48 protein-coding genes, 1 tRNA gene and 1 pseudogene are annotated in these 57,112 nt (G+C 71.1%); 20 read left to right on the top strand and 30 right to left on the bottom strand.

Annotation, left to right across the window (positions count from 1 at the left end; genetic code table 11):
* Positions 1 to 362: 362 nt before the first annotated feature.
* Together ACFQTY_RS08080 and ACFQTY_RS08075 are read right to left on the bottom strand one after the other, a co-directional pair.
* Entirely contained in the window at positions 363 to 2,036 is a 1,674-nt protein-coding gene (locus ACFQTY_RS08080; protein ID WP_378099235.1) for an ATP-binding protein, read from the bottom strand.
* Positions 2,033 to 2,659: a hypothetical protein gene (locus tag ACFQTY_RS08075; RefSeq protein WP_378099233.1), complete on the bottom strand. Its 627-nt coding sequence runs from the start codon at positions 2,657 to 2,659 to the stop codon at positions 2,033 to 2,035. The genes ACFQTY_RS08080 and ACFQTY_RS08075 overlap by 4 nt, the downstream gene beginning before the upstream one ends.
* A gap of 75 nt (positions 2,660 to 2,734) precedes the next feature.
* Between ACFQTY_RS08075 and ACFQTY_RS08070 the strand changes: the two genes are divergently transcribed.
* The 3 genes from ACFQTY_RS08070 (at position 2,735) to ACFQTY_RS08060 (ending at position 6,388) form a co-directional block, all read left to right on the top strand.
* Complete coding sequence (locus ACFQTY_RS08070; RefSeq protein ID WP_378099231.1) at positions 2,735 to 4,141, top strand: hypothetical protein; 1,407 nt, start codon at positions 2,735 to 2,737, stop codon at positions 4,139 to 4,141.
* Entirely contained in the window at positions 4,138 to 5,742 is a 1,605-nt protein-coding gene (locus ACFQTY_RS08065) for a hypothetical protein (RefSeq protein ID WP_378099229.1), read from the top strand. Before ACFQTY_RS08070 ends, ACFQTY_RS08065 begins: the two co-directional genes overlap by 4 nt.
* Positions 5,743 to 6,007: 265 nt before the next feature.
* Entirely contained in the window at positions 6,008 to 6,388 is a 381-nt protein-coding gene (locus ACFQTY_RS08060) for a hypothetical protein (RefSeq protein ID WP_378099227.1), read from the top strand.
* Between the two features lie 36 nt (positions 6,389 to 6,424).
* On the opposite strand, the gene ACFQTY_RS08055 is transcribed toward ACFQTY_RS08060, so the two are convergent.
* The 3 genes from ACFQTY_RS08055 to ACFQTY_RS08045 all read right to left on the bottom strand — a co-directional run bounded on the left by ACFQTY_RS08055 (position 6,425) and on the right by ACFQTY_RS08045 (position 10,625).
* Complete coding sequence (locus tag ACFQTY_RS08055; RefSeq protein WP_378099226.1) at positions 6,425 to 8,386, bottom strand: competence protein CoiA family protein; 1,962 nt, start codon at positions 8,384 to 8,386, stop codon at positions 6,425 to 6,427.
* A gap of 372 nt (positions 8,387 to 8,758) precedes the next feature.
* Complete coding sequence (locus ACFQTY_RS08050; RefSeq protein WP_378099225.1) at positions 8,759 to 9,130, bottom strand: hypothetical protein; 372 nt, start codon at positions 9,128 to 9,130, stop codon at positions 8,759 to 8,761.
* A 274-nt stretch (positions 9,131 to 9,404) separates the two neighbouring features.
* Complete coding sequence (locus ACFQTY_RS08045) at positions 9,405 to 10,625, bottom strand: hypothetical protein (protein ID WP_378099224.1); 1,221 nt, start codon at positions 10,623 to 10,625, stop codon at positions 9,405 to 9,407.
* Between the two features lie 179 nt (positions 10,626 to 10,804).
* On the opposite strand from ACFQTY_RS08045, the gene ACFQTY_RS08040 reads away from it, so the two are divergent.
* Positions 10,805 to 15,655, top strand: coding sequence for a DEAD/DEAH box helicase (locus ACFQTY_RS08040; RefSeq protein ID WP_378099222.1), 4,851 nt, complete (start codon positions 10,805 to 10,807; stop codon positions 15,653 to 15,655).
* Positions 15,656 to 15,806: 151 nt separating this feature from the next.
* On the opposite strand, the gene ACFQTY_RS08035 is transcribed toward ACFQTY_RS08040, so the two are convergent.
* Positions 15,807 to 16,115: a hypothetical protein gene (locus ACFQTY_RS08035; RefSeq protein WP_378099220.1), complete on the bottom strand. Its 309-nt coding sequence runs from the start codon at positions 16,113 to 16,115 to the stop codon at positions 15,807 to 15,809.
* A gap of 198 nt (positions 16,116 to 16,313) precedes the next feature.
* Between ACFQTY_RS08035 and ACFQTY_RS08030 the strand changes: the two genes are divergently transcribed.
* Both ACFQTY_RS08030 and ACFQTY_RS08025 read left to right on the top strand, forming a co-directional pair.
* The gene (locus ACFQTY_RS08030; protein ID WP_378099218.1) at positions 16,314 to 18,026 is read left to right on the top strand and encodes a hypothetical protein; all 1,713 of its coding nucleotides are present in this window, start codon (positions 16,314 to 16,316) and stop codon (positions 18,024 to 18,026) included.
* Positions 18,023 to 19,744 carry a hypothetical protein gene (locus ACFQTY_RS08025; protein WP_378099216.1) on the top strand — a complete coding sequence of 574 codons (1,722 nt, stop codon included), beginning with the start codon at positions 18,023 to 18,025 and terminating at the stop codon, positions 19,742 to 19,744. The genes ACFQTY_RS08030 and ACFQTY_RS08025 overlap by 4 nt, the downstream gene beginning before the upstream one ends.
* Before the next feature lie 247 nt (positions 19,745 to 19,991).
* On the opposite strand, the gene ACFQTY_RS08020 is transcribed toward ACFQTY_RS08025, so the two are convergent.
* A tRNA-Ser gene (locus ACFQTY_RS08020) sits at positions 19,992 to 20,081 on the bottom strand.
* A 100-nt stretch (positions 20,082 to 20,181) separates the two neighbouring features.
* Here ACFQTY_RS08020 and ACFQTY_RS08015 point away from each other — a divergent pair.
* Positions 20,182 to 21,054: a Sir2 family NAD-dependent protein deacetylase gene (locus ACFQTY_RS08015; RefSeq protein WP_378099214.1), complete on the top strand. Its 873-nt coding sequence runs from the start codon at positions 20,182 to 20,184 to the stop codon at positions 21,052 to 21,054.
* 33 nt (positions 21,055 to 21,087) lie between these two features.
* Here ACFQTY_RS08015 and ACFQTY_RS08010 read toward each other — a convergent pair whose 3' ends face one another.
* The gene (locus ACFQTY_RS08010) at positions 21,088 to 21,579 is read right to left on the bottom strand and encodes a nucleoside deaminase (protein WP_378099212.1); all 492 of its coding nucleotides are present in this window, start codon (positions 21,577 to 21,579) and stop codon (positions 21,088 to 21,090) included.
* 40 nt (positions 21,580 to 21,619) lie between these two features.
* Between ACFQTY_RS08010 and upp the strand changes: the two genes are divergently transcribed.
* Together upp and ACFQTY_RS08000 are read left to right on the top strand one after the other, a co-directional pair.
* A complete protein-coding gene (gene upp, locus ACFQTY_RS08005; protein ID WP_263732284.1) occupies positions 21,620 to 22,255 on the top strand; it encodes a uracil phosphoribosyltransferase in 636 nt (211 codons plus the stop codon).
* A 295-nt stretch (positions 22,256 to 22,550) separates the two neighbouring features.
* Entirely contained in the window at positions 22,551 to 22,814 is a 264-nt protein-coding gene (locus ACFQTY_RS08000; RefSeq protein WP_378099209.1) for a hypothetical protein, read from the top strand.
* 28 nt (positions 22,815 to 22,842) lie between these two features.
* Here ACFQTY_RS08000 and ACFQTY_RS07995 read toward each other — a convergent pair whose 3' ends face one another.
* Positions 22,843 to 25,158, bottom strand: a complete 2,316-nt coding sequence (locus ACFQTY_RS07995; protein ID WP_378100699.1) for a sigma-70 family RNA polymerase sigma factor — start codon at positions 25,156 to 25,158, stop codon at positions 22,843 to 22,845.
* A gap of 132 nt (positions 25,159 to 25,290) precedes the next feature.
* Between ACFQTY_RS07995 and ACFQTY_RS07990 the strand changes: the two genes are divergently transcribed.
* The 3 genes from ACFQTY_RS07990 to ACFQTY_RS07980 all read left to right on the top strand — a co-directional run bounded on the left by ACFQTY_RS07990 (position 25,291) and on the right by ACFQTY_RS07980 (position 28,953).
* Entirely contained in the window at positions 25,291 to 26,109 is an 819-nt protein-coding gene (locus ACFQTY_RS07990) for a hypothetical protein (protein WP_378099207.1), read from the top strand.
* Between the two features lie 137 nt (positions 26,110 to 26,246).
* A complete protein-coding gene (locus tag ACFQTY_RS07985; protein WP_378099205.1) occupies positions 26,247 to 27,077 on the top strand; it encodes a phosphotransferase in 831 nt (276 codons plus the stop codon).
* Between the two features lie 310 nt (positions 27,078 to 27,387).
* Positions 27,388 to 28,953, top strand: a complete 1,566-nt coding sequence (locus ACFQTY_RS07980; RefSeq protein ID WP_378099203.1) for a methyl-accepting chemotaxis protein — start codon at positions 27,388 to 27,390, stop codon at positions 28,951 to 28,953.
* A 78-nt stretch (positions 28,954 to 29,031) separates the two neighbouring features.
* Here the strand turns inward: ACFQTY_RS07980 and nrdF are convergent, their stop codons facing one another.
* The 14 genes and pseudogenes from nrdF to ACFQTY_RS07910 form a co-directional block, all read right to left on the bottom strand.
* Positions 29,032 to 30,009, bottom strand: a complete 978-nt coding sequence (gene nrdF, locus ACFQTY_RS07975; protein ID WP_378099201.1) for a class 1b ribonucleoside-diphosphate reductase subunit beta — start codon at positions 30,007 to 30,009, stop codon at positions 29,032 to 29,034.
* Positions 30,010 to 30,046: 37 nt separating this feature from the next.
* Entirely contained in the window at positions 30,047 to 32,194 is a 2,148-nt protein-coding gene (gene nrdE, locus ACFQTY_RS07970; protein WP_378099199.1) for a class 1b ribonucleoside-diphosphate reductase subunit alpha, read from the bottom strand.
* Positions 32,164 to 32,580 carry a class Ib ribonucleoside-diphosphate reductase assembly flavoprotein NrdI gene (gene nrdI, locus ACFQTY_RS07965; protein WP_378099197.1) on the bottom strand — a complete coding sequence of 139 codons (417 nt, stop codon included), beginning with the start codon at positions 32,578 to 32,580 and terminating at the stop codon, positions 32,164 to 32,166. The genes nrdE and nrdI overlap by 31 nt, the downstream gene beginning before the upstream one ends.
* 198 nt (positions 32,581 to 32,778) lie before the next feature.
* On the bottom strand, positions 32,779 to 33,024 hold the full coding sequence (gene nrdH, locus ACFQTY_RS07960; protein ID WP_291760899.1) for a glutaredoxin-like protein NrdH: 246 nt from the start codon (positions 33,022 to 33,024) through the stop codon (positions 32,779 to 32,781).
* Positions 33,025 to 33,467: 443 nt separating this feature from the next.
* On the bottom strand, positions 33,468 to 35,357 hold the full coding sequence (locus tag ACFQTY_RS07955) for an AAA family ATPase (RefSeq protein ID WP_378099194.1): 1,890 nt from the start codon (positions 35,355 to 35,357) through the stop codon (positions 33,468 to 33,470).
* Positions 35,358 to 35,712: 355 nt separating this feature from the next.
* Positions 35,713 to 36,135: a hypothetical protein gene (locus ACFQTY_RS07950; RefSeq protein WP_378099192.1), complete on the bottom strand. Its 423-nt coding sequence runs from the start codon at positions 36,133 to 36,135 to the stop codon at positions 35,713 to 35,715.
* Positions 36,136 to 36,346: 211 nt separating this feature from the next.
* Entirely contained in the window at positions 36,347 to 36,781 is a 435-nt protein-coding gene (locus tag ACFQTY_RS07945; protein WP_378099190.1) for a heat shock protein transcriptional repressor HspR, read from the bottom strand.
* 37 nt (positions 36,782 to 36,818) lie between these two features.
* On the bottom strand, positions 36,819 to 37,802 hold the full coding sequence (locus ACFQTY_RS07940) for a DnaJ C-terminal domain-containing protein (RefSeq protein ID WP_337974267.1): 984 nt from the start codon (positions 37,800 to 37,802) through the stop codon (positions 36,819 to 36,821).
* Positions 37,803 to 37,860: 58 nt separating this feature from the next.
* The gene (locus ACFQTY_RS07935) at positions 37,861 to 38,526 is read right to left on the bottom strand and encodes a nucleotide exchange factor GrpE (RefSeq protein WP_378099187.1); all 666 of its coding nucleotides are present in this window, start codon (positions 38,524 to 38,526) and stop codon (positions 37,861 to 37,863) included.
* The gene (gene dnaK, locus ACFQTY_RS07930) at positions 38,526 to 40,403 is read right to left on the bottom strand and encodes a molecular chaperone DnaK (RefSeq protein WP_378099185.1); all 1,878 of its coding nucleotides are present in this window, start codon (positions 40,401 to 40,403) and stop codon (positions 38,526 to 38,528) included. Before dnaK ends, ACFQTY_RS07935 begins: the two co-directional genes overlap by 1 nt.
* Positions 40,404 to 40,586: 183 nt before the next feature.
* The gene (locus ACFQTY_RS07925; protein ID WP_378099183.1) at positions 40,587 to 40,985 is read right to left on the bottom strand and encodes a cupin domain-containing protein; all 399 of its coding nucleotides are present in this window, start codon (positions 40,983 to 40,985) and stop codon (positions 40,587 to 40,589) included.
* A 75-nt stretch (positions 40,986 to 41,060) separates the two neighbouring features.
* A complete protein-coding gene (locus tag ACFQTY_RS07920; protein ID WP_378099181.1) occupies positions 41,061 to 42,080 on the bottom strand; it encodes a zinc-dependent alcohol dehydrogenase family protein in 1,020 nt (339 codons plus the stop codon).
* Between the two features lie 40 nt (positions 42,081 to 42,120).
* The gene (locus tag ACFQTY_RS07915) at positions 42,121 to 42,777 is read right to left on the bottom strand and encodes an MBL fold metallo-hydrolase (RefSeq protein ID WP_378099179.1); all 657 of its coding nucleotides are present in this window, start codon (positions 42,775 to 42,777) and stop codon (positions 42,121 to 42,123) included.
* Positions 42,778 to 42,946: 169 nt separating this feature from the next.
* A pseudogene (locus ACFQTY_RS07910) lies at positions 42,947 to 43,231 on the bottom strand (AAA family ATPase); the annotation flags it as partial.
* Positions 43,232 to 43,445: 214 nt separating this feature from the next.
* Here ACFQTY_RS07910 and ACFQTY_RS07905 point away from each other — a divergent pair.
* Together ACFQTY_RS07905 and ACFQTY_RS07900 are read left to right on the top strand one after the other, a co-directional pair.
* Positions 43,446 to 44,603 carry an ABC transporter permease gene (locus ACFQTY_RS07905; RefSeq protein WP_378099177.1) on the top strand — a complete coding sequence of 386 codons (1,158 nt, stop codon included), beginning with the start codon at positions 43,446 to 43,448 and terminating at the stop codon, positions 44,601 to 44,603.
* On the top strand, positions 44,600 to 45,316 hold the full coding sequence (locus ACFQTY_RS07900) for an ABC transporter ATP-binding protein (protein WP_378099175.1): 717 nt from the start codon (positions 44,600 to 44,602) through the stop codon (positions 45,314 to 45,316). The genes ACFQTY_RS07905 and ACFQTY_RS07900 overlap by 4 nt, the downstream gene beginning before the upstream one ends.
* 106 nt (positions 45,317 to 45,422) lie before the next feature.
* Here ACFQTY_RS07900 and ACFQTY_RS07895 read toward each other — a convergent pair whose 3' ends face one another.
* The 3 genes from ACFQTY_RS07895 to ACFQTY_RS07885 form a co-directional block, all read right to left on the bottom strand.
* The gene (locus ACFQTY_RS07895; protein WP_378099173.1) at positions 45,423 to 46,058 is read right to left on the bottom strand and encodes an HAD-IA family hydrolase; all 636 of its coding nucleotides are present in this window, start codon (positions 46,056 to 46,058) and stop codon (positions 45,423 to 45,425) included.
* Positions 46,059 to 46,149: 91 nt separating this feature from the next.
* Positions 46,150 to 48,627 (bottom strand): YbhN family protein, encoded by a 2,478-nt coding sequence (locus ACFQTY_RS07890; protein ID WP_378099171.1) that lies wholly within the window; start codon positions 48,625 to 48,627, stop codon positions 46,150 to 46,152.
* Between the two features lie 50 nt (positions 48,628 to 48,677).
* Positions 48,678 to 49,643 (bottom strand): LLM class flavin-dependent oxidoreductase, encoded by a 966-nt coding sequence (locus tag ACFQTY_RS07885; RefSeq protein ID WP_378099169.1) that lies wholly within the window; start codon positions 49,641 to 49,643, stop codon positions 48,678 to 48,680.
* A gap of 203 nt (positions 49,644 to 49,846) precedes the next feature.
* Here ACFQTY_RS07885 and ACFQTY_RS07880 point away from each other — a divergent pair, with 203 nt between their 5' ends.
* Together ACFQTY_RS07880 and ACFQTY_RS07875 are read left to right on the top strand one after the other, a co-directional pair.
* Positions 49,847 to 50,461: a ClpP family protease gene (locus ACFQTY_RS07880; RefSeq protein WP_378099167.1), complete on the top strand. Its 615-nt coding sequence runs from the start codon at positions 49,847 to 49,849 to the stop codon at positions 50,459 to 50,461.
* Entirely contained in the window at positions 50,458 to 51,063 is a 606-nt protein-coding gene (locus tag ACFQTY_RS07875) for a ClpP family protease (protein WP_378099165.1), read from the top strand. The genes ACFQTY_RS07880 and ACFQTY_RS07875 overlap by 4 nt, the downstream gene beginning before the upstream one ends.
* Positions 51,064 to 51,140: 77 nt before the next feature.
* Here the strand turns inward: ACFQTY_RS07875 and ACFQTY_RS07870 are convergent, their stop codons facing one another.
* Positions 51,141 to 51,584, bottom strand: coding sequence for a helix-turn-helix domain-containing protein (locus ACFQTY_RS07870; RefSeq protein ID WP_378099163.1), 444 nt, complete (start codon positions 51,582 to 51,584; stop codon positions 51,141 to 51,143).
* A 100-nt stretch (positions 51,585 to 51,684) separates the two neighbouring features.
* Positions 51,685 to 52,302, bottom strand: a complete 618-nt coding sequence (locus tag ACFQTY_RS07865) for a TetR/AcrR family transcriptional regulator (RefSeq protein WP_378099161.1) — start codon at positions 52,300 to 52,302, stop codon at positions 51,685 to 51,687.
* 69 nt (positions 52,303 to 52,371) lie between these two features.
* On the opposite strand from ACFQTY_RS07865, the gene ACFQTY_RS07860 reads away from it, so the two are divergent.
* Entirely contained in the window at positions 52,372 to 53,628 is a 1,257-nt protein-coding gene (locus ACFQTY_RS07860) for an MFS transporter (protein WP_378099159.1), read from the top strand.
* A 105-nt stretch (positions 53,629 to 53,733) separates the two neighbouring features.
* Positions 53,734 to 54,117, top strand: a complete 384-nt coding sequence (locus ACFQTY_RS07855; RefSeq protein WP_378099157.1) for a DUF6191 domain-containing protein — start codon at positions 53,734 to 53,736, stop codon at positions 54,115 to 54,117.
* 37 nt (positions 54,118 to 54,154) lie between these two features.
* Here ACFQTY_RS07855 and ACFQTY_RS07850 read toward each other — a convergent pair whose 3' ends face one another.
* The gene (locus ACFQTY_RS07850) at positions 54,155 to 54,637 is read right to left on the bottom strand and encodes an NUDIX domain-containing protein (protein WP_378099155.1); all 483 of its coding nucleotides are present in this window, start codon (positions 54,635 to 54,637) and stop codon (positions 54,155 to 54,157) included.
* 78 nt (positions 54,638 to 54,715) lie between these two features.
* On the opposite strand from ACFQTY_RS07850, the gene ACFQTY_RS07845 reads away from it, so the two are divergent.
* The gene (locus tag ACFQTY_RS07845) at positions 54,716 to 55,096 is read left to right on the top strand and encodes a NifB/NifX family molybdenum-iron cluster-binding protein (RefSeq protein ID WP_263732032.1); all 381 of its coding nucleotides are present in this window, start codon (positions 54,716 to 54,718) and stop codon (positions 55,094 to 55,096) included.
* An 83-nt stretch (positions 55,097 to 55,179) separates the two neighbouring features.
* Here the strand turns inward: ACFQTY_RS07845 and ACFQTY_RS07840 are convergent, their stop codons facing one another.
* A complete protein-coding gene (locus ACFQTY_RS07840; RefSeq protein WP_378099152.1) occupies positions 55,180 to 55,860 on the bottom strand; it encodes a hypothetical protein in 681 nt (226 codons plus the stop codon).
* Positions 55,861 to 56,237: 377 nt separating this feature from the next.
* Between ACFQTY_RS07840 and ACFQTY_RS07835 the strand changes: the two genes are divergently transcribed.
* Entirely contained in the window at positions 56,238 to 56,996 is a 759-nt protein-coding gene (locus ACFQTY_RS07835) for a hypothetical protein (RefSeq protein ID WP_378099150.1), read from the top strand.
* Positions 56,997 to 57,112 lie beyond the last annotated feature (116 nt).

The raw sequence follows: 57,112 nt of genomic DNA, 5'->3' as shown, positions 1-57,112 counted from the left end.
GGGTTCTCTCACTCGGGTTCGGGGCTCGAGCTCTCGTTCAAGGTCGGCGCGAGTGGGTGCTGCGGCGAACGATGCGTCGCGGTGGCGGGCGGAGGCGCTTGGCCACGCAGTAGCTCCGAGAACGACGAAGGCATTACGCGCGCCCGCCACGTGCGGTTCATCGGCGGGGTGTAGGACGCACCATTGCTGGCCGACGCCGCGCTCGTTCGTGCGCCGACCAGTGATGGAGTACGGGTACCGACCCGGCCGAGCCCCCCCGCGTGCGACAACGCCGTGCGCACCCTCGGCGGACCGGCGCTCGGCCGTTCGCGCGCATCAGGTGCCGTCTGCGTTACCCGCGCGGTGAGCCCACACCATGACCCTCAGGCCGCGTACAGCGCACCGGCGTTCGCCCACACTCGTCGCAGCGCGTCACGCACGGTGTACGTCACATCCGACGGTGCCAGTGCGGAATCCCGCTCCAAGAACAGGTCGGCCAGCGCGATGGCGTACGTGGTGAACGCGATCTCGTAACACAGGCGATGGAACGAGGCCTCGCCGTCGTCAAGCGCCTTGGCTGCGATGACTACGGGGTGGTCGAGGTTGATGGTGATGACCCTGGACTCCACGTCCCAGTGCGATCGATCCCAAGTAGCGCCCAGGTAGTCAGCCCTGACCTGCATCCCACCCCGGGGACGCTGGCGTCCGGCTCTGCCGGCGACGGTCAGTTGCTGGTCGCCGTCGTCGTCGGGCCGGCCCGCCGGAGAAGCGTCATTCCCGCCGGGGTTCTGGGACGGGGTCGGCTCACTGTGATGTGTCGCGTTCACGTTCGGATCGGGGATGTCCTCGAACGTGCCCAGAATGCCGTCAACGACTCCCGGAGTCTCGCCGTCGCGGCTGGGGGTGGTGCTCGTCTCGTCTGGCTGGTCCCCGGCCGCTGACGCGGGCAGCGGCGTGCGCTTGTGCACGTTGCTCATGGTGGAGTCGAGTTGGTCGCGCACGTCGGCCAGGTCGGCGTTCAGAACCTTCTCGATCGCGTTCGTCGTCTCCCGGAGGCGCTTAGCGTCCGCGTCCTCGCGTGCGCGCTTCGCCTCCTCGACCAGCTCGAGGCGAACCTGCTCCAGGCTGCCGCCGATGAATGCCGTCAGGGCCAGCGCGACGGGGTGCCTGGCATTCAGTGTCAGATCACGATTGTTCCCGTACGCACTGACGGGGTCGTACTTGGGGTCGTCCAGTGCGGGGACGTCGACGGTGCCGAACAGGCGGTTGCCGTACTCCTTCACGTCGACGCCGGCAGTCACAACGGCTACCAGGTTGCCCGGCCCCACGGTGACCTGCACGCCCTTCTGGACGGCGTCAAGCGGAGCGAGGGCCGCCTTCACCACCAGCTCGACGTCGCCAAGCGTGTCGGCCAGGTTGGCCGGCGGGGTGAACGTGCGAGTGACCGCCGCCTGGGGGCGGGCGATCTCGCACACCTGGTCATTGACGAAGACCACCGGCGACGACGTCTGGAAGGCAGACAAGTACCGCTCGATGAGCGAGACGACCGGTTCGCGCGGGAGCTTCACGCTGACCCCGCTGATCGTCACCGTAGTCCCGTTCGGTTCACCGGGCGCGGGCTCGTCGGACTTCAGGAAGGTCACAGGGACTTCGTTGCCGTCCGCGGCGTCGATCATGGCGCGGTCCACGTACACGACCTGACGGACCCCATCGTGAACGGTGTCGACAGTCAGGGCCGAGCCGATGCCGAAGGCGGCAGACTTGCCTGTGCCGAACTTGCCGCGGCCGGGCACACCTTTGCGGCGCTCCCGGTTCTCCCCGTGCATAGTGAAGAAGTGCGCCAGGCCATCGCGGTCCATACCAGAGCCGTTGTCAGCGATGGTGACCTTCTTGGCCTTCTGGTCCAGGGTGACCTTCACCGTGGCGCCGACGCCCTTGTCGACGTACTGCAGGGAGTTGACGACATACTCCCAGATCGCAGCCTCGGGGGTCCTGAACGACTGTGCGGACTGCAGGATGTCCCGTCCAACATGGGACTTGATCTTCAGGGTGTTCACCGTTCGTCCTTCTGCTGCTGGGTCTGTGCGGCGGCCGGAGCGCGCAGCGCGAGCGCCGTCGGGATCGCGACCTTGAGAAAGGCGGCGACCTCGTCGTCGCCGCTGGCCAGAACGTTGATGCGCGAGGTCTTGCGGGACCGTTCCAGGGCCGGGGTGTATTCATCGATGCGGAAGACGGCTGCAGCGGCCCGATCGCTGAACTCGTGGCCGTTGATCCACTGCTTGAATGCCGCGGAGCTGCGGATTCGATCGATCGCCGTAGAGACCTCCCGGGTCTCCGCTCGGCGCTTCGCGGTGGCGGCCGGGAGATCAGCGACAGTGATGGACTTCTGCCCTTGCAGCGCGGGCCGAAACGCGAGCCAGGCCTGGCCAGCAGGTGTCAGGTGCCAGCCGGTACGGATCGATCCGCCGATGCGCGCCTCGCGCGACTCGGCCTCGTGACGCAGCGAGGTGCGGACGGTGTCCAGGTCGATGTGCTCGGTGTGCTTGCGCCAACCAAATGCGACAGGCGCCAGCCGGTGCGCCGCGATCGCGACGTCCTCGGTGTCGACCGCGGACGTCGCGCCACCCAACGAGGCCAAAGCCACTACGACCGCGTCCTTCTTCGTCAGGTGCTCCGCCATGCGCCAACCCTTCTCGACACACTTGCTACCGGTAGCAGCCTGACACACCTACTACGAGCATGCAAGGATGTATATGTGCAGCCGATAGAGCCGGTTGACCTCGCGGTCGCGGAGGTAGCACGGGAGGTGACCGCCTCCTGGCCGCCCGCTCGGGCGCGCGCTGCCATGGCTGTCCTCGGGCTCGGACCTCGCCAGCCATCAGCCACCCTGGCCGAGGCGGCCGCGGCCGCCCAGGTGTCCCGCGAGAGCGTGCGCCGCGACCGCGACAGGCTCGTCGCCGACCTGGCGAAGGACGGCCGGGTGGCACATGTCGCGGATGTTCTCGCCGGGTTCGTGCGGGAGCACGGTGGCCGCCTTGAAGTGATCGAGGCGCAGTCGAGTGCAGTCACCGCCGGACTTGTGAGGGCGGACGGTGCACTGCTGCCGTTGTGGGCGACGCTGGCGGCGGGGCACCTGCTCCCTGAGCCGTTGCCCGGGCGGTTCGGTGACGAGCTCCTTGCACCCGACGGCGACCAGATGCCCGCGTCGCGAGCACTCTCGCTGCTCAGCGACGGGTTGCCGCACGACGTGACCGCCGCACTCGGAACCGATGCGGCAGCACGGGTTCTCCCACACCTGCTGCGATCCGGTGTGGTCTGGGTACTTCGCAGGCCGTCGGGTGTATGGATGGCCCGCACCGATCTGGTCGACAACCCTGCCGGGCGGGAGCTTAGGCGCCTGGTCACCATGACCGGCCCGCTGCCTTGGGCGGACCTGCTCGCTGCTTGGGGACGAGCTAAGGGAAGGGCGCCCTACGGGAGCCTGCCCGCCGACGTGACGGTAGTTGAGGCGTGGGTCGATGCGCTGCCGGGAGTTCAGATCCGCGCGTCCGAGGTGCTCGGCGGCCCGCAGGTTGTCGAGGCAACAGGCCGGCCGGTCGAGCTTGGCAAGGTTGACCAGTTTCTCCTGGAGTCGCTGTCGGAAGTACCGGCCGGGCTGGCCCGCCAAGACCTCCTGGCGTTGGCCGAGCGCGCAGGGCTGGCTGCGTCGAGCGCGTCAACGGTGCTGACATACCATCCGGCGCTGATCAACCCCGGGCGCGGTCTGTGGGCGCTCCGCCCGTCCCCGGAACGATCCCGGCACTTTCGGAGACCGGTCGCCGTCAGTCCGACTCAGCGGCGTGCCCCGCGTCGCCCAACGACGTACTCGTGGACGGCAGCTGGCGAGCTGGTGCTGCAGATCTCCATGCCTGCGACACCGAGCCCGGTCGTCTCTATCCCCGCTCCGATCGCCGAGGTTGTCGAGGGCCGCGAACTGGCAATCACAGCTCCGTCGGTGGCCGGCGTCATGATCGTTCGCGGTGCAAAGGCGTGGGGCTTCGCAGCTGCTCTTTCGGCCATCGGGGCCCGGCCTGGCGACCGGGTCGACCTCATCTGCGACCTCGTAATGGGGACTGTCACATTCCAGCAGCGACGCATCAGTAGGGGGCAAGCAACAACATGACGATTCGGCTTCCGGAGGACCTGGAGCCTCACGCTGACGCGATCACCGGCAACGACCCACGGTTCTTCGTGCTGCCGGCCGGTGTCAGCCTGCGCCAGGCGGTCGACCAGGACCTGCTGCCGGAGGAGGACCTGACCTCGGCGATCACCACCGCCCAATTCGTGCTCGCGGACACGCTGGAGGGCGCTATGGACTACCTCGTATGGCGGACGTACATCGCCACGTTCGGAAGGGCACCAACGCCGGAGTGGTCCGAAGGCGTGAAGGCACGGTTCGGCCTCAATGGACCGCCGGCCACGCTGGAGGAGGCTGGCAAACTGGTAGGGGTGACCCGCGAGCGCGTCCGGCAGGTCACCGCCAAGCTCGAGCCGAAGCTCCGCGGCCGGTGGTTGCCGCAGATGGTCGCAGTGCTCCGGGCCCTGGTGGAGCAGTCACCCGTCGCCGAGCCCGTCGGTCGTCAGCTGCCCGCCGGGCTCGCGACGCTCGATCTGACCGCGGCGCAGGTATTGAAGTTCGTCGAGTTGCTGAACGTGGACGTCGCCGCGGTGACCGGGACCACCCTCAAAGTCGGTGGGGGGTGGCTGGTCGACGAGCGTGAAGCGCTCGTCACAGACGCTGCGCGTGTCGCCTCCAAGCACACCTCGAAATTCGGCATGACGACTGCGGAGAACGTTCGCCAGGAGCTATCGACGCCGACGGTGGCGGCCGACATCGAGGATGTACTGCGAGTCCTCCGCAAGAACTCGGGGGTTCGGTGGGCCGGCGAGTGGCTGTGGGTCGTCAAGGACGAAGCAACGACGTACACCAACTCGATGGTCAACCAGCTGAAGTCGATGCTGTCCGTCAACTCCCCGCAGACGATCGAATCCCTTCACGAAGGCCTGCGACGTAACCAGAAGTTCCGCCAGCGAGACATCGTCCCGCCGGGCGCGGCGATGCTCGAGTTCATCAAGGCAAGCAAGAGTTTCCGCCTAACGGATGACGGCCTGGTCGAGTCCGTCATTCCGCTCGACTACCACCAGGTCCAGGGCCCGATCGCGGCAATCATGATCGACGTCCTGAAGGCCGTACCGGGCGAGGTCATGGACCGCAACTCGCTGATGGAGGCGTGGCTGGCAGTCGGTGCGGCCCCTGGCACCGCTGGGGTGTGGACGACGTACGCGGAGTGGATGGACAACTACGGGACCAACGTATGGGGGCTGCGGGGAGCCCACCCGAGCCCTGCCCTGGTCGACGAGATCCAGCGGGCCGCCAAGGCACGACTGGACAGCGAGGCTCACAGAACGGACTGGGCGTGGGCGAGCGACGGTGGACTGCTGCTGACAATGGACGTGTCGACGTCCTTCCTCCTGGCAGGCGCCATCGGCTTCGAGGACCACCTCCGCCAGCAGCTCGGCGAGCGGACCTTCACCGTAGGCGGACCGAACGGCACCCCGATCGGACAGATCCGCACGTCGGAGAAGCACGCCTGGACTTGGGGGTGGCACAAGGTGTTCGGCGCCTACGGGGTCAAGGTTGGTGACGTGATGCAAGTACACCTGGACACGGTCACGAGCACCGCCACCGCGATCGTCGGCGGACGAGAGCTGTGGACCTCCTGACTGGTGAATCGCGCCTCCCGTCCGGCGGCCGTGGTGGGAACTGCCAGACCAGACCGCCGCAGTTCCCAAGTGCCGGCGCCCCGCGGGGGTGGGGAGGGGTAGCGATCCTGCACGGCCGTCGAGGACGGCTCGCTTCTGAACTGTCACGTTGCGCCGCACTACCGGACGACGCAACGAGAAGGGGCTCCGGCCGACCCAGACTCGGCGCTTTGCGTCCTTTAGCCTCTTTAGACAAGGCAGACCGCCCACTGCCGCAGGTCTACTGGTGAGCACTCTGCGCCGCATGACGACAGAATCAGAAGCGAGCAGGACGACCCTGAATCTCAACGAGGGCGGCCTCTGGGCGATCAAGAGCAGCTCACCCTCGGTCATCTACCTCGACCTCAAGAAGAAGATGCTCTTGCGGGTACCCGGCCCGGGAAGTCCGGCTTGGGAGTACGACGGCGTCTGGGTGCCACTCGCTGCTGTCGAAGACCATGGCGGGCCCGTCGAGGAGGTCACCGTCGGGGTGCGCCATGTGTACCTGACCGATCCCGACGGCGGTTCGCGCCCCTACCAGTGGTGGTCGCCGCGGGCCTGCACATCAATCGAGCCCGTGCAGCGCGACACCCTGCCCACGCTGGACTCGCGCGCGCGGCCCAGGTAGAGACCCCGGAGTCGACGTCGCTCCGCAGGGTCTGGGTCAGAGCACCCCGCCGTAGGTCGCCTGCCATCCGAGCGCGCCGTGGCTCACGAACCCCTGGCGGTGCAGTTCCTCCAGGACGCTAAGGGCATCTTCGGGCGAGCAGTCGGCGAGGCGGACGTCGGCTTGTGGCTGGTCGCGGTAGACGAAGGCCAAGACGTAGAACGTGAGTCTCGCGGTCTCGTGCAACCGGGGTGGGAGCCGCCAGACCGGCCAGTCTCTGGACACACACCATCTGGCCGCCTCGGGCAGTGCCCGGTAGACGCCGATCAGATTCGGTGCACCGCTCGCGTCAGCTCCCGCCTCCTCGGGCGGCAAGGCTTCAGCGAGTGCGGTTCGGATCATCCGCTGTTGCTCTTCTTCGAGGGCGGACTCCATCGCTTTGGAAGCCGCATCCGTGCCAACCGCGCGCGAGCGGTCAACGGGATCGACGCTCGGGGTCCCATCCACGTCCAAGTACGGGTGATTGCCCGGTCCGGGACCGGACACGCGTCCGGACGGTAGCGGTTTCAGCTGCGCGGACCTTGGACGCTGCGGGTGGGCACCGACGCCGGCCAGGACACGCACCGCCTCGCCCGAGCGCGGGCGTCGTGCACCCCAGAACCAGACCCATCCATGGGCTCTCAGCAGGACGAGGAAGTCCCCCAGGAGAGGATCGACCTGGCTGGTCGGGATTCCGTCGCGCCGAGGGATCAGCGTGCGCAGTCCTTGAGGGTTCACCGTGAAGCCCCAGTTGGCCTGTAGTGCAGACAGCACGCGCCAGCGCCACTCGTCGGGCGCCGCGGTAGTCACCGCGAGCTCCGCAGGCGCCACCGGAGCGTCGACGGCCACAGGGAGGGGTCCAATCGTGGCTTCGACCCGAGAGCGTTCGGCGGCCCACAGCGCGCGACGTCGGTCGGCTTCCTGCGTCGCGCGAGCGAGTTGGAGCGCCTGTTCGGCCCGCGCGGCCTCCTCGGCTCGTTCCCGGCCGAGTCGCCGTTGGGCATCGAGTCGTTCTGCCCGCTCACGCTCGAGGCGTTCGCGTTCTTGCTCTTCCGCTCGTCGCTTCTCGGCGTCGGCTCGGGTCTTCTCCGCGTGTTCTGCTTGAAGGCGTTCTTCTTCAGTTCGACGGACACGTTCTGCTCGTGCGGCCTCCAGGAGCGGGCGCACACCGGGTACCTCGAGGACACCTCGGGTGGCTGGAAGGTCCTGGAGGAGGCGGCGAGGACCGACCTGCGCACTCATGCGTGCACCCCAGCCGCGCCTGTCCGTGGCGACGAGGAGCTCGAAGACGTCATCGCCTGCTCCGAGGGCCACGGTCTGCGCGAAAGGGTCGATGAGCAACATCGGGTGCAGCTCGGCCAGGACGGAGCGGAACACCCCGTGCAGCGAGACCCAGTCCCCACCGCTCACCCCGGGGGCCGGTGCACGGTCGTACCGCCGGCCGCCGAACAGCCAGACGTTCTTGATGCCCTCACTGGCGTAGCGGTCTCGGCGTGCCTGCCATGCCCCTGCGGTTAGGTCCGCGAACTGAACTTCGTAGGCCACCTGCGTGCCATCGGGGAGTTCGAGCAGCACGTCCGGTCGCTGGCCTGTCTCGACCTCCTTGGTGTCGGGATAGACCGTCGCGGTCGGGTACTGCTCGCGCAGCCACCGCGCGACCAGGTGCTTGGCGGTGTGGTGGGCGATGGTTTCGGCGGTGTGGTGGCCTGCCCCAGCACGATGCGCGAAGTGATGACGGCGCACCAGTCCGCCGCGCACGACGAACGTGCTGTCCTGGCAGTCCGCAAGGGGGCAGACGAGGTGACCAGCTCGGGCGTCAGGGCGCAGCTGGTCTGCCTGTCCGGGCGCCAGGTAGACCAGTGGAGCGTCGGCGTCGAGGCGCGTGTCTCGGGCGAAGACCTGGACGGCCGCGCGGCTCTCGTGGCGGCGGTTGTTCGCGGCAGCGATCACCTGTTGACCGGGCGGGATCTCCGCGTGCACGGACATCGTCTACACCCGCCGTCCGACACCTCCGCGGTAGCAGCGCGGCCTTCTGCGTCGGAGGGAACTGCTCGCACGGCGGCTGCGCGCCGTATCCCCGCTGCACAGACACAGCGACGCCCGCGACGCCTGGGCGGACACCGCGGCCAAGCAGCGGGCTCGAGCCCTGGAGGTGATCTGCAAGCCGACGTTCCGGTGACCGCTGATGACCCTCAGCCGAGACCATGGGCAGACCAACGAACCGTTTCGGCTGCCGGCGCGCGAGCAGCCGGACCTGCTCCACGTTGCCGTCGATGTCGCACCCGGCCTGCGAGCCGACCTGGTCGAGCTCCCCGACCGGCACCGGTGCGCCTCCCCGCAGGGGCCGGGTGCTCAGTCGTTGTCTCGCCTACTCAGTTCCCTGTCGATGGCCCTGACCAGCTCTGTGGCGTGCAGCCACGCCCTGGCACTGACGGTGGCGATACAACCCCCGGTCAACCCATACAGGGTCTGCTCCGCGCGCAACCCGGTGCTGTCGTCGTCGATGAGCAGGTCACTGATCGCGGCAATGTGCAATTCGCGGGCCATCCCCTCGAGCATCGCCAGCACGTTGCGCAGATGCGCCGGGCTCATGCCGGCAACCGGAAGGATCTTGGTGCGCCTGGTGATCCAGTACGTGGGCTGGTTCAGGACCCGACGGTCCAGCGTGTGCTCAGGGACGGTTCGCATCCAGGCGGGCGGCTGAGCTGCGGTTGAGGACTCCACGCGAGCACCGTGCCGCGGCCGGCCCTGATGGCAGTGCCAAGCGCCGGCGCTTCTACGAGGGTGGACCGGCTCACTGCAGTGTCAGGGCCGCTCAGCGCGGCCAGTTCGGAGCGACGTACCCGCCGTCCTGGAAGCGGACCAGCACGCGGGTCCGCGCCATCTCGCCCAGGGTGGTGCGGCCGGTCGCCGCACACCCTGTCGAGCCGCAAGGGCAGCGGTGGACCAGTCCCAAGATCAGACCCATCGACGCTGGGTGCTGGCGCACGAGCGGGACTCAGGCGTCGTTGGAGTCCTTCAGCTTCGCGGTGACCTCCACCCGGCCGGCCAACGCCTTGTGGGTGAGCGCCTGCTGCAGCGACGCGAGCGGTGAGAAGCCCTGTTCTTGCTCCTTGGCGGGTGCAGCGAACAGTTCTGCTCCCAGAGACAGACGCAGCGTCTTGACATCGTCCCCATCGACGTTGGCAAGGAAGGGGTCGAGCACCGCGAGACCGAGCTGGATCCGGCGGGCGCGACGCTCTTCGCGTCGGTGTGCCGCGGACTGCGTCGCTGCGTACCCCGCGACCGCCAGAACGATGGTGCTGACCAGTGACTTCATCGAGGCCGACTGCCAGGACTCACCGCCAGCAGCAACTCCGTGCAATGCCCAGACGACGCCGACGGCGCACCCGAGGCCGGCCGCCACCGCGGCGATCGCCCACCTGAAGCCCGCCTTGCGCTGCTGGTCCGCGTACGTCCCGTAGTGCGACGCGGTCGCCGTGACGCCGATGGCCTGCAGGGTGGTGCGGGCCTCGTTGAGCATCACCTCAAGCTTCGACAGATGGGCGGATGTCAGTGCCGAGGTGCGCTCGCGTTCCGACTCGAACGCCTTCACCCGCTCGGCGGCGGCGGCCTCGGCAGCGTCGGATCGAGCCGCCTCTGCTTCGTCGTAGCGGGTCCCCAAGGCGTTGAGGCCTGCGTCCAGCCTGCTGGTCTGAGCTTCCACGCGGTCCGAGAGAGACGTAAGGAGCGCCTGGAGGGCATCGGACTTGGCGGCGAAGTCCGCCTTCGTCTTGTCTGCCTCCACCGACGCGGACGCGACGGTCTCCACCAAGCCAGCGAGCGCCTTCTCCGCGTTCGCCTGGAAGTCGGTCGCGGTCCTGTGCACCACAGCGATGTCCGCGTCCGCAGGGGGCCGGGGCCACGTGGCAGTGCTCGAGATGATCGCATCGCAGGCGGCATGCACGGAGGGGACATAGGCGGGGTTGCTCCGCAGGTTCACCAGGGCGTCGCGGGCCTGGGCGAACTGCGACTGGAGCGCATCAAGCGTCGCGCTGGCGACCAGCCGGGGGTCCATGCCCTCGAACCGCGCCCACACGTCGCGCAGAACCCAGCGCACCCGGTCGATCGCGTCTCGGACAGTCTCGTCCTCCGGCCACTCGTCCTGGTCTGCTTGAGCGAGCGTTGTCCCGTGCACCGCCCATGCGGTGTGGCCGCGCACCGTCTCCTGCCATCCCATGCGTCCCCCTACCCCGTACCGACAGCCGGAACCTACTGGCGGGCGCCGACACGTCCAGGCCGGCCTACGCCACACCACCCGTTCTGGGGACGCAGCCGCGGCCGGGTCAAGTGGCCGCCCCGGACGGTCGATCCAAATCGAGCCCGGTTCCAGCCGAGGACGCCCGGGCATCAGGGAGGATGCAGATCGTGACCACGCTCGAGGACCTGCTGGACGACTACCTGTACAAGTCGACGAGCACCTCGGAGCGAGGTACCAAGTTCGAACGGCTGGTCCAGGCGTTCCTGAAGACCGACACGCAGTGGTCGGCGCTCTACGACGAAGTGTGGACCTGGTCGCAGTGGCCGGCGCACCACGGTCACGACACCGGGATCGACCTGGTCGCCCGCGAGCGCGACACCGGCGGTCTGGTGGCCGTGCAGTGCAAGTTCTACGACCCGTCCACGACCATCGCCAAGCAGCACATCGACTCGTTCCTGTCCGAGTCGGGCAAGCAGCCGTTCACCGGTCGGCTGGTGGTGACCACGACGGACAAGTGGGGCCCGAACGCCGAGCAGGCAATCCGGGACCAGCAGATCCCGGTGCAGCGAATCGGGCTCACCGACCTGCTGGACTCCTCGATCGACTGGTCCCAGTTCGACCAGAAGGCCCCAGACGCCCTCAAAGTCAAGGCCCGCAAGGAGCTCATGGCCCACCAACGCACTGCACTGGAGAAGGTCCGCGCGGGCTTGGCACTGGCCGACCGCGGCAAGCTGATCATGGCCTGCGGGACCGGCAAGACATTCACCTCGTTGCGGATCGCCGAGGACCTGGTTCCCCTGGGCGGGTCGGTGCTGTTCCTGGTGCCGTCGATCGCGCTGCTGTCCCAGGCGTTGAAGGAGTGGTCGATCGAGGCCGAGCACTCCCTGCGCACGTTCGCGGTGTGCTCGGACACCAAGGCGGGGCAGTTCGAGGAGGACATCACCACCGTCGACCTGCCAATCCCCCCGACCACGAACGCGGCCAAGCTCGCCGCGACCGCCGGTGACCCCAGCGCGGTCGGGCGGATCACCGTGGTGTTCTCGACCTACCAGTCGATCGACGTGGTCGCCCAAGCGCAGCGCATGGGACTGGGTGCGTTCGACCTGGTGATCTGCGACGAGGCGCACCGCACTACCGGGGTCACCTTGGCCGGGGAACCCGATGAGTCCGCGTTCGTCCGGGTGCACAACGCCGAGTACCTGCACGCGAGCAAGCGGCTGTACATGACCGCGACCCCGCGGATCTACGACGACAACTCCAAGGCCAAGGCCGGCCAGGCCCAAGCCGTCCTCGCCTCGATGGACGACGAGCGCCTGTACGGCACCGAGCTGTACCGACTGGGGTTCGACGAGGCGGTCACCCGAAACCTGCTCACCGACTACAAGGTGCTCGTCCTTGCAGTGGACGAGGGCACGATCAACCAGACCATGCAGACCGCATTGACCGACCCGGCCAACAGTGAGCTGAAGGTGGACGACGTCGCCAAGATCGTCGGCTGCTGGAACGGCCTGGCCAAGCGCGGAGCCACCGAGCACGACTTCGCCACGGACCCGGAACCGATGCACCGGGCCGTGGCGTTCTCCCGGTCGATCAAGGACTCACGCCGGTTCACCGAGAAGTTCGCCGAGATCGCCGAACAGTTCCAACGCAACACCGGCATGCGGGAAGAAGCCACCCGCACCGACACCTCGCTGCTGCCGGTGGCCGTCGAGCACGTCGATGGGTCCTACAACATGGTTGCCCGCAACGGGCTGCTGGCCTGGCTCAAGGACGACACCGACGGGCAGTGCCGCGTGCTGTCCAACGCCAAGTGCCTGTCCGAAGGCGTCGACGTGCCGGCCCTGGACGCTGTGCTGTTCCTCAACCCCCGCAAGAGCCAGGTCGACGTCGTGCAGTCCGTCGGCCGAGTCATGCGCCGGGCCCCGGGCAAGAAGTACGGGTACATCATCTTGCCGATCGTCATCCCCGCTGGGATGCGCCCGGAGGACGCCCTGCGCGACAACGAGCGGTACCGGGTCGTCTGGGAGGTCCTGCAGGCGCTACGCGCCCACGACGAACGCTTCGAATCCCTGGTCAACAAGATCGAGCTCAACAAGAACCGCGACGCCCGGATCAACGTCATCGGCGTCGGCGGCTTCGACCGCGACGAGGACGGGACGAGCCCCAGCAAGGGCACCAGCGGCGCGGGGGTCCAGGGCTGGCTCGACCTGGATGCCCTCGGGGACTTCCGCAACGCCCTCTACACCAGAATCGTCCAGAAGGTCGGCTCACGTCGGTACTGGGAGGACTGGGCCCGCGACGTCGCGACGATCGCCGACAAGCACCGCCAACGCCTCGTCGGGCTGCTCGACGCCGGCCACGCCACCGCGGAGTTCGACGCCTTCCACGACGCGCTCAGAGCGAACCTGAACGAATCCATCAGCCGCGACGACGCGATCGACATGCTCTCCCAGCACCTGATCACCGCGCCGATCTTCTCCGCGCTGTTCGCCGACTACGACTTCGCCACCGGCAACCCTGTCGCCCAGGTCATGGAGCACATGCTCCAGGCCCTCGAAGGCACCAACCTGCAGGCCGAGACCGCCCCCCTGGACGACTTCTATGCCTCCGTGCGCACCCGGGTCGCGGGCATCGACAACGCCGCGGGCCGGCAGAGCATCATCAAGGACCTGTACGAGCGGTTCTTCAAGCTCGCGTTCCCCCGCGCCGCCGACCAGCTCGGCATCGTCTACACCCCAGTCGAGATTGTCGACTTCATCCTCCGCTCCGTCGACCACCTGCTACGCACCGAGTTCGGCGCGTCCCTGTCCGACGAGGGTGTCCATGTCCTGGACCCGTTCACCGGGACCGGGACCTTCATCGTCAGGCTGCTGCAGTCCGGGCTCATCAAGCCTCACGACCTGGCACGCAAGTACGCCAGCGAGCTACATGCCAACGAGCTCATGCTGCTCGCCTACTACATCGCCGCCATCAACATCGAGTCCACCTACCACGATGTCATTAGCGAGAACGTCGGCGTCGGCGTTCCTTATGCACCGTTCGACGGGATCGTGCTCACCGACACGTTCCAGATGTCCGAGGACGGCGACCTGGACGACGGTTCGGTGTTCACCCAGAACAGCGGCCGGGTTGTCGCACAGCGTGCACTCGACATCCGCGTCATCATCGGTAACCCGCCCTACTCCGTCGGTCAGACCAGCGGCAACGACAACGCGCAGAATTTGAAGTACCCGACCCTGGACGCCAAGATCGGTGCAACCTACGCAGCAGCGTCTTCGGCGACGTCGTCGCGGACGACCTACGACTCGTACATCAGGGCGATCCGCTGGGCATCGGACCGGATCGGCAACCAAGGTATCGTAGGATTCGTCACTAATGGCGGCTTCATCGACGCCAATTCGGCCGACGGCCTCCGTAAGACCCTAATCGACGACTATACAACCATCTACGTGTTCAATCTGCGGGGAAACCAGGCTTCGACTCAGGGTGAAGTGTCACGGCGCGAAGGTGGGAAGGTCTTCGGATCGGGCTCGAGAACGACGACGGCCATCACACTGCTCGTCAAGCATCCAAGGCACGCTGGCCCCGCAGACCTGAAGTACCGCGATATCGGCGACTACCTGAGCCGTGAGGATAAGCTCCGCATCATCGACGAATCGACAATGGATACGGTGGCCTGGTCTGAGCTCAAGCCGAACAGCGCTGGGGACTGGCTCAATCAGCGCACCGGGCTCTTCGACAGTTTCCAGCCGATCGCGCGTGGCGCCGGACAAGGAGATGCGATCTTCGCTCGACAGTCGACCGGGGTAGTCACCGCGCGGGATCCGTGGGTATACAACTTCTCCCCCGCGACTGTGACCCAGAACGTCGGGCGGATGGTTTCGTTCTTCAACAGTCAAGTGGACGCTTACGCTGCCTTCGTCAAGCGTGAGGGTATGCGTGACCCGCGCAACCATGTCGAGTCGTTCATCGATACCGACCCCACCAGGGTGAGTTGGAGCAGGGCTCTTCGGGCAATGGTCGGACGAGGTCGCCACATACCTCCGCGCGCAGGGGCACTAACGACTGGCGCCTACAGACCGTTCGCACGCATGGCCATGTGGTTCGACCGAGACGTCAACGAAGTGGTCTCGCAGATCCCGTCTATCTTCCCCGCACCCGGATATCGGAATGTGGGTTTCACCCTCACCGGGCCCGGCTCGCACTTCTCGTTCTGCCTGCTGGCAACAGATCTGGTGCCGAACTACCACATGCTCGATACGGGTCAGTTTTTCGCGCGGTGGACTTACGAGAAGGTCGAGCGTGACCACGCCGCGCAGGGCACCTTCGAGTTCGATGACGCCGCGGTCGTCGACACCTACAGGCGGGTGGACAACATCACGGACGCAACCCTCAAGCAGTACCAGTCCTGGTATGGGTCCGACATAACAAGAGACGACATCTTCACCTTCGTGTATGGCGTGCTGCACTCCCCCGACTACCGGACCCAGTTCGCCGCGGACCTCAAGCGATCCCTGCCGCGCATTCCCCGCGTCCAGGTCACCGACTTCCCGGCCTTCCGCGACGCCGGCGCCCGGCTGGTCGAGCAGCACGTGGGCTATGAAGATGTCGGTCCGTACCCGCTCGCCATCACGGGCGACAAGCCAACCGGGCCTGGCTCGGGCGACCTGTACGACTGGTTCTCCGTGAAAAGACTGCGCTGGGCGGGCAAAGGTAAGGACGTGGACAAGTCGACGATCGTCTACAACCCCCGGATCACGATCTCCGGCATCCCGGAGGCCGCGCACCGGTACATGCTTGGGTCCCGCTCGGCGCTGGAGTGGGTCCTGGACCGGTACCAGGTCAAGACGGACAAGGCGTCGGGCATCGTGAACGACCCGAACGACTGGTCCCGGGAGGTCGGCAACCCCCGGTACATCTTGGATCTGATCGGCAAGGTGACGACGGTCTCGGTGGAGACGATGAAGATTGTCGACGGCCTGCCCCCGCTCCGGATCGCGTCGGAGTAGAGCGCGACTTCGCAGCAGGCCGCGCTCAGCCTCACGAAGTCGCGGCGGCGCAACCGGCCGCTCTCTGGCTTGGCTCCTCGCCGACATCGCGCCTGTTCGCGTGCGATGAGGCGCGCGGGGCGAGGAGGAATCCTCGCCCCGCGCGTGGGAGTCAGGCCGCTTGTCGGGCAGCCTCGTGGCACAGGGTGCATCCGGGGTAGGCGCCCCGGTCCGGATCGTGGAGCTTCGCGGCGTCCGCGACGACCCACCGGCGGAGGCAAGCCTCGGCCAGGTGGGGCCACTGATCGATGAGGGCGAACTCCAGGATCGACAGCTCCTCGAGTAGGTCACCGACGGGCAGACCGTGAGAGATGCCCTCGGCCCACGCCGTGGCGACGACACTGCGTCGGGCGATGAGTTGCTGTTGCCTGACCTGGCCGATCGTGCGGTGCCGGTTGGCGTTTCGCTGTGCGGCGGTCATTCAGTCTCCCTTTGTGGGTACCCCGGCACCGGTGGCGCCGGTGGTACGGAGCGCCAGGGCGCTCACCAGGACCGCTGGGCGCAGCCGGACGGAACACAAGGCCGCCCTCCTCGGGGGCATCCCTTGGTGTGACGCACGCCGCTTCCGCCTTGTGGTGCGGAGACTGCGTCGAGGGGCAAGCGCCGGACCGGTCCTGGCATGGACGAGGCCACCACCACCTTCATCGACCGGTTCCGACCCAAGTCGCTCGAGCCACAGCAGTGGGTCGCGGCCCGCCCTGCGGTCGTCGACCTGGTCGCCCTCGCCGAGCCGCACTGCCCAGCCGATGCCAAGGCGCTGCTGTGCGCACTGGTGGCGTTCTTGCGTTCACCATGCGGTTGGGACCGGGTCAGCCGCCCGCGCCTGGAGGCGTTGCTGAGTGAGGCGACGATCAGCCAGTTCGGGCGCACCAGTGGCGGCACGCCCCACACCCGCGCCGTCTACACCACGAACCTGCGCGCACTGGTGCGCGCACGGGCCGGGCTGACTCGTGCACCGCGAGTGGTGCACCCACCGGTCGCGACGGCATCACCTCTTCAGCGCGCCGCCGCTGCGGAGGGGATCTCGCCGGTCGCCCTGACCCGGGCCCACCAGCTCATCGCGGGCAAGGCGGCCAGCAGCTACCAGCTTCGGAAGGTGCGGCCGGCCAATGCCGCGAGCGGGTCGGCCGGCACCGTGCAGGTCAGCACCACGGCGACCGCAGCCCTGCTGGCCGCCGAGATCCTCAAGCCCGCCAAGGAGGTGGTGTCCGCCAAGACGCCACGCGCAAAGAGCACCAAGCCGATGTCTGGCCGCCAGCGCCTCGCCACGGAGCGCGCGGACCGGGCCGCAGCCGCCCGTGCCGCGGCCGGACCACAGCTCGCCGAGCATCCCGACCTGAACGCCTTGGCCCCCGACATCCGCGCCGCCATCGAGGCGTACCGGCCGCAGCGGCGTCCGGCCACGATCTGGCCGGCACTGCGTCCGCTGACGGTGCGTCTTCTCGCCGGGTGCAGTCCTGTGTCGGTCACGTCTGCACGGAACACGGCGACGGTCGTCGTCCGCTTCCTGGTGTGGGTTCAGGGCCGTCCGGACCGCCCCGACCCCGGAAGTCCACCGACCGCAGAGGAACTGCTGGGTTCCACACTGCTCGAGCAGTACCTCACGGAGGGCGGCTCGGGCCTGTGCGTCGCTGGCATGGCGACCGCCAGCGCGGCCAGCGCACGCTCCGTCCTACGACGCGCCGTCAACTCGTTGGATGCCAACTACGCGCCCGTCACGATCCCCGCCACCCCCCTGGGGTCCCCCTACAGCGTTGAGGAGTGCGACAGGTTCGTCGCGATCGCAACGGCCCAACCGAACCGGGGCAAGACCCGCAACGCCTGCTTCCTGCTCGGCCTTGGCCTGGGCGCTGGGCTGGCCCCGGCGGATCTGCGCCACGTCCGCTACCGCGACATCGTGGAGGTGCACGACGCCGAGCTCGGGGACTACCTGACGGTCGACGTCCGGGCCGGCGCGGTGCGTACCGTGGTGGTCCGCCGCCAGTACGAGCCACTGCTGCGTCAGGCGATGAGCCTGCGGCGCAAGGCCGGTCTCGACACGCCCGTGCTGGGCTCCAAGACCAACCGGCGCAACGTCACCCAAGCCGCGCGGCGCTCCATCGTCACCGCGGTGCGCGAGCCGGTCGACATCGACCCGTTCCGGCTGCGTACCACCTGGCTGTTCGCAGCCCTGAACGCGCCGATCCCCCTGTCCATCGTGCTCCAGCAAGCCGGGCTCAAGTCCGCCCGGACCCTGGCCGGACTCCTGGATCTGTGCCCCGCCCCGGACCCGACCGAGGTGGCGCGCGCCGCACTGAACCTGACAACGAGTCCCACGGCAGGTTCGCGATGAGCGCCAAGCTGGACGCCAAGAAGGACGCGAAGAAGGCCCAGCAGCGCGCCCGGTACAACACCACCTTCCGGAAGGCTCTGCTGGTCGTGCGTCGATCCGGTATCGCAGCGGACCTGGAGAACCGCCTCAGATCCGACAAGGGTGGTCGCCCCCGGCAGCTGGCGGTAGAGGTGCTCCTCGCCGCGTGCATCACCGTCTTCGGACCAGGGCACAAGACCGCCACCCTGGTGCAGATCCACGACGCCCTCACCGACAGCCTGCCCGTCAGCGAGCAACTGCGCCTGGGCATCGCCAAGGCCACCGCGACGACTCTCGAGCCAGTGGCCATCCACCAGGTTCGCTACCTGTTCAAGGCCGTGTGCCGAGCGCTCGACTACTCCCCCACTACGGGACGTGTCGCGGTGGGGTGGACATCCACGGACGCCAACGGGTACCGGAAGCGGATCTACCGACCGACCACCCAGGCCGAACGACTCGAACGGGAAGCCGAAGCGATCGGCTACATCACCCGTCTGCTCGCGGCGTCGCTCCGCCCCATGCCCGAACCGACCGTCGTCGCATTGGACGCCAGCGGGATCCGCAGCCACGCCCGACGCGTTCGACAGACCGGCGCCAACCCGCACGACGACTACCGGCTCGACAACAGCGTCTTCGTCCAGAAGCCCACCGGCGGCTACGACCCGGACGCTCGGTCCGGTCACGTCACCCCCACCGAGGCCAAGTACGACGCCGACATGATCTTCGGCTACCAGCTGATCCCCGCATCTGCCTCCTTCGGCAAGGACAGCGAGTTCCGCCGGTTGCAGCCCATCGTCGGACTGACCGTCGTCCCCGCGAACGCCGTTCAGACAGGCCCTGCCCTTCGGGTGCTGGACAACATCAACGAGGTCCAGGAGACGCCCCTGGCAACCCTGGTCGTCGACCGCGGCTACACCACTGCCGTCGCACGCCACTGGGCCGCACCCCTGCGGGCCCGCGGCATCGAGCAGGTCCTTGACCTGACCGAGCCTCAGCGAGGACCACGCCTGGACCCGGAGACCGGCGTCCTCATGATCGACGGGTGGCCCTACGCACCGTGGACGCCCGAAAACCTCCGTCACATCGCACGTCCCCAACGCTGGATCTTGCATAAGCCCAAGCCGAACGCCAGCTCACGCAAGAAGACCACGTACGAGCGACTCAAGGCAGACCTCGACCGCTTCCGCCAGCAGCATGCCGAACTCGCGCAGTACGCCCTGACCCCTAACGGCGCCCCGCGGTCGAACGGGACGCGACAGTTCAAGACATCACGCTTCGACGCCGCTCGCGCGACGGCAGCCCAGCGGCGAACCAAGGCGTTCAGGCAGCCGACCCTCGTCCTCGGCGCAGCCGTGTGTCCCGAGATCCGCCAACGGCTGCGTTGGGGCTCCGACGAGTGGATCAGCGCCTGGGGACGGCGCTCAGCCGTCGAGTCCGGGTACTCCAACCTCAAGGGCCCGGACACCGAACGCTTCGAACGCGGCACCATCCGCGTGGTCGGCCTCATCGCGACCACGCTCATGCTGGCCTTCGCGGCCGTGCACTACAACTTGCGGCTGCTGACCAAGTGGGCGGCCAAGAACGACCGCTACAACGCCGACCCCGACCTCCTTGGCTTCGACCGCAGCATCGTCGGCTACGAGCTCGTCACGCTCGACGACATCAACCAGCGGGGGAGCCCTCAGGCCACTGCCGCCTGACGCGCGCACAACCCAAGAGCATCAAACGCAAGAGCCCGCGGCCCGAGGCCGGCGGGCTACAGGCGCACCCGGCGAACGACCATCACTGGCGCGCACGGCACTCGCGAGCCGTACAAGACCGCGAGCGCCGCCCTCCGCAAGCGCACTTCGACGCTGAGGAACGACAGAACCCGCTGTCCGAGCCCCTTTGGGGGCCCGCACGGCGGGTTCTGTCACTCTCGGTGCTCGAGTTTCGTCAAGACACCGGTGGCGGTAGCGGTGGGATTCGAACCCACGGTGGACTTTCACCCACACACGCTTTCGAGGCGTGCTCCTTTGGCCGCTCGGACACGCTACCGGGGACGAGGGTACCCGAGCCGCCGCCTGCCACCGAATCGGCCGCCGACCAGCCCGCACGCCCCGCACAGCACCCCGGCACCCGACCTACCGTGGACGTCATGGGCACCCTCACCGAGCTGATCGACGTGCTGGCCGGCCACCGCCTGGTGGTGCTGACCGGCGCCGGCGTGTCCACCGACTCGGGCATCCCCGACTACCGCGGCCCGGACTCCCCGCCGCGCAACCCGATGACCTACCAGCAGTTCGTCGGCGACCCGCGGTTCCGCCGGCACTACTGGGCGCGCAACCAGGTCGGCTGGCGGCACGTGCACCGCACCGAGCCGAACGCCGGCCACCGTGCGCTGGTGGACCTCGAGCGGCGCGGGATCGTCAACGGCGTCATCACCCAGAACGTCGACCTGCTGCACCGGCAGGCCGGGTCGCAGACGGTGATCGACCTGCACGGCAGCTACGACCGCGTCGTCTGCCTGCGCTGCGGCACCCGGTACACCCGGCAGCAGGTGGCTGACCGGCTCGATGAGCTCAACCCGGGCTTCGTCGAGAGCGTCACCGAGGTGGCGGACGTGGAGATCGCGCCCGACGCCGACGCCGTCGTGCAGCAGACCAAGCACTTCGTCGTCGCGGACTGCTGGGCGCCGGACCCGGAGGGCCGTCCGGTTCCGTGCGGCGGGATCCTCAAGCCGGACATCGTCTACTTCGGCGAGACGGTGCCGCGTGAGCGCGTGGAGCGGGCGTTCGCCCTGGTCGACGAGGCGGATGCCATGCTCGTCGCCGGATCCTCGCTCGCCGTGCAGTCGGGGCTGCGGTTCGTCCGGCACGCCGCCGCGGCGGAAAAGCCGATCGCCGTCGTCAACCGCGGCGAGACCCGCGGCGACCGCTACGCCGCGGTGACCCTGCACGCGGGCACCTCGGAGACACTGGCGGAGCTGGCTCGCCGGCTCCCGGTCCCGACGACGACCCCGCTCGCCTAGCCGCCGACCAGGCCGGCGCCACCGCCGGACCCCTCACTCCGGCGAGCGCTGCACCTCGAAGAACCGCTGCAGCAGCACGGTCGACTCCTCGGCCCGCACGCCGCCCACCACCTCGACGTGGTGCATCGCGCGCCGGTCGCGCAGCACGTCCCACTGCGACCCGACCGCCCCCGCCTTGGGGTCCCACGCGCCGAACACCACGCGCTGCACACGCGCCAGGATCGCCGCCCCCGCGCACATCAGGCAGGGCTCGAGGGTGACGACGAGGGTGCAGTCGTCCAGCCGCCACCGCCCCAGGTTCGCCGCGGCGTCCCGCAGGGCCACCACCTCGGCGTGCGCCGTCGGGTCCTGCTCGTCCTCCCGGAGGTTGTGGCCCCAACCGACCACGTGGGCGCCCGGTGCGACCACCACGGCGCCCACCGGCACGTCCCCGGTCAGCACCGCCCGCCGCGCCTCGTCGAGCGCGATCCCCATCGCCCACTCATCCACCGGCTGCACCGGCCGCCCGGCCGCGGGGGACGTCATGCCCGTCATCCTGCCCCAGCGACGCCCCTAGGCTTGGGCTATGCGCCTGCACGTCGCCGACCACCCGCTCGTCGCCCACAAGCTGTCGATCCTGCGGGACCAGGCGACCCCGTCGCCGACGTTCCGCCTGCTGGTGGACGAGCTGGTGACCCTGCTGGCGTACGAGGCGACGCGGGACGTGCACACCGAGCAGGTGGAGATCACCACCCCGGTGGCGCGCACCACGGCGACCAAGCTGGCCGACCCCCGCCCGATCGTCATCCCGATCCTGCGCGCCGGCCTCGGCATGCTCGAGGGCATGACGCGGCTGCTGCCCACCGCCGAGGTCGGGTTCCTCGGCCTGCGCCGCGACGAGCAGACGCTCGAGGCGATCACCTACGCCAACCGGCTGCCGGAGGACCTGTCCGGCCGGCAGGTGTTCCTGCTCGACCCGATGCTCGCCACCGGCGGCACCCTGGTCGCCTCGATGCAGTACGTGTTCGACCGCGGTGCGCTCGACGTGACGGCCGTCTGCCTGATCGCCGCCCCGGAGGGGCTCGCGACGGTGGAGAAGTACGTCGGCGACCGCGCCGACGTGCAGGTGGTGGTGGCCGCGGTGGACGAGCGGCTCAACGAGAAGGCGTACATCGTGCCGGGCCTGGGCGATGCCGGCGACCGGCTGTACGGCATCGTCTGACGCCCGCCCGACGGCGCTCCCGCAGCGTCGCCATCCGGCTGCGACCCCTCGAACGGTCGCCGTCGTCGCGTCCGCACCGTGCTGAGCTGCGCGCTGACGTGACCACCGTCACGCCCGCTGCCTGAGACGCCCGCGCATTTCCCTTGGTCGGCGCCGCGGCCCCGTGTGAGCATCGAGCCATGACTCCGGTGGCTCGTTATCGACGTACCGCTCCGGTACGTCGATCGACGTGCTGGCAGACGTGTTCGCGCTGACCGCGCACCCGTCCACCCTCACCCCACCCCGGAGACCCCTCATGTCCGCGCACCCCCGTCCGTCCGCAGCCGAGCAGCCGACCTCCCGGGTGCTGCGCGCCCTGCGCGCCGTGCCGGACCCCGCCACCGAGCCGCCGGCCCCCGAGGCACGTCGCGGCCTGGTGCTGCACGTGCTGCTCTCGGAGGAGTCGGCGGGCGTCAGCGGGACGGAGCTGGCCGAGGTGGCGGAGCTGCTGCGCGAGATGGCCGAGGAGCTGCTGCCGGCGGCCGCCACCTACACGACCCTGTCGCTCGGCACCCGGTAGGCGCTGCGGCGCCGAGGGCGGTCCGGCGTCAGAGCAGCGAGCCGGTGGTCGTGAGCGTCGGCGTGGGTGTGGCGTTCGACGGGGTCACGACGACGCACCCGAAGCTGAGCACGCCGGCCGGGTGTCCCCCGGTCGGGCCGAGCTGCATCGAGACGGTGCCGGTGCCCGGTTGGCTGCCCTGGAGGGCGAGCCACAGCGTGGTGCCGGCTCGCGCGCCGAGGCTCGGGTCCGTGCAGTGCACGGCGGTGGTGCCGCCGCCGGCCGGGGTCCGGGTGCACGTCCACGGGGCGGCCACCGAGCTGTAGGCGACGCCCGACGGCAGCACGACGTCCACCACCGCAGGCGCGGCCGCCGTCGTCGCCGTCCCGCCGGCGTTCCGCAGCGGCACGGCCACCTGGGCGGTGCGGCCGGTGACCAGCCACAGGTCGGGGACGGCACCGGCGGCCACCAGGTGCGCAGGCGACGGCGCGACGTGCAGGGGCACGCTCTGAGAGGCCGTCGTCAGGCCGGCGCCGCTGACCGACCACGCGAGCGAGCCGTCGCCCGCGTCGTACCCCTCGTCGACCTGGACGGTGAGCGTCAGCCGCAGCTGCGTCTGGCCAGGCAGCTGCTGGAGGTTGCACTCGACGGCCCCGCCGGCGGTTCCGCACAGCCAGCCCACGGCGGCCAGGGGTGCGAACCGGCCGGTGACGGGTGACAGGGCGCCGGTGTCCACACCGGCGAGCGACACACCGGCGGGCAGCGTCACGGTCGCCACCAGACCGGTCGCCGGGGAGCCGCCGGTGTTCACCACGTCGACCGCCAGCGTCCCCGTGGTGCCGGCCGTCAGGGTGAACCCGGCGGGCCCCTGCACGCTGAGCAGCGGCGGCGTCGGGGCGGGCGCCGGGCTGGTCTGCGTCGGACCCGTGCCGGGATCCGTCGTGCCGGACGTGCCGGAGTCGCCGGACGATGCCGTGCTCGAGGTGCTCGAGCCGCCGGAGGTGGTGGAGGTGCCCGACGAGCCCGCGACCAGGTCGGCGATGCCCGTGCCGGTGCCGGCCGCGGCGCTCGAGGTCGGGTCGGAGGACGCCGCGGGAGTGCTCCCGGCCGCCGAACCGTCCGACACCCCGCCCGACCCGGTGCTGCCCGTCGTACCGGTCGACGGCGACGCCGTCGTCGTCGAGACGGCCGCGCCCTTGCCGGACGAGTCGGACGAGAGCAGCTGGACGGCGCCGACCACGCCGGCGGCCACCACCACCACCGCGGCGATCCCGGCGACCAGCGCCGTCGGGATGCCGGCCAGCAGACCGCCCACGCCGGCGAGCGCACCGCCGACCCCCGCGGCACCCGTGGTCAGCGCACCGGCCGTCGCCGCACCGGCCGCCCCCATCCCCTCGGTCGCGCCGGCACCCGCCAGCTCGCCCGCGGCAGCTCCACCCGCGGCACCGCCCGCACCGGCGCCCGCGGCACCGCCCGCCCCAGCACCGGCACCGGCGCCACCGCCGGCCGCCGCGCCCGTCGGCCCGGCCGTCAGGCTCGCCACCCCGGCCGCAAGCCCGCCGCCGATCGGCAGCGCGTGCCCCAGCGCCCCGAGCCCGGCCAGACCCAGCACCAGCGGAGCCACGACGCCGCGCATGCCGTGGCTGACGTCGCCCAGCTCCAGCACCAGCCCGCGGCACCGGCCGCACTCGTCGAGGTGCGCCTCCACCGCCTTGGTGTCGCGCGCGCCGAGCCCGCCCCGCACGTACCCGCCGAGCTTGCCGGACACCGCACGGCAGGCCTCGGAGAGCGGCTCGTTCAGGTGCTGCTGCAGGTACGCCTGGCGCAGACCCTCCCGCGCCCGGTACGCCAGCGCGGCGGTGCTGTTGGCCGTCAGGCCCAGCAGGGGCGCGATCTGCGCCGGCTGCAGCCCCTCGACCTCGCTGTGCCACAGCACGGCCTGCCACCGCTCGGGCAGCGAGGCGAACGCCCGGGCGACCAGCCCGCGCTCGAGCCCCGCCAGCGCCGGTTCGGCGGCGTCCGCCTCGGGCAGCGCACCGGCTTCCAGCACGGCGACGTCGTCCGTCGCCTGCGTGCGACGGCCCGCGTCACGACGCACCGCGGCGACCCGGCGGACGACGGTGAACAGGTAGGCGCGGAACGCCTCGGTCGGTCCCGACCCGCGTTGCAGGGCGCCCCAGACGGCGGTGAACGCGTCCGCCACCACGTCCTCCGCGTCCGCGGCGGAGTCGGTGTGCTGGCGGGCGACCACCAGCGCGGCCCCCGCGTGCCGTTCGTAGAGCGCGCCGAAGGCGGCCGCGTCCCGCGTACGGGAGGCGGCGATCAGATCGGCATCGGACCGCAGGTCCGAGCCGACCCCTGCCATGGCGCTCACGAGCGCTCCGATTCGTCCGGTATCTGCCACACCTAGGGTGCCACAGGGTCCGCCATGCGGGTGAATCACGTTTCGCCCGCTCCATCGGCATCACGACGAGCCGGCTGAACCCTCTCTTCCGGCGTGACGACGGACATGGGCCCACAGGCCTTCCTCTCCGGCGGCCTTCCCGGAGACGGATCGCGCGACCCGCGGCACCGCGCCGACCCTGTGCCGGACGGACTGCGCGACCAGTGGCGGCGCAGCAGCCTGGCCTCGGTGTGGCTGCGCCCCTCGGACTGGTACCACCCCGCGGTGGACGCCCTGGCCGAGGCGGTGCTGACCGGCGGTGACCCGACGGCCCCCGCGCAGGAGCTGGGCCGGGCGCGGTCGTACGACGGGATCGGCCTGGGCGAGGCGTTGGACGACCTGAGCTGCCTGTACAGCAGCATGGGCGCGCACCAGCCGCCGATGGCGGTGGTCCGCGCGTTGTGCGACGGGTGGACGGACGAGCAGGCCGGCGCGTTCGCGGCGAGCACCAGCGTGGACGCCGAGACGGGCCTGCCCACGCAGCAGTACCTGCACCTGCGGCTGACCGAGGCGTACGCCCGTGCCGAGGGCAGCCCCGGCTCGCTGACGGTGATCGACGTGGCGGCCGGGGAGGTGTCCGGCTTCCTTCGGGCGGCACGGTCCGCGGCGATGGGCGCCTCCCTCGACGCGGCGTTCGGGCCCGGGTGGCCGATGGCCAGCCTGGGGGGCGGCGTCTTCGTCGTCGTCGGCCTGCACGACGAGGACCCGGCGGACCGCATCGCCGCCCTGCGGGCCGAGATCGCCCGCCGCTGCTGCGACGTCGACGTGCGCGTCGCCACCCGGCTGCCGCTGCGGGTGACGACGCATGCGCTGCCGCCGACCAGGTCCGGCGCGGAGGCGCTGCTGACGCGGCTGACCCGCCGGGACCGGTGACACCGATCCGTTGACCCGTTCGGGTCAACGGAGGTCAAGAGCAGCCCACGTCCTGTCCACGCCCGGTCGCGTCGCAGGTCATGAGCGAGTTTTCCCGATCACGGGACAATCTCGGGATCAGCGCCTACCTTCTTTCTATGACCCCCGCCGGCCTTGCCCCGAGCGACCCCGCGGCGCCGGACGCCGAGCGGGACAAGGGTGCGTCCGCCGCCGCCGTCCCCGCGCCTGCCGAGGCGCCGGGAACGCCGCACGCCGCCGCCGAGGGACCCGGACCCCTGCTGACCGCGGGCTTCTCGGCGGACGTGTACGCCATCTCCGAGACGCAGGTGCTGCGTCGCTACCGCTCGGGCCGTGACGCCGGGCCGGAGGCCGAGCTGATGCGGTACGCGCTCGCGCACGGGTTCCCGGTACCCAAGGCCGTGCACGTCGGCGGCCCCGACCTGGTGCTCGAGCGCCTGCACGGGCCCACGCTGCTGCAGGCCCTCGCCGCCGGGGTGACGTCGCTGCACGAGGGCGCGCAGATCATGACCGACCTGCACGACAAGCTGCACCGGATCCCCGCGCCGACCAGCTGGGCGCCGTCGTCGCCCACCGACTGGCCGCACGTCGGCGGTGGTGACGTGGTGGTGCACCTCGACCTGCACCCGGGCAACATCGTGCTGTCCGAGGCCCACGGTCCGATGCTGGTCGACTGGGCCAACGCACGGACCGGCACCGCGGCGCTCGACGTGGCGCTCAGCGCGCTGATCCTGGCCGAGGTGGCGGTCGACGCCGGCGGCGAGTACTCCGAGGCCGCGCGGGTGCTGCTCGCGGCGTTCCTCGCGGGGGTGCACCTCGACGTGCGGCCCGTGCTGAACGAGGCCGCGCACCTGCGCGCCAACGACCCGGCGCTGGTGGCCGGCGAGCGGGAGCTGCTGGGCGAGGCCGTCGGGCTGGTCCGGTCCATGGAGAACGTCACCCGCGACTGACCGGGCGACTGGCTGGGCGCTGGGCGCTGGGACCATCGTCCTGCGCGGCGCGAGCCACGGGCGAGTTCGCCACCCGATCGGGTGCATCGCGACCTGACTGGCCCACGTGAGCCGCTCAGACGGTGCCGCCGGCCGCCGATGGGCCGCGCGGTGTCATCGCAGGGGGCGATGGCCGCGAGCTAGGGCAGGGCTCAGCATGTCGTCGATCCGCACGTCTTCCATTCGCACGTCGTCGCTCGGCACGTCGTCTCTCGGTACGTCGTCCGGGATCCGTTCCCGGGGGTTGCTCGGCTGGTGGGGCGACAGGTCGGTGAGCACCCGCATCCTCACGGCGGTGCTGGTCGCCTCGGTCGTCGCCCTCGGCGTCGGGGTGCTGGGCATCGTCGGCCTCGGCAGCACCAACGCCGCCGCGTCGTCCCTGTACCAGCGTGACGTGCTGGGGCTGGAGGACGCGACCGCGATCCGCCGCGCCACGCTCCAGATGCGGCTGGACATCACCAACCAGGCACTCTCCCTCGACGCCGCCGAGACCACCAAGTACGAGCAGGCCGTGATGGCCGACCAGAAGGACGTGCTCGACGCGGAGACCGCGCTGAAGGCCGTGGCGCTCAGCGACCAGCAGCAGTCGGCGCTGCACGACTTCGACCAGAGCTTCACCGGGTACGTCGGGGTGCGCGACAACGCCCTGCTGCCGGCAGGCCGCGCCAAGGACATCACCACCTGGACCAAGGCCCGGGACGAGCAGGCCGCGCCGTTGATCGACCAGATGGGCACCGCGATGTCGACGCTGGTCGACAGCTCCAAGTCGGCGGCGAAGGCCTCCGCGGCGGCGGTCACCACGCAGTACCGGAGCAGCCGGTTGCTGATGATCGTCGCTCTGGGCGCCGGACTGACGGCGGCCGTCGCACTCGGCCTGCTCGTCGCGCGGGGCATCGTGCGGGGCATCGGCCGGGTGCGGGCCGTGTCGACCGCGCTCGAGCACGGGGACCTGACGGTCACCGCAGCTTTGACGTCGCACGACGAGGTGGGGCAGATGGGCCATGCGCTCGACCAGGCGGTGGGGACGCTGCGGACGACGCTCGGCACCATCGACGCCTCCTCGGCGTCGCTCGCCACCGCCACCGAGCAGATGGCCGCCTCGAGCCAGCAGATCGCGTCGGCCGCCGAGGAGACGGCGGCGCAGGCCGGGGTGGTGTCGAGCTCGGCGGGCGAGGTGTCGCAGAACGTGCAGGCGGTCGCGGCCGGCGCCGAGCAGATGGGTGCCTCGATCCGCGAGATCGCGCAGAACGCCACCGAGGCGGCGCGGGTCGCGGCTCAGGCGGTGTCGGCAGCGGCGGAGACGACGGCCACGGTGTCGCGGCTCGGCGAGTCGAGCCGGGAGATCGGCAACGTCGTCAAGCTCATCACGTCCATCGCCGAGCAGACCAACCTGCTGGCGCTGAACGCCACCATCGAGGCCGCGCGCGCCGGCGAGGCGGGCAAGGGGTTCGCGGTGGTCGCCGGAGAGGTCAAGGACCTTGCGCGGGAGACGGCCAAGGCGACGGAGGACATCGCCCGCCGCGTCGAGGCGATCCAGGGCGACACCGACGGCGCGGTCGCCGCCATCGGTCAGATCACGTCGGTGATCGGTGCGATCAACGACTACCAGACCACCATCGCGGCGGCCGTCGAGGAGCAGACTGCCACCACCAACGAGATGAACCGGGGCGTCACCAAGGCCGCCACCGGCGCGGGCGAGATCGCCGCGAACATCTCGGGGGTGGCCGACGCGGCCGCGGTGACCACCCAGGGGGTCGCCGAGTCGCAGGTGTCCGTCGCCGAGCTGGCCCGCATGTCCGTCGAGCTGAAGGACCTGGTCGGCCACTTCACCGTCTGACCGCCTCGGACCACAGCACTGAGGCCGGCGCCGCAGGGGGGCGCCGGCCTCAGTGCTGGACGGAGAGCGAGCTGGAGGTCAGAACTCCCAGTCCTCGTCCTGCGTGTTCACGGCCTTGCCGATCACGTAGGACGAGCCCGAGCCGGAGAAGAAGTCGTGGTTCTCGTCGGCGTTCGGGGACAGGGCCGAGAGGATCGACGGGTTGACGTCGGTCTCGTCGCGCGGGAACAGCGCCTCGTAGCCGAGGTTCATCAGCGCCTTGTTGCCGTTGTACCGGAGGAACTTCTTCACGTCCTCGGTCAGGCCGAGCTCGTCGTAGAGGTCCTGCGTGTACTCGACCTCGTTCTCGTACAGCTCGAAGAGCAGCTCGAACGTGTACTCCTTGAGCGCCGCCCGCTCGGCCTCGGTGACCTGCTCGAGGCCCTTCTGGTACTTGTAGCCGATGTAGTACCCGTGCACCGCCTCGTCACGGATGATCAGGCGGATCAGGTCGGCCGTGTTGGTCAGCTTGGCGCGGGACGCCCAGTACATCGGGGCGTAGAAGCCCGAGTAGAAGAGGAACGACTCGAGCATGGTGCTCGCGACCTTCCGCTTCAGCGGCTCGTCACCCCGGTAGTACTGCAGCACGATCTCGGCCTTGCGCTGCAGGTTCGCGTTCTCCTCGCTCCACCGGAACGCCTCGTCGATCTCCGGGGTGGAGATCAGCGTGGAGAAGATGGACGAGTAGCTCTTCGCGTGCACCGACTCCATGAACGCGATGTTCGTGTAGACGGCCTCCTCGTGCGGGGTCAGCGCGTCGGGGATCAGGCTGACGGCGCCGACCGTGCCCTGGATGGTGTCCAGCAGCGTCAGGCCGGTGAACACCCGGGTGGTCATCGTCTTCTCGGCCTCGGTGAGCGTGGCCCAGCTCTGGATGTCGTTGGACACCGGGACCTTCTCCGGCAGCCAGAAGTTGCCGGTCAGGCGGTCCCAGACCTCGGCGTCCTTGTCGTCCTCGAGACGGTTCCAGTTGATCGCCTGGACGCGGTCGATGAGCTTGAGCTTCGGGGGGGTCATCGTGCTTCCTCGTCGTTCGTCGTGAAGGGCGTCTGCGTCACAGCATGCAGCTGACGCAGCCGTCCACCTCGGTGCCCTCGAGCGCCAGCTGGCGCAGACGGACGTAGTAGATCGTCTTGATGCCCTTGCGCCAGGCGTAGATCTGCGCCTTGTTCAGGTCGCGGGTGGTGGCCGTGTCCTTGAAGAACAGCGTCAGCGACAGGCCCTGGTCCACGTGCTGGGTGGCCTCGGCGTAGGTGTCGATGATCTTCTCGGGGCCGATCTCGTACGCGTCCTGGTAGTACTCCAGGTTGTCGTTCGTCATGAACGGCGCCGGGTAGTAGACGCGGCCGATCTTGCCTTCCTTGCGGATCTCGATCTTGCTGGCGATCGGGTGGATCGAGCTGGTCGAGTGGTTGATGTAGCTGATCGAGCCGGTGGGCGGGACGGCCTGCAGGTTCTGGTTGTACAGACCGTGCTCGGCGACCGAGGCGGCCAGTGCCCGCCAGTCGTCCTGCGTCGGGATGTGGATGCCGGCGTCCGCGAAGAGCGCGGCGACCCGCTCGGTGCGCGGCGCCCACTCCTTCTCGACGTACTTGGTGAAGTACTCACCGGACGCGTACTTCGAGTCGGCGAACCCCTCGAACGCGCTCCCCCGCTCGATCGCGAGCTGGTTGGACGCGCGGATCGCGTGGTAGGCCACCGTGTAGAAGTAGATGTTGGTGAAGTCGAGACCCTCGTCGGAGCCGTAGAAGATCCGCTCGCGCGCCAGGTAGCCGTGCAGGTTCATCTGGCCCAGGCCGATGGCGTGGCCGCCGGCGTTGCCCTTCTTCACCGACGGCACCGACTCGATGTCCGTCTGGTCGGACACCGCGGTCAGCGCGCGGATCGCCGTCTCCACCGTCTTGCCCAGGTCCGGCGAGTCCATGGTCAGCGCGATATTCAGCGAGCCCAGGTTGCAGGAGATGTCCTTGCCCACCGTCTTGTACGAGAGGTCCTCGTTGTACTCCGACGGCGTGGAGACCTGCAGGATCTCCGAGCAGAGGTTGGACATGGTGATCTTGCCCTTGATCGGGTTCGCCTTGTTCACCGTGTCCTCGAACACGATGTACGGGTAGCCCGACTCGAACTGGATCTCCGCGAGGCGCTGGAAGAACTCCCGGGCGCTGATCTTGGACTTGCGGATCCGCGCGTCGTCGACCATCTCGTGGTACTTCTCGGTCACGTCGATGTCCGCGAACGGCACGCCGTACACGCGCTCCACGTCGTACGGCGAGAACAGGTACATCGGCTCGTTCTTGCGGGCCAGCTCGAACGTGATGTCCGGGATGACGACACCCAGGGAGAGGGTCTTGATGCGGACCTTCTCGTCCGCGTTCTCCCGCTTGGTGTCCAGGAACCGGTAGATGTCCGGGTGGTGCGCGTGCAGGTACACCGCGCCGGCACCCTGGCGGGCACCGAGCTGGTTGGCGTAGCTGAACGAGTCCTCGAGCAGCTTCATCACGGGGATGACGCCGGAGCTCTGGTTCTCGATGTGCTTGATGGGGGCGCCGTGCTCGCGGATGTTGCTCAGCAGCAGCGCCACGCCGCCGCCGCGCTTGGACAGCTGCAGGGCGGAGTTGATGCCGCGCGCGATGGACTCCATGTTGTCCTCGATGCGCAGCAGGAAGCAGCTGACGGGCTCGCCTCGCTGCGCCTTGCCGAGATTGAGGAACGTCGGCGTCGCCGGCTGGAACCGGCCCGAGACCATCTCGTCGACCAGGGACACCGCGAAGTCGGTGTCGCCGTCGGCCAGCGCGAGGGCGACCATGCACACGCGGTCCTCGAACCGCTCCAGGTAGCGCTTCCCGTCGAACGTCTTCAGCGTGTAGCTCGTGTAGTACTTGAACGCGCCGAGGAACGTCGAGAAGCGGAACTTCTTGGAGTAGGCATACTCGAACAGCGTCTTGAGGAAGGCGCGGTCGTACTTCGCCAGCACCGCCGGGTCGTAGTACTTGTTCTCGACGAGGTAGTCGAGCTTCTCGTCCAGGTCGTGGAAGAACACCGTGTTCTGGTTGACGTGCTGCAGGAAGTACTCCCGAGCCGCCTCACGGTCCTTGTCGAACTGGATGTTCCCGTCCGCGTCGTACAGGTTGAGCATCGCGTTCAGGGCGTGGTAGTCCAGCCCCGTCGCGCTCACGCGGGAATCTGTCGCCGTCGCTGCCAAAACCGCCCCAATCCTTCGCGGACGCGAGTCACGTCCTCTGCTGTTCCCATGAGCTCGAACCCGTACAGGTAGGGGACGTCGCACTTGGTGGCGACGACCTTCCCCGCCTTGCAGTAGGCCGAGCCGAAGTTCGTGTTGCCGGCCGCGATGACGCCGCGGATCAGCGCACGGTTGCCCTCGTCGTTGAGGAACTTGACCACCTGGCGGGGCACCGCCCCGCCCTCGTTGCCGCCCCCGTAGGTGGGGACGACGAGCACATAGGGCTCCTGCACGTGCAGGAACCCGTCGGTGGGCCGCAACGGGATGCGCTCCGCCGCGAGGCCCACCTTGTCGACGAACCGACGGGTGTTCTCGGAGACCGACGAGAAGTACACCAACGAACCCATGGCGCACCCCCTCCCCGGTTCCGACCTGCGGTCGCGCCGCCACCGGGGACACGGATGCCCGGCGGTCCAGTTGTGATCAGCGCGTCCCCGGATCAGCGGGGACGGTGCCCTCCGGGCCGGCACGGTGTGGTCCGGCGCCGGCCCGGGGCGTCCGTCGGACGAGCGCTCCGGCTCGGGGCCGGCGCTCGCCGAGCCTCGTCAGGCGACCGCGGTCGCCATGCGCTCTGCGAGCGCCTTGATGCGGTCCGGGCGGTAGCCCGACCAGTGCTCGCCGCCGGCCATGACGACCGGGGCCTGCAGGTGACCGAGGGACATCACGTAGTCGCGGGCGTCCGCGTCCTCGCTGATGTCGACCACCGTGTAGTCGTAGCCGAGCTTGTCCAGGGCGCGGTAGGTGGCGCTGCACTGCACGCACGACGGCTTGCTGTAGACCGTGATCGTCATCCGTGGCTCCCCAGTGATCCTGCTGCTCTGCTTCGTCTCGTCGCTCCCGGCACGTGCTGCCGGGAGCCTCGACGTCGGTGGGCGACCCGCTGGAGCGGTACGCCGTGCGTCGGATGCCGACACTACACCTAGTGGTCGGGCTTGCCACCAGCCACAAGGGCTTGTGTTACAGCCGTGTCGTTTTTCACCCTGTGCATGGTGAGGCAACCCTATGGAGGACCACTGACACAGGGCCCTGGCCAGGGCGTTCGCGGCGAACGGGGGACCCGCTCGAGCCGCCGTCCCCAGGGTCTCGGCGCGTCGTCCACACGCCGTCCACAGCGGCCCCCGTGGGGCCGCGCAGCCGCCCACACGCCGTCCACAGGGCTCAACACCGACATCGGCGAGCACCATCCCCTGGCCAGCCACGGGACGGTGCCGGACTCACCCGCCGGTCCCGCGGGTCAGGCGATGCGCAGGTGCCCCGCAGCGGCCGGCTGGGCGTGCGGGGCCGGTGACTCGCCCTCACGGGCGGCGCGGGCCGCCTCGAGCACGTCCGTGATCTGGTCGCCGATCAGCTCGTGGCGCACCAGCAGCGCGTCGCGCAGCGCCTCGACCAGGTCCCGGTTTCCGGCCAGCAGCCGGCGGACGGTGCTGCGGGCCTCGTCGAGCACCTGCTCGAGCCGGTCGCGCGCGCGGGAGTCGGCCAGCACCGCCTCCACGACGTCCTTGCCGGTGGCGGCCAGCGAGACCAGCGACCCCGTCATGCCGGCGGCGCCGACCATCTGGGCGGCGGTGCGCGTCGCGGCCGCCAGGTCGGAGGCCGGCCCCGTGGTGGTGCCGCCGAAGAACAGCTCCTCCGCCACCCAGCCGCCCATGGCGATCTGCACCAGTGCGGAAAGGTCGTCGTGCGACTGCGTGTAGACCTCCTCGCAGTCGTCGTGCGCCAGCATTCCGAGCGCGGCGCCGCGCTTGACGATGGTCAGCACCTCGAGGTTGCGACGTGGCGCCACGAGCCAGGCGGTGACGGCGTGCCCCGCCTCGTGGGTGGCGATCAGCTGCTGCTCGGCCGGCGTGTACGTCACGGGGTGGCCGATGCCCACCAGCTCGGTGATCCGCGCGTGCTCCACGTCGACGAAGCTCATCGTCTCGGCACCCCGGCGCAGGGCGTTGACCAGGGCCTCGTCCAACAGGTGCTCCACCATCACCGGCGTCCAGCCGTTGGTGGCGGCCGCGACGCGGTCCCGCAGCGTCGGGTCGTCCAGCTCGGGCTCGTGCGCCCGACGGGCGAGGAAGTGGTCGACGAGGGCGCGGCGGCCGTGCGCGTCGGGCGTCGGGAAGGTCAGCCGGCGGTCGAAGCGACCGGGGCGCAGCAGGGCCGGGTCGAGCGAGTCGGCGCGGTTGGTGGCGGCGATCAGCAGGATGGGCGCCCGACGAGGCCGACGACGACGCAGCCGCCGGTCCGACGGCAGCAGCAGGTTCACCGCGTCGAGCAGCCGACCCATCAGGCGCTCGCTGCCCACCGGCTCGTCGAACGACTGCATCTGCACCAGCAGCTCGTTGACCACGCCGCCGGTGCCCTCGCTGATGATCGCGTGGCGAACGGCGCCGCCGACGCCAGGCAGCGTGCCGGACTGCTCCGTCGCCACCGACCCGAACAGGCCACCCCGGCGCATCGCGATCGCGTCGATCTCCTCGATGAACCCGATCGCGCCGCCCTCGGTGCGAGCCGCCTTGCGCAGCGCCCGGAAGTACGAGCGGATCTTGCGCGCCGTGGCGCCGTAGTACATCGACTGGAAGCTGGTCGCCGAGACGAACAGGAACGGCACGCCGGCCTCGGCGGCCATCGCCTTGGCCGTCATCGTCTTGCCTGTTCCCGGAGGGCCCTCGAACAGCAGCCCGCGCCGCGGCGTGCCGCCCATCTGGTCGGCGAACCGCCGGTGCGTCCAGAACAGGTCGAGGGACCGGCGCACGTCCTCGATGATCGGGTCGATTCCGATCACGTCGTCCAGCGTCACGTCCACCTGCTCAGGGCGGTAGACGACGTGCGGCGAGCGGCTGGCGCCCACCTGCGTGCCGACCAGCATGAGGATCAGCGCGACGAAGAACAGCACCGGCACCATCACCAGCGGGTCGAGGTGCGGCAGCGGCGGCAGCACCGGGGCGCCGGCCAGCGACCGGAGCACCACCCACAGCTCCACGGCGGCCAGTGCGACGGTCAGCCGGAGCAGGCGCCGGCGCCGCATCCGCTCTCGGTCCAGCGCGACGTCGTGCAGTGCGGGCCGACCGGGCACCGGTACGGGCACGGCCTCGGAGGCGGTCACGGGCACGGTCACGGGCAGGGTCTCGGACACGGTGGGCCCTTTCCTCGAGCCGCACCTCGATGGGCGTGCGACGACGACGGGGTGGCGAACCACCATGGTCGAACCGGTCCAGGAATCCGACAACTCGGACAAGACCTGCGGTGAGCTCGAGCGAAGGCTCCGACCGCCACGAGTGCCGGCGCGCAGACGCACCCCTCACCGGACGCGTGCGGCAGCGGCGTGCCCCGGGCGCGGGGCCGCCCCCCTTTTCGTGCTGTACGCCTGGTGCACGTACATCAGGCGTACAGCCGACAGGGAGCATCCGACTCGTGCGGTACGCGTGGCGTCGCTCGGCACGGCTCTGAGCTGCCAGCGCCGGCGCCCTCGCCGTGCCGGCGGGGCGAGATCAGCTGTTGCCGGAGACCTCGACCGTGACGACCGTGCTTCCGGGCGCCGGGGCCCCGAACGTTCCAGCGCTCCCCGTGCCCTCCAGGTGGTCCGAAGCGGCGACTCGCACGTTGACCTGCAGCGTCGAGCCTGTGAGGGTCGTGAGGGTCGACGCGTCGTGCAGCCCGTAGCGCTGCCCGTAGGCGGCGCGCCAGGCCGCGAGGGCGGCCTCCGGCGGGACGTCGACCTGGTAAGCGACGAGGACGTGGGCCGAGGCGTTGTCTATGCCGAACTGCGACTGGCGGGTCTGACGTCCGAGCTCGACGGCGGGGATCGGCGCGACGAGGACCGGCTCCTTCTGCAGCTGCGCCAGCCGGGGCGAGGGCCCGGTGACGCTCAGGCTGATCACGAACGCGAGCACGGCGAGCAGCATCAGCAACATGACCGGGAGCGCCCAGCGGACTCTGCGGTGAAGCCCTCGCTGCACCTGGCGGAGCTCGTCGGCGAGATCCTCGTCGCGTGGTTCGGGAGAGGCGGGCACGGTCGAGCCCTCCTCGCGTCGCACCGGTTGCGCGGACCGTACTGCGCCGCACCGGCTTCCCGGGTGGGAACGCGGGTCGTTCACCCGGCTGCCGCCCGGCGGCGCCTCCGGGCTAGCTGCGGCGGGTGGAGCTGGGGCCGGCGAGGAGCTGGCGCGGGACCCAGCGGGGGGTGCGGCGGGGCTCGGCCTCCGTGGTGAACGGGGGGCGGCGGTCGGCGACCACGTTGCCCGTGGGGTCGGCGGTGAAGATGCGGCGGCCCGGGTTCAGCAGGGTGCGGAGGAACTCGACCTGCCGGCGCGAGGCCTCCAGCTCCTCCTCGAGCTCGAGGATGCGCTTGATGCCGGCCAGGTTGACGCCCTCGTCGTGCGAGAGCCGCTGCACCTCGCGCAGCATCGTGATGTCCCGGCGGGAGTAGCGGCGGCCGCGGCCGGTGGTGCGGCCCGGCTGGACCAGGCCCAGGCGGTCGTACTGGCGCAGGGTCTGGGGGTGCATGCCGGCCAGCCGCGCCGCGACGGAGATCACGAACACCTTGGCGTCGTCGTCCACACCCCTCACCTCCTCACGTCCCCGCCCGCGTCCGGGCCTACGTTCGCGCCTGAGCCATCAGGTCGGCCCGCACGTCCTGGTCCGCCGTCGCCTTGGCGAAGGCCTCGACGGCCTCCTTCGCGGCACCGGACAGCCGTTGTGGCACCGCCACCTGCACGGTGACCAGCAGGTCGCCGGTCGCCTTGGCGGTGTGGATGCCCTTGCCCTTGACGCGCAGGGTGCGGCCCGACGGCGTCCCGGCGGGCACCTTGACCCGGACGGTGGAGCCGTCGAGCGTCGGCACCTCGACCGTCGCGCCCAGCGCCGCCTCGTCGAACGAGACCGGCACGGTTACGCGAAGGTTGTCACCCTCCGCGGAGAACACCGGGTGCGGCGTCACCGAGACGGTGATGACCAGGTCGCCCGGCTCGGCGCCGCGCTCCCCCGGTCGGCCCTTGCCGCGCAGCCGGATCTTCTGACCGTCGCGGACGCCGGCCGGGATGCGGGCGGTGACCGTGCGGCCCTCGACGGACAGCGACACCGTCGAGCCCTCGGCTGCCGTGCGGAACGGCAGCGTGGTGGTAGCCGTCAGGTCGATGCCCGGCTGCGGCCCGCGCTGCTGGGTGAACCCACCACCGCCGCCGCCGAAGAGCCCGCCGAGGATGTCCTCGAAACCGCCACCACCGCCGGTGGAGTAGCGGACGCGGGTGCCGCCCTGACCGCCGGCGCCGAACATGCCGCCGAACAGATCCTCGAACCCGGCGGCGCCGCCACGGGCACCGCCGGGCGCGGTGAACCGGGCACCGCCGGCCATCGCGCGCAGCTGGTCGTACTGCTGACGCTGCTCGGTGTCCGAGAGGACGGCGTACGCCTCGCCGATGTCCTTGAACTTGGCCTCTGCGGTGGCGTCCCCCGGGTTGTGGTCCGGGTGCAGCTGCCGCGCGAGCTTGCGGTAGGCCTTCTTGATGGTCGCGGCGTCGGCGTCCTTGGGGACACCGAGCACGGCGTAGAAGTCCTTCTCGAGCCAGTCCTGGCCGGTCACGGTGCCTCCCTCCTCGTCGTCGTCGCGCGTGCGTGACTGCCGGTGCGCAGCAGGATTGTCAGGCCTCCGGGTCCACCACGGCCACGCGCGCCGCGCGCAGCACCCGGTCGGCCGTGCGGTAGCCCGGCTGGAGCACCATCTGCACGGTGGGCTCGGAGACCTCGGCCGAGTGCGCGTGCATCAGCGCCTCGTGGACGTTCGGGTCGAACGTCTCGCCGGCCTCGCCGTACCGCTCGATGCCGAACCGCTGCAGGGTCGACTCCAGCTTCTCGGCGATCGAGGCGAACGGGCCGGTGAGGTCGCCGTGCTGGCGGGCCAGCTCGACGTCGTCCAGCACGGGGATCAGCGCCTCGGCGAGGGCCGCGACCCCCTGCCCGTGGGCGGCCAGCACCTCGGCCTTGGACCGCTTGACGTACGCCGAGTAGCGCTGGTCCAGGTTGTAGTAGTCGGCCTGGGTGCGCTGCAGCTCGTCGAGCCGCTCGGCGGCCAGCCGCTCCGCCTCCTCGAGGGTCTCGGCGGCCAGCTGGTGGTCCGCGTCGGCGACCGCCTGGGCGGCGGCGTCGAGCACGGCCTCGTCGGGCGTCTTGCCCGTGTCGGCGGACGCGCCGGGCTGGCGCACCTCGAACGTCTCCGGGTCGATCCGGCGCTTGTCGGTGAACCGGGGGGCGCCCTCGTCGGGGCCGGGCGTGCCCGACCCCGACGAGGTGCCGTCAGCAGGAGCCATCACTTGGTGGTGTCCTCGTCGTCGACGATCTCGGCGTCCACCACGTCCTCGTCGGAGGCCGCGGAACCGGTCGAGCCTGCGCCCGCACCGGCACCCGCGCCCGCCGAGCCGGACTCGGCAGCGCCCTGGTTGGCGTAGACCGCCTCACCGATCTTCTGGCCGGCGGCCAGCAGCGCGGAGTGCGCCGTCTTCACGGCGTCGAGGTCGGAGCCCTCGAGCGCGGTACGGACGTCCGCGATCGACTTCTCGACCTCGGACTTCACGTCGTCGGACAGCTTGTCCGCGTTGTCCTTGAGCAGCTTCTCCGTGGAGTAGGCGAGCTGCTCGGCGGAGTTGCGGGTCTCGGCCTCCTCGCGGCGCTTCTTGTCCTCGGCGGCGTGCGCCTCGGCGTCCTTCACCATGCGGTCGATGTCCTCCTTGGGGAGGGCCGAGCCGCCGGTGATCGTCATCGACTGCTCCTTGCCCGTGCCGCGGTCCTTGGCGGACACGTGCACGATGCCGTTCGCGTCGATGTCGAAGGTCACCTCGATCTGCGGGATGCCGCGCGGGGCCGGCGCGATGCCGGTCAGCTCGAAGGTGCCCAGCGGCTTGTTGTCCCGGGCGAACTCGCGCTCGCCCTGGAACACCTGGATCAGCACCGACGGCTGGTTGTCCTCCGCCGTGGAGAAGATCTCCGACCGCTTGGTGGGGATGGCCGTGTTCCGCTCGATCAGCTTGGTCATCACCCCGCCCTTGGTCTCGATGCCGAGGGACAGCGGGGTGACGTCGATCAGCAGGACGTCCTTGCGGTCGCCCTTGATCACACCGGCCTGCAGCGCGGCGCCGACGGCCACGACCTCGTCCGGGTTGACGCCCTTGTTGGGCTCCTTGCCGCCGGTCAGCTCGGTGACCACCTCGGTGACCGCGGGCATGCGGGTCGAGCCGCCGACCAGCACCACGTGGTCGATGTCGCCCACCTTGATGCCGGCGTCGCGGATGACGTCGTTGAACGGCTTGCGGGTGCGGTCCAGCAGGTCCTGCGTCATCTGCTGGAACTGCGCGCGGGTCAGCTTGGTGTCCAGGTGCACCGGGCCGTTCTCGCTCATCGAGAGGTACTGCAGCGAGATGTTGGTGCTGGTCGCGGACGACAGCTCCTTCTTGGCCTGCTCGGAGGCCTCGCGGAGGCGCTGCAGCGCGATCTTGTCCTTGGACAGGTCGACGCCGGTGGTGTTCTTCACCTCGGTGACCAGGTGCTGCACGATCCGGTTGTCCCAGTCGTCACCACCGAGGTGGTTGTCGCCGGAGGTCGCGCGGACCTCGATCGTCGAGAAGCCGTCGTCGTCCTTGCCGACCTCCAGCAGGGACACGTCGAACGTGCCACCGCCCAGGTCGAACACGAGGATCAGCTCGTCCTCCTTGCCGCGCTCGAGGCCGTAGGCCAGGGCGGCCGCGGTGGGCTCGTTGATGATGCGCAGGACGTTGAGGCCGGCGATGGTGCCGGCGTCCTTGGTGGCCTGGCGCTGGGCGTCGTTGAAGTACGCGGGGACGGTGATGACCGCGTCGGTCACCGGCTCGCCCAGGTACGCCTCGGCGTCGCGCTTGAGCTTGCCCAGGATGCGGGCGCTGATCTCCTGCGGCGTGTACTTCTTGTCGTCGATCGCCACGCTCCAGTCGGTGCCCATGTGGCGCTTGACGGAGGTGATGGTGCGGTCGACGTTGGTGACGGCCTGGCGCTTGGCGATCTCGCCCACCAGCACCTCACCGGTCTTGGAGAACGCCACGACGGACGGCGTCGTGCGCGACCCCTCCGCGTTGGCGATGACCGTGGGCTCGCCGCCTTCCAGCGTCGCGACCACCGAGTTGGTGGTGCCGAGGTCGATGCCGACTGCTCGTGCCATGTCTGTGTGCCTTCCTTGCCGTGCCGGATGCTGCCGGGATGCCGTGATGGAGCCGAAGTCTTGAGTCGAACCGGCTCAAGTCTGCGGCGGCCGCTCCCGTCGTGCAAGCTCGGCCGGGCGGACTTGAGTCTGATGGGCTCAACTCTCGACGAGCCTGCTGTGTTCCCGGTCGGACGGAACGGATCAGTCCCGGCGGTACTCCTCGTCGCTCACGTGCTCGAGCCACGTGACGACCTGCCCGTCGCCGTCGGCCTCCTGGATCGCGACGTGCGCCATGAACCGGTCCGGCGTCGCCCCGTGCCAGTGCTCCTCGCCCGGCTCGACGTACACCACGTCGCCCGGCCGGATCTCCTGCACCTGGCCGTCGCGGGTGCCGACGTAGCCGATGCCGTCGGTGACGTAGAGCGTCTGACCCTTGGGGTGGCGGTGCCAGGCGGTCCGCGCGCCCGGCGCGAACCGGACGTGCGTCGCCCCGACGGCGGACTGCTCGTCGGGGTTGCGGATCCCCTCCATGAAGACGGTGCCGGTGAACCAGTCGGCGGGGCCGGGGGCGGTCGCGCCGCCGCTTCGGGTGAACCTCATGCGTCTCGTCCTTCCGTGTCGCGGGTCGTCAGACGGTGCGGTCGTCAGGCGGTGAGGTCGTCAGACAGTGCGTCGTCAGACGGTGAGAAGCACCTTGATCGCGCGCCGCTCGTCCATCGCGCGGTACCCCTCGGCCGCCTCCTCGATCGGCAGCGTGAGGTCGAACACCGCGCCCGGGTCGATGCTGCGGTCCCAGATGAGCTGGATCAGCTCGGGCAGGAACCGGCGCACCGGCGCCGGGCCGCCGTGCAGGTGCACGCCGGACCTGAACAGCTCCTGGCCCGGCAGCGACACGTCGTGGGACACCCCGACGTAGCCGACGTGGCCGCCGGCCCTGGTCGCGCGGATCGCCTGCATCATCGACTCCTGGGTGCCGACCGCCTCGATCGTGGAGTGCGCACCGAGGCCGCCCGTGAGCTCGTTGATCCGCGCCACACCGGCGTCGCCGCGCTCCTCGACGATGTCGGTGGCGCCGAACCGCCGGGCCAGCGCCTGCCGGTCGGCGTGCCGGGACATCGCGATGATGCGCTCGGCCCCCAGCTGCCTGGCGGCCAGCACCCCGAGCAGGCCGACGGCCCCGTCACCGACCACGGCCACGGTCTTGCCCGGCCCGACCTCGGCAGCGACCGCCGCGAACCAGCCGGTGCCGAGCACATCCGACGCGGCGAGCAGCGAGGGGATCAGCTCAGGCGCCGGCTGGCCCGGGGTGGCGACCAGGGTGCCGTCCGCGTTCGGGATCCGCGCGTAGTCGGCCTGCGCGCCTGGCACGGCACCCGGACCGCGGTGCACGCAGTACGTCTGGTAGCCGGACCTGCAGATCTCGCAGGTGTTGTCCGAGGAGAAGAACGAGCCGACGACGAAGTCCCCGACCTTGACGTCGGTGACGGCGGAGCCCACCTCCTCCACCGTGCCGACGTACTCGTGGCCCATCGCCTGGTGGTCCACCTTGTCGATGCCGCGGTAGGGCCACAGGTCCGACCCGCAGATGCAGGTGGCCGCGAGCTTGATGATCGCGTCGGTCGGCTCGACGATCGTCGGCCGCTCCGTCTCGTCGACCCGGACGTCGCCGGGGGCGTACATGACGACAGCGCGCATGCTGATGAAGCCTCTCTCTCGGGTGCTCTTCGGTGCCGCGTCAGACCGTGAGCGTGTCGCCGGCACCGAGGCGGCGGTACTCCGCGACCCCTCCGGTGACCTGCGGGATCACGCGGTCGACGAGGCCGAGGCCGGCGTCGCTGAGGATCGCGTCGTGGATCGGCACGGCGACGCGCGGCGCGACGGCCTGCAGGTAGTCGGCGGCCTCGCTGAGCTTCATCCACGGTGCGCTCACCGGCAGCAGCAGCACCTCGACGTGCACGCCGGCGGGCGGCGGGGTGAACGAGTCGCCCGGGTGCAGCACGACGCCGTCGATCAGGTACGCCGCGTTGGCGACCACCGGGATGGACGGGTGGATCACCGCGTGCCGGTTGCCCACGGCCTCGACCGCGAACCCCGCCGCGGTGAACGTATCGCCCTCGGTGACGGCGTGCAGGCGGTCGGCCGGTGCACCGGCGGCGACCAGCTGGTCCACCACCACGCCGGGGGCCCACACCTGCAGGTCGGGTGCGGCCGCGAGCGCCGCCGTCAGCCTGTCCGGCACCACGTGGTCGACGTGCTCGTGGGTGACCAGCACCGCGCCGGCGCCGTCGAGCGCAGCGGGGTCGCTGAACGCACCCGGGTCGAGGACCAGCACGTGGCCGTCCTTCTCGAGGCGGATGCAGGCGTGGCCGTGCTTGCTGATGGTGGTGGACATCGCTCTCCCCTTCATTGCGCCCTGTGGTGTGCGCCGCCGGCCATTGTCGGTCGGTCGCGGCGCAGCTGCAGCGGAGGGTGCGGCAGCCGTCAGTCAGGCCGGATGACGACGAGCGGCCCCTCCTCCGCCGTCGGCACCTCGAAACCGTCGAGGTAGGCGCGCGGTAGACGTCGCGGGACGCGCGGGACCAGAACGACGTGTCGACGACGACGTCCCGGCCCTCCCCGACCAGGCGGACCAGCCGGTCCTGGAGCACCGCGTGGACCTGGGCGGCGGCCGCCGCGGGCAACGGGTGCTCCCGGTGGCCCAGCCGCCAGGCCTCCTCGTCGAACGAGAGGCGCACGTAGCCCGACTCCTCGAGCCTGCGGGCGTGCGTCGTCTTGCCGGAGCCGGCCGGCCCGCACGTCAGCACCACCCCCACCCGCCCACCGGACGCCTGTGCTCCGGTGTGCATGCGATCCCCTCCCGATGCCATGGCCACACTCTCGCGCGCCGACCCGGTCCAGGGCGGCCCGCGGCCCGCCCAGCTGACTGTCGACCGGCGCCGCCCTCCGGCCGGAGGTCCGACAAGGCTAGGTTTGGCACTCCTTCCTTGCCGACGTACTGTTGACAACATGTCGACACGTTGTCGACATGTTGTCCGCTCGTCCCCGTCGTCAAGGAGCCCGATGTTCCTCGCTCTGCGCGCACTGGCCTTCCAACGCAGCCGCTTCCTCCTGGTCGGCCTGGTGATCGGGCTGCTCGCGCTGCTCACCGTGATGCTGTCCGGTCTGTCCAGCGGCCTGGTGAACGACGGCGTCTCCGGGCTGAAGAACCTGCCGGCGACCGCCATGGCGTTCTCGGCCGGCACCAAGACGGACAACGCGTTCTCGCAGTCGGTGGTCGACGAGAAGCAGCGCGCTGCGTGGGCGGGCCGGCCGCACGTCGCCGACGCGCAGCTGCTGGGCGTGTCCATCGTCAACACGCGCAAGGCCGACGCCACGCCGGTGGACCTGACGTTGTTCGGCGTCGCACCCGACTCGTTCCTGGCGCCGACGGTGGACGGCCGGCCCGCGCTGACCCAGCCCGGTGACGTGGTCCTCTCGGCCACTGCCCGCAAGACGGGCGTCCGCGCCGGGGACGTGCTGACCCTGGACCGCGTGGGGACCACGCTGCGGGTGGTCGGGTTCACCGCGCAGCAGGACACCTTCGGGCACGTGGACGTCGGCTACCTGCCGCTGCGGACGTGGCAGTACATCGCCTCGGGCCGGTCGGCGGCGGGCGCCCCGACGGCCGATGCGATCGCGGCGGATGCGCTGGACACGGCCAGCGTGGTCGCGCTGCGCAGCGACACCGGGTCCACGCTGGCCACGTCAGGCATCGACGTCGCAGCCGGCGACCAGGCGGCCGACACCACCACCCGCTCGCTGCAGGCGACCTTCGCCAGCTCCCCCGGCTACACCGCCGAGACGACGACCATCAGCATGATCACCGCCTTCCTCTACGTGATCGCCGCCCTGGTGATCGGGGCGTTCTTCACCGTGTGGACGGTGCAGCGGCAGCACGAGCTGGCGGTGCTGCGCGCCGTCGGCGCCCCCACCGGGTTCCTGCTGCGCGACGGGCTGACGCAGGCCGCCGCGCTGCTGGTGACGTTCACCGCCGTCGGTGCCGGCATCGGGCTGGGCCTCGGCGCCCTGATCCCGGACGGCGTGCCGTTCGCCCTGGAGGCCGCGCCCGTCGCCGGAGCGGCCGTGCTGATGATCACCCTCGGGCTGGTCGGCGCCGGACTGGCCGTGCTCCGCATCGCCCGGATCGACCCCCTCACCGCGCTCGGAGGCCAGCGATGACCACGTCCACCGTCCCCACCCCGGCGGCCGGCGCCGCCGACACGTCCCGCACCGGCCTGGTGATGTCCGGCGTCAGCCTCGAGCTCGGCGACGGCGACCGGATCGTGCGCGCGCTGGACTCCGTCGACCTCGTCGTGCGGCCGGGCGAGCTGGTCGCCGTCGTCGGCCCGTCCGGCGCCGGCAAGTCGAGCCTGCTGGCCGTCGCCGGCGCGCTGACCAGCCCGACGTCCGGCACCGCCACCGTGCACGGCCACGACCTCGCCTCGCTGAGCGCGCGACGCCGGGCCCGCTTCCGCCTCGAGGAGATCGGGTTCGTGTTCCAGTCCGGCAACCTGGTGCCGGCCCTGACGGTCGCCGACCAGCTGCGCCTGGTGCATCACCTGCGCGGGCGGCGCGACGCCTTCGACGTGACGCGCGCGCTGGACCAGGTCCGGATGGCGCACAAGGCGGACCGCCGCCCGCACGAGCTGTCCGGCGGCGAGCGTCAGCGCGTCGGCATCGCCCGAGCGCTGGCCACCCACCCGTCGCTGCTGCTGGTCGACGAGCCGACCTCAGCCCTGGACCGGGCCCGGAGCCAGGACGTGGTGGCGCTGCTGCGCGAGCGGACCGAGCGCGCGTCCGTCGCGACCGTGATGGTCACCCACGACCACGACGTGCTGCACCACTGCCACCGTGTGCTGAGCATGGAGGACGGGCGGCTGCTGGCGGTGTGACGCCCGCGGGGCAGGGCGCGCTCGCGCAGCCTAGCGCGCTCGCGCAGCCTGGCGCGTCCGCGCAGCCTGGCGCGTCCGCGCACACCGCTTGCCAGCTGCGCGCTGGTCAGCTCACCTCGAGGCCGTCGCCCGTCCAGCGAAGGCTGCGTAGATCCGCGACCTCCGCATCGGCCCGCAGGTCACCGAGCTCCCGGTCGCCCACGCGCACCACGTGCCGCACCCGCGCCGCCCGGGCGGCGCGGATACCCGCCGGCGAGTCCTCGAGGACGACGCACTCGTCCGCCGGCACGCCGAGCAGGGCGGCCGCGGCGAGGTAGCCCTCGGGATGCGGCTTGCCGTGGGTGACGTCGGCGCTGGTCACCAGCACCTGAGGCACGGGCAGCCCGGCGGCGACCAGGCGGGCGCGGGCCAGCACGGGCGACCCGGAGGTGACGGTGGCCCACCGGTCGGCCGGGATCGACGCCAGCAGCGCCGCGGCGCCGGGGATCACCGTGACGTCGTCCGCGTCCTCCAGCTCGAGGGCGTCGATCAGGGCCAGCGCTGCCTCGCGGCCGGCCGGCTCGACGAACTCGGCCACCGTGTCGGCCGCCCGCCGCCCGTGCACCGTCGCGAGCACCACGTCGGGCTCCAGGCCCAGGCGCTGCGCCCAGCGGGTCCACGAGCGGACCACCACCGGGTCCGAGTCGACCAGCACCCCGTCGCAGTCGAACAGCACGGCCGTGCAGGTCAGGACGGTGGTCATCGGTGGGCACTCCTTCGAGGTGGGCCCGGCAGTCGGGCGGGTACGCGGACGGACAGGGCGGGCGACGAGCGCACGACGGAGACGCACCCGGTCACAGCACGCCGCGGGCCGTGAAGATCCGGAACGCCGCGAAGCCCGGCAGGATCGGGAGCCAGAACGTCGCCAGCCGGTAGAGCACCACGGCGGCCAGCGCCGAACCGGAGGGCACCCCGACGCCGGTCAGCGCGGCGAGCAGCACCGCCTCGACCGCGCCGACACCACCCGGTGTGGGCGCCGCCGTCGCCACCGCGCCGGCGGTCAGCGACACCAGCGCCACCGTGACGAACGGCGTGTGCACGCCGAACGCCCGCACCGACAGGTACAGGCACACGGCGTACCCGCCCGGCACCAGCGCCACGCCCGCCACCAGGGCGGCGAGCTTGCCCGGGTCGGACAGCAGCGGACGCATCGCGCCGGCGGACGCCCGCACGGCCGGCGCCACCCGCTCGCGCAGCAGTCGACGGACGTTGGGCACGGCGGCCGCGATGCCCAGCACGGCCAGGGTGCCGCCGACGGCCGCCGCGATCACCAACGGGGAGGGCAGCCGGGACAGCTCACCGGTCAGCGCGCGCGCTGAGCCCGCCCACACCGCCGCGGTCACCAGCAGCAGCACGTGCGCGGTCAGCACGGCCGCCTCCTTGGCGGCGCTGGCGGACGCGGCGACGGGTGTCGGGAAACCGCGCTTCTGCAGGTAGCGGATGTTCAGCCCGACCTGCCCGACTCCGGGCGGTGCGAACGTGGCGACGAATGAGGCCGACAGCGCGACGCCGACGGACTCACCGAGCGGCACCCGCCCCGGCGTGCCGCCGGCGAGGCCCAGCGCGGCGCCGAGGTAGGTCAGCGCGGAGGCGGCGAGCACCGCCGGGAGCCACCGCCAGTCGGCGGTGCGGACCGTGTCCACCAGCTGGGGCAGGTCGGCCAGCTGCGGCGCCAGCGCGTACACCGCGACGGCCAGGGTCGCGCCCAGCAGCAGCGTCCGGGGCCGGAACCGCTGCACGTTCTCGAACGCCGGCCGAGCCACGCCGAGGTCGTCGCTCAGGGCGCTGACCAGGGACGACCGTGCGTCCGGGTGCCCCTTGAGCGCCGCGCGGGCCGCTGCCGACAAGGCGTCGGGCACCATCCGGCCGAGCGCCGGCGTCAGCCGGTCGGCACCGAGCACCCGGTGCGCGGCGGCGACGGCCCGCTCGGCGCCCACCACCACCGAGGTGGTGAGCAGCAGCTCGGCGACGTCTCCCGCCAGCACACCCGGGGCAGCCGCCGGCTCGGACGGGCCGAGGTCGACGACGGCCACGCCCCCGTCCTCCGTCAGCAGGAAGTGGTCGAGCGTCAGCTCCCGGACGGCGACGGCGCAGTCCTGCAGGGCGGCGAGCTGCCGCCACGCCGCGTCGAGCACGTCGTCGGTCAGCCGCTCGGCCGGGAGCTCGTCGAACCGGGTGCCCACCAGGTGCTCCGTCGCGAGCAGCCCCTCGCCCTCGCGGCCCACCGCGAGCGCCAGCACCGTCGGCACCCGCACGCCGCGGCTGCCGGCCACCAGGGCTGAGGTCGCCTCGTTGGCCACCACCCGCACCGGCGAGCCGAACGGCGAGTCGTCGCCGACGCCCCGCAGCCGCAGCCGCCGCAGGCCCCGCCGCACTGCGTCCAGCCGCCACAGCTGCTCGTCCACCACCCGCACGTCCACGGGGACGTCCACTGCCGCGGCGGCCCCCGGGACGGCGACGACGTCGTCCGTCCGGCCCGCGACCACCACGGGGACGGGCCCGGTGTCCGCGTCGCTGCCGCGTCGGTGCCGGACGGCGACCGGTGCCACGGCTGTGGCGGCGTACCGGCCCGCCGCCGCCGCGAGCGACCGGACGTCCCGCACCGCCAGGCCCGACCCGGCGAGCGCCAGCCGCACGCCCTCGCCGGTCAGCCGGTGCGCGGACCGCCCCAGCCCCACCAGCACCAGGGCACCCATGCCGCCGCCCGCGCCGATCGCCAGCAGTACGTCCACCACGTCGACGGTGCCGACGGCCCGCAGCAGGGCGAGCAGCACCAGCAGCACGCGGAGCACCCGCACCCACCGCGGCGCCACCGCCGACTGCGCCACGGTGACCACCGCGGCGAGCACGACGATGTCCCACGACCGCACGCCACCGCCCACGCCGGCCGTCAGGTGCTGCGTCCACGAGACCACCACGGGCACACGCCCCAGCGCGGCGAACGCCACCACGCCGAGCGCACCGCCGACCAGCACGCGCAGCAGCAGCCCGAACCGCCTGCTGACCAGGGCCCACACGGGACCGGCCAGGGCCAGCACGCCGTAAGCGCCGAGTGCGAGCGTCTGCAGCACCGTGACCAGGGACGACGGCACGCCGGCCAACGCATCGCGCAGGTCGGTCGCCGCCGCGGTGGCCGTGCGGTCGGCGAACCGGGCACCCACCACGGCCCCGACGATCACCAGCCCGAAGCTGAGGGTCATCCGCACGTCGGTCGGCGCTGCACGGACGGTGACGTCGCGGTACTCACGCTCCGGCTGCGCGCGGCCGCTCACTCACCCTCCCGCCGTCGTCCCCCCGCCGCCTGCCGACGGCCCCCGCATCATCACAGCACGCGAGCCAGTGAGGTCAGGACCTGCAGCGGGTCGTCGCCGACCGGGACCAGCACGGCGCTGGTCGCCCCGGCGTCCGCGAGCGCTGTGAGCCGTCCGCGCACCTCGTCGGGGGTGCCGGCGAGGGCCAGCTGTCGCACCCACTCGGCGGGCAGCCGTTCGACGAACTCGGTCCGGTCGGCGCAGGACGCGCGCAGGGCGACGAGCTCGTCGCGGAACGGCAGCGGCTCCAGGTGCGGCGCCGCGTCGGGCTCACCGACCCACTGCAGCGAGGGCCGGACGGCGGCGAGAGCGGTGGCCGCGTCGTCGTCCACCGCCGCGACGTTGTACGTGACCAGCCGGTGCCTGCCGGGGGCGGCGATCTGCTCCAGGGCCGTGCGGACGTACTCCGGGGTGGACGGCTCGGCCAGGATCGTGCCGTCCGCCACCCGGCCCGAGACCGCCAGCGAGCGCGGTCCGCGCACGCCGAGCAGCACGTCCGGGACCACGGCGGGGACCGCGACCGGCTCCAGCGCGATGTCGCTCAGGTGCACCGACCGCGCATCGGGGGCCGACGTCACCTGCTCGCCGCGCAGCAGCGCCCGCACGGCGCTGACGTGCTCGCCGAGCAGCGTCAGCGGGGACGAGGGCCAGGCGCCGACCGCACGCATCCACGCCGGCATGCCGTGGCCGATGCCGATGGAGACGCGCCCCGGGAACAGCTGCGCCAGGGTGGCCGCCTCCATCGCGGCGAAGGCGGCGTTGCGCGCACCCGCCGGCAGGATGCCGACACCCACGTGGATGCGCTCGGTGGCCGCGAGCACGGCACCGGCCTGAGCGACACCGCCACGGAACCCGAGGTCCTCCACCACCCACAGCTCGTCGAACCCGAGCTCGTCCGCGCGGCGCGCGAACGGGATGACGTCCGCGGCGCGCAGGTCGCGGCGCAGCATGACGCCGGTGGGCAGGGGGCGGGTCATCGGGGCTCCTCGTCGAGCGGCGTGCGGGATCGGTCGTGCGGGTTCACGTGTGCGGCCAGCAGGCCTGCGGGCGGTCGCGCCGGCCGGCGCCCCGAGCCTACGGACGGCGTCCGACATGCGTGCGTGGTTCGGTCTGCCGAGGGCAGATCTGCCCCGGGCAGCATCCGGTTCCCCCGGCCAGCGGCGCGGCGCACGGTGGGCACATGGACGAGACGACCTACCGACCGGGCGTCGACGACGAGCTGACCACCCGCCTGCTGCACCGGCGGATCCTGCTGCTCGGCTCGGCGCTCGACGAGACCCTGGGCAACCGACTGTGCTCGTCGCTGCTGCTGCTGGCGGCCGACGACCCGGACAAGGACATCACCCTGCTGATCAGCTCCCCCGGCGGCTCCGTGCCGGCGATGCTGGCGATCCGCGACGTGATGGACCTGATCCCCAACGACGTGGCGACCGTAGGGGTCGGCTGGGCGGCGAGCGCCGGCCAGTTCCTGCTGTCGTCGGGCACCAAGGGCAAGCGGTCAGCCCTGCGGCACAGCCGGATCCTGCTGCACCAGGGCTCGGCCGGGATCGGCGGCACGGCGGTCGACATCGAGGTGCAGGCCGACGATCTGCGTCACATGCGCGACACCGTGCTGGGCCTGGTGGCGGCCGACACCGGCCAATCCCTCGAGCGCATCCGGGAGGACTCGCGGCGCGACCGCTGGTTCACCGCCGAGGAGGCCCGCGAGTACGGGTTCGTGGACGGCGTCGTGGAACGCCTCGACCAGCTGCTGCCCGGGGTCACCGGGCCGGTCGGATTCGGGGTGCGGCGATGATCGTCCCCTACGTCGTCGAGCGCCTGGCCGGCGGCGGTGAACGCGCGCTGGACGTCTACAGCCGGCTGCTCGCGGACCGGATCGTCTACCTCGGCTCCGCGATCGACGACGACGTGGCCAACGTGGTCGTCGCCCAGCTGCTGCACCTGGAGTCGGCCCAGCCCGACACGCCGATCGACCTGTACGTCAACTCCCCCGGTGGGTCGCCGTCGGCGATGCTGGCGATCTACGACGCCATGCAGTACGTCCGCTCACCGGTGTTCACCACGTGCGTGGGGCAGGCGTCGGCCGATGCGGCCGTCCTGGTCGCGGGGGGTGCGGCCGGCAGCCGGGCGATCCTGCGGCACGCGCGGATGGTGCTGCACCAGCCCGGCACGCAGGCCCGCGGCGACGTGCCGGACCTGATCCTCGCGGCCGACGAGATCGTGCGCGTGCGTGCCGAGCTCGAGGAGGTGCTGTCGACCCACACGGGGAAGGACGTCGCGACCCTGCGCCGCGACACCGACCGCGAGCTGGTGCTGACCGCCGAGCAGGCCGTCGCGTACGGGCTGGCGGACCGGGTGATCGTCGGCCGGGAGGGTGCGTTGCGGCGAGCGGGGTAGGACGACGGACGACGACGGACGCCTGGCCGGACAGCGTCGAGCGGCCGGCCGGGTGACCCGTCTGGCCGGGCGACCCGTCAGGCCGCGAGGAGCAGCACGTCTCGCTGGACGGTGTCGCGGGCGTCGACGCGGGACACCGTCTGCGGCGTGGTGAGCGCCCGCAGCTCGCGGACCTGCGCGATCCGGGCAGGGCCGGAGGCGAGCGTCCGGCGGCGGCCGTCGGCCGCAGCGAGGTGACGAGCCACCCCCAGCGCGAGGTCGGTCAACGAGCCCCCCAGAGCCTCGGTCACGGCGCCGAGCACCTCCGACGACGGCTCCTTGCGGCCCCGCTCGACCTCGGAGAGGTACTGCACCGACACGCGAGCCCGCTCGGCCACGTCGGACAGCCGCAGCCCCTGGTCGGTGCGCCAGTCCCGCAGCACGCTGCCGACGGCGAGCCGCCACGGCGGCCGTCGGGCGCCGATCCGCACCACGCCGTCGGCGCCGTCCCGCTCCTGAGCACCGCCGGACCTCGTCGCCATGTCGCGACGCTAACCGCGGCGGTGCCTCGCGTCCCCTCGTTCCGCCGACAGCAGATCGCTCCCCGGCGGCCCGCTGCCGGCGCCAGCGCCGGATGGCCTCTCAGTCGGCGACGCGCGGGTGCTCCGCCTCGTAGCCGGACCACCCGTGCTCGAGCAGCTCGAACCCGGCGTCGAGCATGCGGAGGCGGTCGCTGCTGGTGCCGGCGAGCGTCGCGAGCTGCAGCACGAACCGCGCGAACACCCGCACCTGGTCCGCCGGCTCCTCCTGGCCCAGCTGCTGCGCGATGGCGGCGGCGATGGCGTCCTCGTGCCGCAGCCACATGCGCTGCCCGTACTCGGCGAGCGCGGGAGTGGACTCGATCAGCGTCCAGAACTGCCGCACGCGACGGTCGAACTCGGCGTGGCCGACGAGGTTGGCGACGAGGTCGTCACGCAGGTGGTCGTGGAACGCCTGCGTCAGCGACACCCCGGCGGGCCGGTCGGTGACCACGGCGACCAGCTCGGCGCGCTGCTGGTCGTCCTCGTCGAAGACCAGCGCCTCCTTCTGCGGGAAGTGCGCCAGCACGGTGGTCGGTGAGACGTCCGCCTCGTCCGCGATCTCACGGATGGTGACGGCGTCGAAGCCGCGCTCGAAGAACAGCCGCGTGGCCGCGTCCGAGATCGCCTTGCGGGTCGCGGCCTTCTTCCGTTCCCGCCGGCCGGTGGTGGGCTCCGTCACGAGGCTCACCTTAGCGCTGCGGTTACAGAAGTGTGTTGACACCAATAGTGGTATCGCTACAGTTTCGGTATGCAACCAGCGATCGCTTCCGGCCGACGCGCCTGGATCATGCTCGTCGTCCTGACGATGCTGACCACCGCCGGCATGACCGTCGTGCTCCCCGTCCTGCCGTTCGTCGTCCTCCGCTACGTCTCGCACAGCCATCTCGCGCTGTGGGTCGGAGTGCTCGAGGCGGTCAACGGGCTCTGCACGTTCCTCGTCGCCCCGCTGCTCGGCGCGCTGTCCGACCGCGTCGGACGCCGGCCGATCATCGTCGTGGCGGCCTTCGGCGCCGCGGTGGGCTACCTGCTCTTCGGCATCGGCGGGGCGCTGTGGGTGCTCGTGCTCGGTCGCATCGTGCAGGGCGCGACCGCCGGGGACCTCCCGGCCTTGTTCGCCTACCTCGCGGACATCACCCCGCCCGAGCAGCGGGCCCGCCGGTTCGGGCTGCTGGGTGCGCTGTCCGGGATCGGCACCATGGTGGGTCCCGCGCTCGGCGGGCTGCTGGCGGCAGTGAACGTCGACTTCCCCGTCTTCGTCACCGCCGGGATCGCGGCCGCCATCGGCGTGATCAGCCTGGTGCTGCTGCCGGAGAGCCTGCCCGCCGAGCGCCGCACGCGCACGGTCCGGCTCGGCGACCTCCATCCGCTCCGGGTGCTGACCGGCGCGTTCACCCGGCCCGAGCTGCGCGGCCTGCTGGTCGGCATCGTGCTGGTGACGGTGCCCTTCAGCTTCTTCGTCAACAACTTCAGCGTGCTGGCGCTCGACTCCCTCACCTGGACGCCGACCAGGATCGGCCTGCTCACCGCCGTGGTGGGGGTCGTGGACATCGTGATCCAGGGCGGGCTGCTGGGGCTGCTGCTGCGCCGGCACGGTGAGCGCGGCGTGCTGCTCGGCGGGATCGTCACGCAGGCCGTCGGGATGCTGTGCCTGGCGGTCGTCGCCTCGGTGCTGGCGCAGCCGTGGCTGTTCGTCGTCGGCACGCTGGTGCTCGCCGCGGGCCAGGGAGCGGCGCAGGCCACCATGGACGGGGTCGCGTCGAACGCCGTCGACGGCGACGAGCAGGGGTGGCTCGCCGGGGCGATCCAGTCCGTCACCGCCGGCGTCGGCGTGGTCGCACCCCTGCTGGCCGGTGCGCTGTACGCATCGATCAACCACGCCGCGCCCTACGCCGTCGGCCTGGTGATGATGGCCGTAGCGGTGCTGGTGCTCGCGCGAGCCCGCGTCGCCAGCCCCTCCCGCGGTGGGAATGCGGAGCTTGTCGCGGTGCCGCGCGTGCAGGTCTAGCGCGTGCAGGTGCAAGGCGGGCAGTTGGACGGCGTTCTGGCCTGGGGCGCACGCCCACATCGAGCGCGGAGGAGCCCCGGCGCACATCCGTGCGAGCCTGGAGGCATGAGCACCGGGGCCTGGATCGCCGTCGCCGTGGTCCTGGTCGTGCTGCTGATCGCCGCCGATCGCGCCGTGGCGGCGGGGTGGTTCGACCGTCGTCGTCCCCGCCCGCGGCCGGCCACCCGCGAAGGGCCAGGGGTGGCCAGCGGGCTGCTCGGTGACCTGGTCGAGGTGTTCCAGCCGTCCCGCCACCACGTCACCGACGAGCAGGACCGGCACGCGCTCGACATCAGGCAGGCGCCGGTGGAAGGGCCGCCAGACCTCGACTCCGGCGTGGTGGTGCTGCCGCCGACTCCGTCGGAACGCCAGCACCACCGCCGGCCGGACGGTGATCGCCGCTCCGACCCGGACCCCGACCGGACCGCGACGCCGAGACCACCGACCTGACCTCGCGCGCCGACCCGAAGACGCGGCAGCTAGCCGCTCAGGCGTCCGGCGCCGCACCCACCAGCGCCTGCAGGTCGTCGAGCATCGGGCCCTGCGCCGCCACGAGCAGCTCCCGCGCCTGCTCAACCGGCATCCACGCCAGCCGGTCGATCTCCGGGAACGACTGGATCCGTCCGGACCGCGGCGGCCACTCGAGCTCCACGGTGGCCGCCCCGACCTGACCCGTCGGCGCGTCCGCCTCGGCGATGAACACCAGCAGCCGCTTGCCTGACGAGTACCGGTACTCCCCCAGCGGCCGGTACTCGGCGTCCGGCGCCGGCACGCCGACCTCCTCGGCGAACTCGCGCCGTGCTGTGTCCAGCGGCTCCTCGCCGGGCTCGATCAGCCCCTTGGGGATCGACCACGAGTGCGTCGGCTTGCGGGCCCAGAACGGTCCGCCCATGTGCCCGGCGAACACCTCCGGCGCGGCGTCGGGGGCCGCACGGCGGTAGAGCAGCAGTCCCGCGCTGAGCTGTGGCACGCGTCGACGGTACGACGGGGCACCGACAGGACGGCCGGGTCGGCGGCGGCGTGGGATGACCCGCGGCAGGATGGCGCCATGAGCGAGACGCCCAACATCGAGCAGGAGACCACCACCACGTTCGGCGGACCCGTCGTCGTCGCCGTCGCGCTGCACGGCGACCAGGTGGGTGGCGGCTGGGGCCGCGCCCCGCAGGTCGCGGTGGCGACCATCGACGGTGCGACGATCCGCAGCTGGGAGGTCCACGACGTGCGGTGGGACGTCGCGCACGACGAGGGTGGCGAGGGTGCTCACCACGCCCGTGTGGTGCGGTTCCTGCGGGACAACGGCGTGCAGGTGGTGGTGACCGGCCACATGGGGCCGCCGATGCAGAACACGCTGGGCAAGCTCGGCATCCGGGTCGTGATGGGCGTGATCGGCGACCCCCGCCTCGCCGCGATCGACGCCGCCAACCCGTGAGGCCTGCCCGCCCCTGACGGCCGCCCCAGGGCCCGGTCCGCCCCTGATGCCGGCGGCTCGCCCACAGGGCAGCCGCGCACGCGTCAGGCGGCGGCCACCTCGCGCACCCAGCCGTCCGCCTCGTGGCGGAAGCCGACGCGGGTCAGGTAGTCCGACTCACCGGCCGGTGCCACCAGCCGCCGGAACCCGTGCTCCGCGAACACTCCGCTGCGCCGGTAGACGAACTCCCCCGGCGTGAAGTCGCGGAACCGCGGCGTCACCCAGTCGAGCTCCACGTACCCGACACCCTCGTCGAGACGCCGCACCAGCACCACGCCCACGGTCTCGTCGCCGCGCACGACGAGGAACGCGACCCGCCCGTCGGCACCCCGCTCCGCCACGGGCGCCCCCGGCGCCACCATCGTCCCCCCGCCCGTCCCCGCCTGCCCGGCCGGCGCGGGCGCCGGCGCCCGGAACTGCGCGATGTCCTCGGCGTGCACGCCGAGCACGTGCTGCAGGTAGGCGTCGTCGGGCGCCACCTCCACCACCTCGTACACCGCCGAGTCGTGCCGCTCCCGCAGCAGCCGCCACAGCCAGTACACGTCGATCACGGCGATCGCCCCGTTCATCGCGGCGAACGGCCAGATGGCGAACACGGCGTTGTACACGGTCGCCACCACGGCACCGGCCAGGTTCATCCACCGGAACCGCAGCACCCGCGCCTGCATCAACGACAGGACGACCAGCCCGGACCCGACCCACCCGATCACCTGCCACAGCACCATGCGCGCACGCTATCGGCCGCGCCCGCCGTCCGGACCCGCAGGAGACGAGCACTACGCACCGGAATGAGCAGTCCAGACTGCTCACCTCGCTGCAGACTGCTCATCCCGCGGGGCTTCGACCGTCCACAGACCAGCTCCGGTGCCCGACGTGCTCACCGCGGCACGGTGAGCGGCCGAGGTGCCTGCGCGCTGCGGGACCGTCGCGCATGCCGTCACGCCCCGGAGCACGCCCTCCGACACCACCACCGCTGCCGACCGTGCACCTGGCACGCGATCACGTGCGCCAGGACGTCGCCGCTCGCGTCCGCAGTCGCGAGTGGTACCGAGTTGGTCGAGGCACCTACGTCCCCACGCCCCTCAGCACGGACGTCCGCGCCGTGGCCCTGGCGCGGATCGTCGGGGTCCACCACCGGCTCCGAGGGCCGCACGCCTTCAGCCACGCCTCGGCGGCGATGCTCTGGGGTCTGCGGCTCTGGTCAGTTCCCGACCAGGTGCACGTGTACCAGTCGTGCCGTCCGGGCACGGGCCGGGACGGGAACGTCCGACGGCACGTCCCGCCGATCGATGCCACCGCGATCACCACGCTGTCCGGGCTACCGGTGACGACGCTGGCGCGGACCGCAGTCGACTGCGCGCGGGAGATGGGGCCGCTGCCGGGGCTCGTCGTGATGGACGCCGCCATGCGTGCTGGTGCCGACCGTGACGACCTGCTCGCGCTGCTCCGCGTCGATCCGACAGGGCGCGGGATGGCGCGAGCGCGAGCGATCGTCCGTCTCGCCGACGCTGGCGCCGAGTCGCCGCAGGAGTCGGCGCTGCGGTTCGTCATGCTGCGAGCCGGCCTGCCAGAGCCGGAGACGCAGCTCCGGGTGGACAGCCGTCTCGGGACGTTCTGGGGCGACCTCGGATGGGGACGGTGGCGGGTGCTGCTCGAGTACGACGGTCGGTCCAAGTACACCGTCGCTGAGGCCCTGATCAGCGAGAAGCGGCGGCATGACGCGATCGTCGAGGCCGGCTGGCGCATCCTGCGGGTGACCAAGGAGGACCTGCGCACGCCCACGGCACTGGTCGCCCGGGTGATCCGGCTGCTGCCGGCCGACATCCCTCTGAGCCACCGTCCCCACCTCAGCACCCGCTGACCTCCGGCCCGCCGCGTGCTCGACGCAGCCGCCGAGCCGAGATGAGCACTTTGCATCCAGGTGAGCAGTGCGAACTGCTCGTCTGGATGCGAAGTGCTCGTCTCGCGGCCGCGTGA

Origin of the sequence: Cellulomonas sp. T2.31MG-18 (assembly GCF_964266755.1) — a bacterium.
Lineage (GTDB): Bacteria > Actinomycetota > Actinomycetes > Actinomycetales > Cellulomonadaceae > Cellulomonas.
Note: the sequence above shows the minus strand (reverse complement) of the source record. Positions and strands in the feature narration are given on the sequence as shown.

Excerpts from the sequence above, each read along its gene's own strand:
- ACFQTY_RS08075 (WP_378099233.1), bottom strand. The coding sequence starts at position 2,659 with ATGGCGGAGCACCTGACGAAGAAGGACGCGGTCGTAGTGGCTTTGGCC.
- ACFQTY_RS08065 (WP_378099229.1), top strand. The coding sequence starts at position 4,138 with ATGACGATTCGGCTTCCGGAGGACCTGGAGCCTCACGCTGACGCGATC.
- ACFQTY_RS08045 (WP_378099224.1), bottom strand. The coding sequence starts at position 10,625 with ATGGGATGGCAGGAGACGGTGCGCGGCCACACCGCATGGGCGGTGCAC.
- ACFQTY_RS08040 (WP_378099222.1), top strand. The coding sequence starts at position 10,805 with ATGCAGATCGTGACCACGCTCGAGGACCTGCTGGACGACTACCTGTAC.
- ACFQTY_RS08035 (WP_378099220.1), bottom strand. The coding sequence starts at position 16,115 with ATGACCGCCGCACAGCGAAACGCCAACCGGCACCGCACGATCGGCCAG.
- ACFQTY_RS08030 (WP_378099218.1), top strand. The coding sequence starts at position 16,314 with ATGGACGAGGCCACCACCACCTTCATCGACCGGTTCCGACCCAAGTCG.
- ACFQTY_RS08025 (WP_378099216.1), top strand. The coding sequence starts at position 18,023 with ATGAGCGCCAAGCTGGACGCCAAGAAGGACGCGAAGAAGGCCCAGCAG.
- ACFQTY_RS08015 (WP_378099214.1), top strand. The coding sequence starts at position 20,182 with ATGGGCACCCTCACCGAGCTGATCGACGTGCTGGCCGGCCACCGCCTG.
- ACFQTY_RS08010 (WP_378099212.1), bottom strand. The coding sequence starts at position 21,579 with ATGACGTCCCCCGCGGCCGGGCGGCCGGTGCAGCCGGTGGATGAGTGG.
- upp (WP_263732284.1), top strand. The coding sequence starts at position 21,620 with ATGCGCCTGCACGTCGCCGACCACCCGCTCGTCGCCCACAAGCTGTCG.
- ACFQTY_RS08000 (WP_378099209.1), top strand. The coding sequence starts at position 22,551 with ATGTCCGCGCACCCCCGTCCGTCCGCAGCCGAGCAGCCGACCTCCCGG.
- ACFQTY_RS07995 (WP_378100699.1), bottom strand. The coding sequence starts at position 25,158 with ATGGCAGGGGTCGGCTCGGACCTGCGGTCCGATGCCGATCTGATCGCC.
- ACFQTY_RS07985 (WP_378099205.1), top strand. The coding sequence starts at position 26,247 with ATGACCCCCGCCGGCCTTGCCCCGAGCGACCCCGCGGCGCCGGACGCC.
- nrdF (WP_378099201.1), bottom strand. The coding sequence starts at position 30,009 with ATGACCCCCCCGAAGCTCAAGCTCATCGACCGCGTCCAGGCGATCAAC.
- nrdI (WP_378099197.1), bottom strand. The coding sequence starts at position 32,580 with ATGGGTTCGTTGGTGTACTTCTCGTCGGTCTCCGAGAACACCCGTCGG.
- nrdH (WP_291760899.1), bottom strand. The coding sequence starts at position 33,024 with ATGACGATCACGGTCTACAGCAAGCCGTCGTGCGTGCAGTGCAGCGCC.
- ACFQTY_RS07950 (WP_378099192.1), bottom strand. The coding sequence starts at position 36,135 with ATGTTGCTGATGCTGCTCGCCGTGCTCGCGTTCGTGATCAGCCTGAGC.
- ACFQTY_RS07935 (WP_378099187.1), bottom strand. The coding sequence starts at position 38,526 with ATGGCTCCTGCTGACGGCACCTCGTCGGGGTCGGGCACGCCCGGCCCC.
- dnaK (WP_378099185.1), bottom strand. The coding sequence starts at position 40,403 with ATGGCACGAGCAGTCGGCATCGACCTCGGCACCACCAACTCGGTGGTC.
- ACFQTY_RS07925 (WP_378099183.1), bottom strand. The coding sequence starts at position 40,985 with ATGAGGTTCACCCGAAGCGGCGGCGCGACCGCCCCCGGCCCCGCCGAC.
- ACFQTY_RS07920 (WP_378099181.1), bottom strand. The coding sequence starts at position 42,080 with ATGCGCGCTGTCGTCATGTACGCCCCCGGCGACGTCCGGGTCGACGAG.
- ACFQTY_RS07915 (WP_378099179.1), bottom strand. The coding sequence starts at position 42,777 with ATGTCCACCACCATCAGCAAGCACGGCCACGCCTGCATCCGCCTCGAG.
- ACFQTY_RS07905 (WP_378099177.1), top strand. The coding sequence starts at position 43,446 with ATGTTCCTCGCTCTGCGCGCACTGGCCTTCCAACGCAGCCGCTTCCTC.
- ACFQTY_RS07900 (WP_378099175.1), top strand. The coding sequence starts at position 44,600 with ATGACCACGTCCACCGTCCCCACCCCGGCGGCCGGCGCCGCCGACACG.
- ACFQTY_RS07895 (WP_378099173.1), bottom strand. The coding sequence starts at position 46,058 with ATGACCACCGTCCTGACCTGCACGGCCGTGCTGTTCGACTGCGACGGG.
- ACFQTY_RS07885 (WP_378099169.1), bottom strand. The coding sequence starts at position 49,643 with ATGACCCGCCCCCTGCCCACCGGCGTCATGCTGCGCCGCGACCTGCGC.
- ACFQTY_RS07880 (WP_378099167.1), top strand. The coding sequence starts at position 49,847 with ATGGACGAGACGACCTACCGACCGGGCGTCGACGACGAGCTGACCACC.
- ACFQTY_RS07875 (WP_378099165.1), top strand. The coding sequence starts at position 50,458 with ATGATCGTCCCCTACGTCGTCGAGCGCCTGGCCGGCGGCGGTGAACGC.
- ACFQTY_RS07870 (WP_378099163.1), bottom strand. The coding sequence starts at position 51,584 with ATGGCGACGAGGTCCGGCGGTGCTCAGGAGCGGGACGGCGCCGACGGC.
- ACFQTY_RS07860 (WP_378099159.1), top strand. The coding sequence starts at position 52,372 with ATGCAACCAGCGATCGCTTCCGGCCGACGCGCCTGGATCATGCTCGTC.
- ACFQTY_RS07855 (WP_378099157.1), top strand. The coding sequence starts at position 53,734 with ATGAGCACCGGGGCCTGGATCGCCGTCGCCGTGGTCCTGGTCGTGCTG.
- ACFQTY_RS07845 (WP_263732032.1), top strand. The coding sequence starts at position 54,716 with ATGAGCGAGACGCCCAACATCGAGCAGGAGACCACCACCACGTTCGGC.
- ACFQTY_RS07840 (WP_378099152.1), bottom strand. The coding sequence starts at position 55,860 with ATGGTGCTGTGGCAGGTGATCGGGTGGGTCGGGTCCGGGCTGGTCGTC.